This window comes from Shouchella xiaoxiensis (assembly GCF_016907895.1).
GTDB lineage: Bacteria > Bacillota > Bacilli > Bacillales > Bacillaceae_D > Shouchella > Shouchella xiaoxiensis.
This window is the reverse complement of the sequence record NZ_JAFBCV010000003.1, coordinates 1-57,671: the sequence shown is the minus strand read 5'-3', so window position 1 is coordinate 57,671 and position 57,671 is coordinate 1. Positions and strand designations below refer to the sequence as shown.

General features: G+C 39.7%; 52 protein-coding genes, 17 tRNA genes, 1 rRNA gene, 1 pseudogene and 3 riboswitches (1 of these 74 running past the window's edge). Of the genes and pseudogenes, 22 read left to right on the top strand and 49 right to left on the bottom strand.

The window, feature by feature from the left end; translation table 11 throughout:
- Positions 1-537, bottom strand: the 5' portion of a protein-coding gene (locus tag JOC54_RS05655) for a fumarylacetoacetate hydrolase family protein (RefSeq protein WP_204465052.1). Its footprint begins 105 nt before the window's first position; only the first 537 of its 642 coding nucleotides appear in the window; the start codon lies at positions 535-537; its stop codon lies beyond the left edge, outside the window.
- Positions 537-1,313, bottom strand: coding sequence for an oxygen-insensitive NADPH nitroreductase (gene nfsA, locus JOC54_RS05650; RefSeq protein ID WP_204465050.1), 777 nt, complete (start codon positions 1,311-1,313; stop codon positions 537-539). Before nfsA ends, JOC54_RS05655 begins: the two co-directional genes overlap by 1 nt.
- A gap of 172 nt (positions 1,314-1,485) precedes the next feature.
- Between nfsA and JOC54_RS05645 the strand changes: the two genes are divergently transcribed.
- Positions 1,486-2,670, top strand: a complete 1,185-nt coding sequence (locus JOC54_RS05645; protein ID WP_204465048.1) for a DUF418 domain-containing protein — start codon at positions 1,486-1,488, stop codon at positions 2,668-2,670.
- 81 nt (positions 2,671-2,751) lie between these two features.
- On the opposite strand, the gene nagB is transcribed toward JOC54_RS05645, so the two are convergent.
- Both nagB and nagA read right to left on the bottom strand, forming a co-directional pair.
- On the bottom strand, positions 2,752-3,483 hold the full coding sequence (gene nagB, locus JOC54_RS05640) for a glucosamine-6-phosphate deaminase (RefSeq protein ID WP_204465046.1): 732 nt from the start codon (positions 3,481-3,483) through the stop codon (positions 2,752-2,754).
- A 5-nt stretch (positions 3,484-3,488) separates the two neighbouring features.
- On the bottom strand, positions 3,489-4,670 hold the full coding sequence (gene nagA / locus JOC54_RS05635; protein WP_204465044.1) for an N-acetylglucosamine-6-phosphate deacetylase: 1,182 nt from the start codon (positions 4,668-4,670) through the stop codon (positions 3,489-3,491).
- Between the two features lie 135 nt (positions 4,671-4,805).
- Here nagA and JOC54_RS05630 point away from each other — a divergent pair, with 135 nt between their 5' ends.
- Complete coding sequence (locus JOC54_RS05630) at positions 4,806-5,528, top strand: GntR family transcriptional regulator (protein ID WP_035418542.1); 723 nt, start codon at positions 4,806-4,808, stop codon at positions 5,526-5,528.
- A gap of 47 nt (positions 5,529-5,575) precedes the next feature.
- On the opposite strand, the gene JOC54_RS05625 is transcribed toward JOC54_RS05630, so the two are convergent.
- On the bottom strand, positions 5,576-6,445 hold the full coding sequence (locus JOC54_RS05625; protein WP_204465042.1) for an SDR family oxidoreductase: 870 nt from the start codon (positions 6,443-6,445) through the stop codon (positions 5,576-5,578).
- 182 nt (positions 6,446-6,627) lie between these two features.
- On the opposite strand from JOC54_RS05625, the gene JOC54_RS05620 reads away from it, so the two are divergent.
- Both JOC54_RS05620 and JOC54_RS05615 read left to right on the top strand, forming a co-directional pair.
- The gene (locus tag JOC54_RS05620) at positions 6,628-8,406 is read left to right on the top strand and encodes a right-handed parallel beta-helix repeat-containing protein (RefSeq protein ID WP_204465041.1); all 1,779 of its coding nucleotides are present in this window, start codon (positions 6,628-6,630) and stop codon (positions 8,404-8,406) included.
- A gap of 54 nt (positions 8,407-8,460) precedes the next feature.
- A complete protein-coding gene (locus JOC54_RS05615) occupies positions 8,461-9,345 on the top strand; it encodes a YitT family protein (protein ID WP_051991117.1) in 885 nt (294 codons plus the stop codon).
- 200 nt (positions 9,346-9,545) lie between these two features.
- Here the strand turns inward: JOC54_RS05615 and yhbH are convergent, their stop codons facing one another.
- Positions 9,546-10,718, bottom strand: coding sequence for a sporulation protein YhbH (gene yhbH, locus JOC54_RS05610; protein ID WP_035441549.1), 1,173 nt, complete (start codon positions 10,716-10,718; stop codon positions 9,546-9,548).
- A gap of 182 nt (positions 10,719-10,900) precedes the next feature.
- Between yhbH and JOC54_RS05605 the strand changes: the two genes are divergently transcribed.
- Positions 10,901-11,629 (top strand): AAA family ATPase, encoded by a 729-nt coding sequence (locus tag JOC54_RS05605; protein ID WP_035418540.1) that lies wholly within the window; start codon positions 10,901-10,903, stop codon positions 11,627-11,629.
- On the opposite strand, the gene JOC54_RS05600 is transcribed toward JOC54_RS05605, so the two are convergent.
- The 4 genes from JOC54_RS05600 to JOC54_RS05585 all read right to left on the bottom strand — a co-directional run bounded on the left by JOC54_RS05600 (position 11,607) and on the right by JOC54_RS05585 (position 15,193).
- A complete protein-coding gene (locus tag JOC54_RS05600; protein WP_204465040.1) occupies positions 11,607-12,149 on the bottom strand; it encodes a GNAT family N-acetyltransferase in 543 nt (180 codons plus the stop codon). The genes JOC54_RS05605 and JOC54_RS05600 overlap by 23 nt on opposite strands.
- A gap of 11 nt (positions 12,150-12,160) precedes the next feature.
- Positions 12,161-12,526: a VOC family protein gene (locus JOC54_RS05595; protein WP_204465419.1), complete on the bottom strand. Its 366-nt coding sequence runs from the start codon at positions 12,524-12,526 to the stop codon at positions 12,161-12,163.
- A gap of 127 nt (positions 12,527-12,653) precedes the next feature.
- Positions 12,654-13,193 carry a signal peptidase I gene (gene lepB, locus JOC54_RS05590; protein ID WP_035441758.1) on the bottom strand — a complete coding sequence of 180 codons (540 nt, stop codon included), beginning with the start codon at positions 13,191-13,193 and terminating at the stop codon, positions 12,654-12,656.
- A 104-nt stretch (positions 13,194-13,297) separates the two neighbouring features.
- Positions 13,298-15,193, bottom strand: a complete 1,896-nt coding sequence (locus JOC54_RS05585) for a PrkA family serine protein kinase (protein ID WP_035418538.1) — start codon at positions 15,191-15,193, stop codon at positions 13,298-13,300.
- A gap of 154 nt (positions 15,194-15,347) precedes the next feature.
- Here JOC54_RS05585 and JOC54_RS05580 point away from each other — a divergent pair, with 154 nt between their 5' ends.
- The 3 genes from JOC54_RS05580 to JOC54_RS05570 all read left to right on the top strand — a co-directional run bounded on the left by JOC54_RS05580 (position 15,348) and on the right by JOC54_RS05570 (position 18,339).
- Complete coding sequence (locus JOC54_RS05580; protein ID WP_204465039.1) at positions 15,348-17,183, top strand: transglycosylase domain-containing protein; 1,836 nt, start codon at positions 15,348-15,350, stop codon at positions 17,181-17,183.
- 236 nt (positions 17,184-17,419) lie between these two features.
- Positions 17,420-17,731, top strand: a complete 312-nt coding sequence (locus JOC54_RS05575) for an antibiotic biosynthesis monooxygenase family protein (protein WP_035418537.1) — start codon at positions 17,420-17,422, stop codon at positions 17,729-17,731.
- Positions 17,732-17,784: 53 nt separating this feature from the next.
- The gene (locus JOC54_RS05570) at positions 17,785-18,339 is read left to right on the top strand and encodes a DUF5366 family protein (protein ID WP_051991110.1); all 555 of its coding nucleotides are present in this window, start codon (positions 17,785-17,787) and stop codon (positions 18,337-18,339) included.
- An 11-nt stretch (positions 18,340-18,350) separates the two neighbouring features.
- Here JOC54_RS05570 and trmL read toward each other — a convergent pair whose 3' ends face one another.
- Both trmL and JOC54_RS05560 read right to left on the bottom strand, forming a co-directional pair.
- The gene (trmL, locus tag JOC54_RS05565) at positions 18,351-18,824 is read right to left on the bottom strand and encodes a tRNA (uridine(34)/cytosine(34)/5-carboxymethylaminomethyluridine(34)-2'-O)-methyltransferase TrmL (RefSeq protein ID WP_204465038.1); all 474 of its coding nucleotides are present in this window, start codon (positions 18,822-18,824) and stop codon (positions 18,351-18,353) included.
- Between the two features lie 274 nt (positions 18,825-19,098).
- Positions 19,099-19,989, bottom strand: a complete 891-nt coding sequence (locus JOC54_RS05560) for an amidase domain-containing protein (RefSeq protein ID WP_204465037.1) — start codon at positions 19,987-19,989, stop codon at positions 19,099-19,101.
- 87 nt (positions 19,990-20,076) lie between these two features.
- Between JOC54_RS05560 and JOC54_RS23150 the strand changes: the two genes are divergently transcribed.
- Positions 20,077-20,211: a hypothetical protein gene (locus tag JOC54_RS23150; protein WP_275582686.1), complete on the top strand. Its 135-nt coding sequence runs from the start codon at positions 20,077-20,079 to the stop codon at positions 20,209-20,211.
- A gap of 17 nt (positions 20,212-20,228) precedes the next feature.
- Positions 20,229-20,540, top strand: a pseudogene (locus JOC54_RS23335) (GNAT family N-acetyltransferase); the annotation flags it as partial.
- A gap of 22 nt (positions 20,541-20,562) precedes the next feature.
- Here JOC54_RS23335 and JOC54_RS05550 read toward each other — a convergent pair.
- Positions 20,563-21,087 (bottom strand): methylated-DNA--[protein]-cysteine S-methyltransferase, encoded by a 525-nt coding sequence (locus JOC54_RS05550; RefSeq protein WP_204465035.1) that lies wholly within the window; start codon positions 21,085-21,087, stop codon positions 20,563-20,565.
- Between the two features lie 15 nt (positions 21,088-21,102).
- Positions 21,103-22,251 carry a tRNA epoxyqueuosine(34) reductase QueG gene (queG, locus tag JOC54_RS05545; protein WP_035418532.1) on the bottom strand — a complete coding sequence of 383 codons (1,149 nt, stop codon included), beginning with the start codon at positions 22,249-22,251 and terminating at the stop codon, positions 21,103-21,105.
- 89 nt (positions 22,252-22,340) lie between these two features.
- On the opposite strand from queG, the gene JOC54_RS05540 reads away from it, so the two are divergent.
- Positions 22,341-22,862 carry a hypothetical protein gene (locus JOC54_RS05540; protein ID WP_204465033.1) on the top strand — a complete coding sequence of 174 codons (522 nt, stop codon included), beginning with the start codon at positions 22,341-22,343 and terminating at the stop codon, positions 22,860-22,862.
- Positions 22,863-22,936: 74 nt separating this feature from the next.
- Complete coding sequence (locus JOC54_RS05535; RefSeq protein WP_035418529.1) at positions 22,937-23,398, top strand: Dps family protein; 462 nt, start codon at positions 22,937-22,939, stop codon at positions 23,396-23,398.
- Positions 23,399-23,425: 27 nt separating this feature from the next.
- Here the strand turns inward: JOC54_RS05535 and JOC54_RS05530 are convergent, their stop codons facing one another.
- The 7 genes from JOC54_RS05530 to JOC54_RS05500 all read right to left on the bottom strand — a co-directional run bounded on the left by JOC54_RS05530 (position 23,426) and on the right by JOC54_RS05500 (position 29,632).
- Positions 23,426-24,448, bottom strand: coding sequence for a M42 family metallopeptidase (locus tag JOC54_RS05530; RefSeq protein ID WP_437183521.1), 1,023 nt, complete (start codon positions 24,446-24,448; stop codon positions 23,426-23,428).
- A 96-nt stretch (positions 24,449-24,544) separates the two neighbouring features.
- A complete protein-coding gene (locus JOC54_RS05525) occupies positions 24,545-25,288 on the bottom strand; it encodes a hypothetical protein (protein ID WP_035418528.1) in 744 nt (247 codons plus the stop codon).
- Complete coding sequence (locus JOC54_RS05520) at positions 25,285-25,983, bottom strand: ATP-binding cassette domain-containing protein (RefSeq protein ID WP_204465028.1); 699 nt, start codon at positions 25,981-25,983, stop codon at positions 25,285-25,287. The genes JOC54_RS05525 and JOC54_RS05520 overlap by 4 nt, the downstream gene beginning before the upstream one ends.
- The gene (locus JOC54_RS05515) at positions 25,980-26,396 is read right to left on the bottom strand and encodes a GntR family transcriptional regulator (protein ID WP_235194481.1); all 417 of its coding nucleotides are present in this window, start codon (positions 26,394-26,396) and stop codon (positions 25,980-25,982) included. Before JOC54_RS05515 ends, JOC54_RS05520 begins: the two co-directional genes overlap by 4 nt.
- Before the next feature lie 18 nt (positions 26,397-26,414).
- A complete protein-coding gene (locus JOC54_RS05510; protein ID WP_204465026.1) occupies positions 26,415-27,176 on the bottom strand; it encodes an ABC transporter permease in 762 nt (253 codons plus the stop codon).
- The gene (locus tag JOC54_RS05505) at positions 27,173-28,099 is read right to left on the bottom strand and encodes an ABC transporter ATP-binding protein (RefSeq protein WP_035418525.1); all 927 of its coding nucleotides are present in this window, start codon (positions 28,097-28,099) and stop codon (positions 27,173-27,175) included. Before JOC54_RS05505 ends, JOC54_RS05510 begins: the two co-directional genes overlap by 4 nt.
- 123 nt (positions 28,100-28,222) lie before the next feature.
- Entirely contained in the window at positions 28,223-29,632 is a 1,410-nt protein-coding gene (locus JOC54_RS05500; protein WP_204465023.1) for an NAD-dependent succinate-semialdehyde dehydrogenase, read from the bottom strand.
- Between the two features lie 174 nt (positions 29,633-29,806).
- Here JOC54_RS05500 and JOC54_RS05495 point away from each other — a divergent pair, with 174 nt between their 5' ends.
- Together JOC54_RS05495 and JOC54_RS05490 are read left to right on the top strand one after the other, a co-directional pair.
- Positions 29,807-30,325 (top strand): DUF8052 family protein, encoded by a 519-nt coding sequence (locus JOC54_RS05495; protein ID WP_204465020.1) that lies wholly within the window; start codon positions 29,807-29,809, stop codon positions 30,323-30,325.
- A gap of 2 nt (positions 30,326-30,327) precedes the next feature.
- Complete coding sequence (locus tag JOC54_RS05490; RefSeq protein ID WP_204465018.1) at positions 30,328-31,953, top strand: carbon starvation CstA family protein; 1,626 nt, start codon at positions 30,328-30,330, stop codon at positions 31,951-31,953.
- A 57-nt stretch (positions 31,954-32,010) separates the two neighbouring features.
- Here the strand turns inward: JOC54_RS05490 and metE are convergent, their stop codons facing one another.
- Positions 32,011-34,296: a 5-methyltetrahydropteroyltriglutamate--homocysteine S-methyltransferase gene (metE, locus tag JOC54_RS05485; protein WP_204465015.1), complete on the bottom strand. Its 2,286-nt coding sequence runs from the start codon at positions 34,294-34,296 to the stop codon at positions 32,011-32,013.
- 141 nt (positions 34,297-34,437) lie between these two features.
- Positions 34,438-34,568: riboswitch (cobalamin riboswitch) on the bottom strand.
- Positions 34,569-34,629: 61 nt separating this feature from the next.
- Positions 34,630-34,733: riboswitch (SAM riboswitch) on the bottom strand.
- A gap of 141 nt (positions 34,734-34,874) precedes the next feature.
- On the opposite strand from metE, the gene JOC54_RS05480 reads away from it, so the two are divergent.
- The 3 genes from JOC54_RS05480 to JOC54_RS05470 all read left to right on the top strand — a co-directional run bounded on the left by JOC54_RS05480 (position 34,875) and on the right by JOC54_RS05470 (position 40,732).
- On the top strand, positions 34,875-36,371 hold the full coding sequence (locus tag JOC54_RS05480; protein WP_051991103.1) for an SLC13 family permease: 1,497 nt from the start codon (positions 34,875-34,877) through the stop codon (positions 36,369-36,371).
- Positions 36,372-36,519: 148 nt separating this feature from the next.
- Positions 36,520-37,515, top strand: coding sequence for an SEC-C metal-binding domain-containing protein (locus JOC54_RS05475; RefSeq protein WP_204465414.1), 996 nt, complete (start codon positions 36,520-36,522; stop codon positions 37,513-37,515).
- Positions 37,516-37,810: 295 nt separating this feature from the next.
- Positions 37,811-40,732: a 5'-nucleotidase C-terminal domain-containing protein gene (locus tag JOC54_RS05470; RefSeq protein WP_204465013.1), complete on the top strand. Its 2,922-nt coding sequence runs from the start codon at positions 37,811-37,813 to the stop codon at positions 40,730-40,732.
- A 39-nt stretch (positions 40,733-40,771) separates the two neighbouring features.
- Here the strand turns inward: JOC54_RS05470 and JOC54_RS05465 are convergent, their stop codons facing one another.
- From JOC54_RS05465 to JOC54_RS05455, 3 genes are all read right to left on the bottom strand, one after another.
- Positions 40,772-42,280, bottom strand: coding sequence for an NCS2 family permease (locus JOC54_RS05465; RefSeq protein ID WP_204465011.1), 1,509 nt, complete (start codon positions 42,278-42,280; stop codon positions 40,772-40,774).
- Positions 42,281-42,295: 15 nt separating this feature from the next.
- The gene (locus tag JOC54_RS05460; protein ID WP_035418517.1) at positions 42,296-42,892 is read right to left on the bottom strand and encodes a xanthine phosphoribosyltransferase; all 597 of its coding nucleotides are present in this window, start codon (positions 42,890-42,892) and stop codon (positions 42,296-42,298) included.
- 82 nt (positions 42,893-42,974) lie between these two features.
- A riboswitch (purine riboswitch) is annotated at positions 42,975-43,076 on the bottom strand.
- Between the two features lie 102 nt (positions 43,077-43,178).
- Positions 43,179-43,493 carry a hypothetical protein gene (locus tag JOC54_RS05455; protein WP_054793520.1) on the bottom strand — a complete coding sequence of 105 codons (315 nt, stop codon included), beginning with the start codon at positions 43,491-43,493 and terminating at the stop codon, positions 43,179-43,181.
- Between the two features lie 168 nt (positions 43,494-43,661).
- Here JOC54_RS05455 and JOC54_RS05450 point away from each other — a divergent pair, with 168 nt between their 5' ends.
- Positions 43,662-44,579, top strand: coding sequence for a prenyltransferase (locus JOC54_RS05450; RefSeq protein WP_094190059.1), 918 nt, complete (start codon positions 43,662-43,664; stop codon positions 44,577-44,579).
- A gap of 17 nt (positions 44,580-44,596) precedes the next feature.
- Positions 44,597-45,328, top strand: a complete 732-nt coding sequence (locus tag JOC54_RS05445) for a DUF6081 family protein (protein ID WP_239586605.1) — start codon at positions 44,597-44,599, stop codon at positions 45,326-45,328.
- 45 nt (positions 45,329-45,373) lie between these two features.
- Here the strand turns inward: JOC54_RS05445 and JOC54_RS05440 are convergent, their stop codons facing one another.
- Both JOC54_RS05440 and JOC54_RS05435 read right to left on the bottom strand, forming a co-directional pair.
- Positions 45,374-46,294, bottom strand: a complete 921-nt coding sequence (locus JOC54_RS05440) for a DUF6612 family protein (RefSeq protein ID WP_367617772.1) — start codon at positions 46,292-46,294, stop codon at positions 45,374-45,376.
- Between the two features lie 102 nt (positions 46,295-46,396).
- Complete coding sequence (locus JOC54_RS05435) at positions 46,397-47,116, bottom strand: glycerophosphodiester phosphodiesterase (protein ID WP_204465006.1); 720 nt, start codon at positions 47,114-47,116, stop codon at positions 46,397-46,399.
- A gap of 162 nt (positions 47,117-47,278) precedes the next feature.
- On the opposite strand from JOC54_RS05435, the gene JOC54_RS05430 reads away from it, so the two are divergent.
- The gene (locus JOC54_RS05430) at positions 47,279-48,505 is read left to right on the top strand and encodes a metal ABC transporter solute-binding protein, Zn/Mn family (RefSeq protein ID WP_204465004.1); all 1,227 of its coding nucleotides are present in this window, start codon (positions 47,279-47,281) and stop codon (positions 48,503-48,505) included.
- A 47-nt stretch (positions 48,506-48,552) separates the two neighbouring features.
- Here the strand turns inward: JOC54_RS05430 and JOC54_RS05425 are convergent, their stop codons facing one another.
- Positions 48,553-49,503: a quinone oxidoreductase family protein gene (locus tag JOC54_RS05425; RefSeq protein WP_204465003.1), complete on the bottom strand. Its 951-nt coding sequence runs from the start codon at positions 49,501-49,503 to the stop codon at positions 48,553-48,555.
- A 243-nt stretch (positions 49,504-49,746) separates the two neighbouring features.
- Between JOC54_RS05425 and JOC54_RS05420 the strand changes: the two genes are divergently transcribed.
- Both JOC54_RS05420 and JOC54_RS05415 read left to right on the top strand, forming a co-directional pair.
- Positions 49,747-50,949: an MFS transporter gene (locus tag JOC54_RS05420; RefSeq protein ID WP_204465001.1), complete on the top strand. Its 1,203-nt coding sequence runs from the start codon at positions 49,747-49,749 to the stop codon at positions 50,947-50,949.
- 173 nt (positions 50,950-51,122) lie between these two features.
- Positions 51,123-51,539: a GNAT family N-acetyltransferase gene (locus JOC54_RS05415; protein ID WP_275582685.1), complete on the top strand. Its 417-nt coding sequence runs from the start codon at positions 51,123-51,125 to the stop codon at positions 51,537-51,539.
- A 305-nt stretch (positions 51,540-51,844) separates the two neighbouring features.
- On the opposite strand, the gene JOC54_RS05410 is transcribed toward JOC54_RS05415, so the two are convergent.
- From JOC54_RS05410 to rrf, 21 genes are all read right to left on the bottom strand, one after another.
- The gene (locus JOC54_RS05410; protein WP_204464997.1) at positions 51,845-52,327 is read right to left on the bottom strand and encodes an LURP-one-related/scramblase family protein; all 483 of its coding nucleotides are present in this window, start codon (positions 52,325-52,327) and stop codon (positions 51,845-51,847) included.
- Between the two features lie 116 nt (positions 52,328-52,443).
- Positions 52,444-52,983: a DUF6241 domain-containing protein gene (locus JOC54_RS05405; RefSeq protein WP_204464996.1), complete on the bottom strand. Its 540-nt coding sequence runs from the start codon at positions 52,981-52,983 to the stop codon at positions 52,444-52,446.
- Between the two features lie 307 nt (positions 52,984-53,290).
- Positions 53,291-53,371, bottom strand: a tRNA-Leu gene (locus JOC54_RS05400).
- A 138-nt stretch (positions 53,372-53,509) separates the two neighbouring features.
- Positions 53,510-55,879, bottom strand: a complete 2,370-nt coding sequence (locus JOC54_RS05395; protein WP_204464995.1) for a peptidase G2 autoproteolytic cleavage domain-containing protein — start codon at positions 55,877-55,879, stop codon at positions 53,510-53,512.
- Between the two features lie 118 nt (positions 55,880-55,997).
- Positions 55,998-56,071, bottom strand: a tRNA-Arg gene (locus JOC54_RS05390).
- A 23-nt stretch (positions 56,072-56,094) separates the two neighbouring features.
- Positions 56,095-56,183 (bottom strand) — tRNA-Leu (locus JOC54_RS05385).
- 34 nt (positions 56,184-56,217) lie between these two features.
- Positions 56,218-56,291, bottom strand: a tRNA-Cys gene (locus JOC54_RS05380).
- 15 nt (positions 56,292-56,306) lie between these two features.
- Positions 56,307-56,378: transfer RNA gene (locus JOC54_RS05375), tRNA-Gly, on the bottom strand.
- 6 nt (positions 56,379-56,384) lie between these two features.
- Positions 56,385-56,459: transfer RNA gene (locus JOC54_RS05370), tRNA-Gln, on the bottom strand.
- A gap of 7 nt (positions 56,460-56,466) precedes the next feature.
- Positions 56,467-56,542 (bottom strand) — tRNA-His (locus JOC54_RS05365).
- A gap of 18 nt (positions 56,543-56,560) precedes the next feature.
- A tRNA-Trp gene (locus JOC54_RS05360) sits at positions 56,561-56,634 on the bottom strand.
- Between the two features lie 6 nt (positions 56,635-56,640).
- Positions 56,641-56,725, bottom strand: a tRNA-Tyr gene (locus tag JOC54_RS05355).
- A 63-nt stretch (positions 56,726-56,788) separates the two neighbouring features.
- Positions 56,789-56,864: transfer RNA gene (locus JOC54_RS05350), tRNA-Thr, on the bottom strand.
- A gap of 13 nt (positions 56,865-56,877) precedes the next feature.
- Positions 56,878-56,953 (bottom strand) — tRNA-Phe (locus JOC54_RS05345).
- A 29-nt stretch (positions 56,954-56,982) separates the two neighbouring features.
- Positions 56,983-57,059 (bottom strand) — tRNA-Asp (locus JOC54_RS05340).
- A 7-nt stretch (positions 57,060-57,066) separates the two neighbouring features.
- Positions 57,067-57,143: transfer RNA gene (locus JOC54_RS05335), tRNA-Met, on the bottom strand.
- A gap of 39 nt (positions 57,144-57,182) precedes the next feature.
- Positions 57,183-57,258, bottom strand: a tRNA-Val gene (locus tag JOC54_RS05330).
- A 19-nt stretch (positions 57,259-57,277) separates the two neighbouring features.
- Positions 57,278-57,352 (bottom strand) — tRNA-Glu (locus JOC54_RS05325).
- Positions 57,353-57,391: 39 nt separating this feature from the next.
- Positions 57,392-57,485, bottom strand: a tRNA-Ser gene (locus JOC54_RS05320).
- 5 nt (positions 57,486-57,490) lie between these two features.
- A tRNA-Asn gene (locus tag JOC54_RS05315) sits at positions 57,491-57,565 on the bottom strand.
- A 12-nt stretch (positions 57,566-57,577) separates the two neighbouring features.
- A 5S ribosomal RNA gene (gene rrf, locus JOC54_RS05310) occupies positions 57,578-57,671 on the bottom strand; the annotation flags it as partial.

Below are 57,671 nucleotides of genomic sequence, written 5' to 3'. Positions count from 1 at the left end.
AAAGAGTAAATCTCCCTTTTTAAGCCCAAATTCACGCTGGCACTCCTCCAGTAACTTACTACAGCTAAAAATCATCTGTTCTGAATAGCCTTTTTGAACCGTCTCACCTTGCTTGACCAATGAGAAAGGAATTTGTTTTAATTCATTTTCTCCAGGAAACGGAAAGAATTCGGATAAAATCGTTGCATTACGGAACCCTTTTGCACGAAGCCACGGATGCCCTTTCTTTTTTAACTGCGCCTGAATATCCCTCAATGTTAAGTCAATTCCTAATGCCATTTCTGTAACAATATCGTCTAACAGGTCGCCCTCTTCAACGTCTTTACCAATCTTTAACACAAGCTCAAGTTCATAATGAACTTCTCCTTTACTCCCTGGAAAAGTGAGCTCATTCCCATCTGCGAAAGCAAGTGAACTTAATGGCTTAGAAAAAAGCAACGGTTCATCCGGAATATCATTGCCAAGTTCTTCAGCATGTTTCGCATAATTCCTACCGACACAATAAATATCTCTTATTGATTCTATTGAATGATTCATTATACATCTCCCCCATCCTGCATCATTCTCGTTTCACTATGACGCTCATGTAAAAAACCTTGTTCTTTCAAAAATTGGTCTAGATGAGGACGCTTTCTCATTTTTGTATACTCGGCCATCGCTTTAGTCCAACCTGTTGTGCGTTTACCATTTGTTCGCTCTGTATAATATTGACTCATTTCTGTGTCATAGGTTTGAATGTATTGGTCTTGCTCATGATTGTATTCTTCCATATGTACAATTGCTGGTTGAGGCAATCGCGGCTTCTGATCAACCTCTTGGTTAGGATACCCGACAGCAAGTCCCATTACCGGAAAAGAATGTTGAGGTAATGTAAGCAACTCACAAACTTCACGCGGGTTGTTTCGAATTCCACCAATCATTACTCCACCCAATTGTAGTGATTCAGCTGCAAGTAGCATATTCTGTGCTACAAGAGCTGCATCAACGGCACCAACTAGCATTTGTTCCACTCCGCCAATGTCAAATGAAACCTGATGTTCAGTACTTGCTGCTTTATGTCTAGAGAAATCACAGCAGATAACAAAAAAGACAGGGCACTCTTCAACCCAACGCTGTCCGCCAGTTAACTCAGCTAATCGCTTTTTCTTTTCATCGTCTTGAACGACAATGATTGAATAGGCCTGAACATGATTAGACGTAGAGGCCCATCTTGCTGCCGTTGTAATTCGTTCAATTTCTTTAGTAGACACAGCTTGGTGCTTATAAGCACGTATTGAACGGTGTGCACTCATCTGTTTCAAAACTTCATTCATCTCTCTGTCCTCCTACACATTCTTAGCCTTCATTTAACGCAAGAACTCACCTTTTCAGTGTACTAAATTAACATGAAAATAGAAATAGATTGAAGTCTACCTTTTCACTTTCGATAAGATATGGCATGATTAATGGAAATTACATACACATATTGTTTAAAGGAGACAAATGATGAACGGAATTAACACAAATCAAAATCGAATCGTTTCTCTTGATGTTATGCGGGGGGTTGCCTTACTTGGTATACTCATTGCGAATAGCATTGTATTTCAGTTTGGTATGCTCGGCAGTGTTCAACCTGTCACGGGAATGTATCAGAATGGTCAACTTGATGAAGCTACTCATTTCCTTATACGATTTTTAGTAGATGGAAGTTTTATTACCCTCTTTTCATTTTTATTTGGTTATGGCATGTCGCTGCAAAAACAGCGCTTAACGGAACGATTAACAAGCTACTCTCCTGTTTTTTGGAGAAGAACGACCTTGTTGTTACTCTTTGGACTTATTCATTTACTCTTTATTTGGCGCGGGGACATCCTTGTTACATACGCATTAACAGCCATGCTGCTTTTTGCTTTTCTCTTCCTTTCAACAAGGGGGATTGGTATCAGTGCTCTTATTTGGTTCGCCGCAATCGCCTTAATGGTTCTGTTACCAGACATGGGTGAAGTGACACCTCCTGCTTTTTACACAGTGGAACAAGCAATTATTAGTGAAGGCAGCTATAGTGACCATGTTCTTTTGAGATCAACTTATGATTTAATTGGTATCTCAGCAGGTAATGGTGCTTTATTTGTTTTTGGAGAGATCTTTTTCCAACTGTCCGCAGTCATCACCGTTATGCCGATGTTTTTAATTGGTGCTTACGTTGCTCGAAAAAAATGGCTTGAAGATATTACTCAACATAAGCGGCTCTTTTTCATCAGCATTCCGCTGTTCCTGATTGTTGGTTTGATTGCTAAATTTCCAAATGCTTATGTTGAAGGAACAAACTCACAGCTTGAGCTACTCTCTTATTCAATTGGCGCGCCGGCACTTGCACTATTTTACGCTGGGTGTATTGCGCTGCTTGTCCATTACTTAGGAAACCAGCTCTTTGCCCCTTTCGCAGCTGTTGGTAAAATGGCCTTCACAAATTATTTATTCCAATCGATTGTTTTTACTTTCTTGTTTGCTGGTTATGGGTTTGGCTTGTTTGCAGAACTTGGACTTTTTTACGGAACACTAATAGCAATTGGATTTTATCTCATCCAAGTTCTCGCAAGTACCGTTTGGTTGCGGTTCTTCTTAATGGGACCTTTAGAATGGATTTGGCGAGCTGGTACCTATTTAAAAGCACCTAAACTAAAACGCTAGACAAAAAAGAGAAAGCCCTGGTTTACAGATCCAAGGCTTTCTCGACAATCTGAAGAATCTCTAATTCTAGAGATTCTTTTTTTAATTCATCTTATTTGCAGCAGCTTCATCAACAATAACAGTTACATTCTCATGTGTTTCTAAAATGGAAGCCGGAAATTGTTCACTCAAAGTCCCATTCATGAATTTTGCAAAAGCATCTGCTTTATTTTCACCCGAGATAAGCAATACAATCTCTTTTGCTCGCATGATAGAGGCGATTCCCATTGTAATAGCTTGACTCGGTACCTCAGATTGATCATTAAAATAGCGGGCATTTGCTTCCTTTGTTTCTTGAGCTAATTTCACTAAATGTGTTTCTTCACTGAATGGCGTTCCTGGTTCATTAAAGCCAATATGACCATTACTACCAATTCCTAACAACTGAACATCAATGCCTCCATTATCAATGATTAACTGTTCATATCGAGCACATTCTTCTTCTAAATTTAATGCCATTCCATTCGGCAAAAACGTTTGCTCTATTGGAATATCTATATGGTTAAAGAAATGAGTATTCATATAGTAACGGTAGCTTTGATGATTTTCTTCAGAAAGCCCAACGTATTCATCCAAATTAAATGTTTTTACTTGTGCAAACGATTGGTTTGCTGCTCTTGTCTTTTTAATCAATTCCTCATAGGTTCCTTGTGGCGTTCCACCTGTAGCCAACCCTAAATTTAGTTGACCTTCTGTTGTTTTCATTCGTGAAAATAACAATGAAGCTGCTTTTTCACTCATCTCTTTACTATCTTTTACATATATGACATTCATAGCAGTCAGTCCTTCCTAAACACTTCTTCACCTTTACAGTACGTAAGGATTACCTCTTTTTCATTTCTTAATACGGTTAGATCTGCATGTTTCCCTTGCTCAATTGTTCCCGTCTGCTCTAAAATCCCAATTTTTTTGGCTGGATTGTAAGTAGCCATTTGCACGGCTTCTGCAAGACTACATCCTGTAAAACGAATCATATTACTAACCGCGTCATTCATTTTCAAAACCGAACCAGCTAAACTCCCTGATTCCAAAAGAGTAGCCTTTCCAGCTGCAACCTTCACCTGTTGTCCACCTAAATCATATTCTCCTTCATCAAGACCTTTCGCCCTCATTGAATCTGTAATGAGTAGACAACGATCTGTCCCTTTTGCTTTCCATGCAAATCGTACAATTTCAGGATGAATGTGAATGCCATCGACAATCAACTCAACATCTAATTGATCAAACAGCAGCGCTGCTCCGGCCACACCAGGCTCTCTATGATGCAACGGACTCATGCCGTTAAACAAATGAGTCACTTGGTTTGCACCAGCTTGAATCGCACTGTTCACCTGTTCATAGTTCGCATCGGAATGTCCAATAGAAGCGGTAATTCCTCTCTCGCTCAGAAAAGCGGTAAAGGCAATACCTTCGTTACGCTCAGGAGCATAAGTGACTTGCTTAATTCTCCCCTTACTTAAATCGATCCAATTCTGCATTTGTTTGATTGACGGATCACCAATAAAGGCAGCAGGCTGTGCCCCTTTTCTTTTTTCATTAATAAAAGGTCCTTCTACGTGAACACCAGTAAGCGCTGCTCCTTTTTTCTTAGCAGAGAAATCAGCAATCGCTTGAATCGCATCTGAAATTGCGTCTGGGCTTTGGGTAATGGTTGTAGCCAAGAAGCTCGTCGTGCCTTCTTCTGGTAAATGTATTGCCATTGTTTCAAGCGCTTTATCTGAAGCATCCATGACGTCTACACCGTGCGTTCCATGAATGTGTAAATCAATAAACCCCGGTACAACAGTATCATTCGCTTCTAGCTGAATGACTTTAGTGGCCTCATTTATATAGCGGTCTCCTTCACCTTCACCGACGGCTAAAATAACTCCTTGATTCACTGCTACAAACTGATCTTGTTTTAACGCATCTCCCGGTTTTCCCGTGATAAGTTTCTTTGCTTGAAATACATATTCCGCCATTTTATTCACCTCATTCGTATCATACTAACTACGTTTATTATATTATCTAGTTGTTTAGTTGTCTATACCAATTGTTGTTTTTCATAAATGTGATATACTTTAATTATTATTCCTGTGTTGGAGGTTAAGAGGATCATGATTGATAAGCAATCTCCTATTCCTATTTATTTTCAAATAGAAGCCTTAATTGATAAACAAATTAAAGACGGTGTATTACGACCAGGCGAAGCACTCCCTTCTGAACGAGAATTTGCTTCAGAATATGGGGTAAGCCGGATGACGATTAGACAAGGAATAACAAATCTTGTTCAGCAAAAAAAACTTTACCGTGAAAAAGGAAAAGGCACATTTGTGTCATGGCCCAATATTGAACAACCGTTATCAAAAATGACCAGTTTTACAGAAGATATGAAAAACCGTGAAATGGAACCTGGCTCTAAGCTCCTTTCGTTTAATCGGGTTGAAGCAACAGGTGAGATTGCTTCCATATTGGGCATAAGTGAAGGCACCATGGTCTTTGCAATTAAACGGGTTCGTCTAGCTGACCATATGCCTATTGCGCTAGAGCAAACGTATATTACCTGTGAGCTAGCACCTGATTTACATGAAGGTGTCTTGCATTCTTCTCTTTACCAGTACTTTGAACAAGAATGCGGCTATATAATCAATGATGCGGAACAAACAATTAAAGCCATACTCGCAACGTCTGAAGATGCTGCCCTGCTTGAGGTTGAGAAAGGTTCCCCCTTATTAGCAATTCGCCGCCAGGCACGCTTAGAAGACAATCGTGTCCTCGAAGCCGTTTACTCTCACTATCGCGGGGATCGCTACCATTTTGTCACAAAAATGTCTCGCTAAAATGGAGAAAGAGCGACTCTGATTAACGCTGAGCCGCTCTTATTTTTTTATGAGCTTAAATAATCCCCACCATTTATATGAATAGCTTGTCCGGTCATATAAGAGGAATCATTAGAAGCCAGCAAGACATACGCACCAACTAGCTCACTTGGCTGCCCTGTTCGCCCCATTAAAGTTTGAAGACCAAATTTCGCCACTTTTTCTTCATCAAAGGATGCAGGAATAAGTGGGGTCCAAATTGGTCCAGGCGCTACGCTGTTAACACGAATGTGCTGTGGTGCTAGAGATTGCGCCATTGAACGTGTAAACGCCGTTACTGCTCCTTTGGTACTTGTGTAATCAATTAAAGAGACGTTTCCACGGTAGGCGTTAATGGAAGACGTATTTATAATGGCGCTTCCTGGCTGTAAGTAATCGAGCGCTGCTTTGGTAAAATAGACATAGGAATAAAAGTTTGTCGCAAATGTCCGCTTCAACTGTGCATCACTAAGTTCTCTTAAATCATTTACAGGATGTTGCTCAGCGGCATTATTCACAAGAATATCTAATCCACCTAATTCAGCAACCGTTCGCTCCACACACCCTACGCAGAAAGATTCTTCAGTAATATCCCCTGAAATCGTAATGCATTGAACGCCTTCTTGTTCCACTCTCCTTTTTGTAAATTCCGCATCTTCATGTTCATCTAAATAAACGATCGCTACATGAGCTCCTTCTTTTGCATAACCCACTGCTACAGCCCTGCCAATTCCAGAATCGCCTCCGGTAATTAACGCCACTTTCCCTGTTAATTTACCAGAACCTTTATAAGATTCGTCTTCAAAAATGGGCTGTGGAGTCATTTCTCCTTCCATTCCAGGCTGTTTTGCCTGAGTTTGTTTTGGGATACCTTCCGTTAAGTAATTATGAAAATCCATATCCTTGTTTCCTCCTTTATTCTTATTAAAGATGGTATACCTCCTAGGATGGCATCATCAAACATCTCTATTCCATCTACTCAAAACTTTACTCTGTGTTTCATTTGGCAAATATTTTAAAAACGCCTTTGGACAGCACTGTTAAAAGCAGGTATACTTTAGACAGATTGAGGTGAAAAAGCGTGAGAAAAATTCATGTTTCCCGAAAGTTGCTCTCAAAATATAAAACAATTGAACAAGCAGTTTTAGATGCAAATGATGGTGATCACATTGAAATTGACGCGGGAGTATACCGCGAAAAAATAGTTATTGCTAAATCAGTTAAGCTTATCGGTGTTTCATCTGATCCAGAAGACGTTATTCTATCTGGATCTGTAACGATCATTGAAAACGCATCTGTGTCAGTCAAAAACCTAACTTTTGCAAAATCAGATTTGGGGCTCGTTATTGAGAAAGGACATGTCGAAGTTGTTCATTGTCAGTTTAACCAAATCAAAAAGTATGCGATTGACGTAAAAGAACAAGGTCACTTATCGTTAACCGATGCGACGATTAGACATAACGGAATCGGTCTGTACATAACTGGACGTGCAAGAGCAGAGTATTGCGCCTTCTACGGTCAGTTAGGTTCACAAGTTTATGTTGGTGGCAAAGGCAGGTTCATTATGAAACATGCCCATATTTATCAAGGGCAGAGTACCGCTTTTAACTTCGACCAGCAAAGCAAAAGCTTGATTGAGAACTGCCAGATTTACGGCCACCATTCCGAAAATATGCAGATAAAAGCTCAAGGTCAAAGTGAGGCAACCTTCCAAGACTGCTTTATCTATGAAAGCCAATCAGGTGCTGCACAAAGCCTTGATGATGCGAGAATTAGCTTTCAAACATGCAAAATAACAGATAATTATCCCATCCAATTAAATAGTGAAGGCGGACAATTAGTTCTAAGAAATTCTCATCTTGAGACTGGAGACATCGCAATTGCTGTCCGTAACAGTGGCAATGCTCAAATTGAGAATTCCATGCTTACGTCACATACAAATCATCATGTAACGGTTGAAGCTGGTTCAATTTATGTCTATCGCTCAACGATAAAATTTGGTGAGAAGTCAGGAATTACTCTTGCAAATAACGCGTACGCACATATTGAGTCTAGTGATATATTTGGACATCATTTGCCACAAGTCGCTGCAAGCGAGCGGGCACGGTTAAGCATTAAACATAGCTCTGTTTTTTATGGCAAACACTATGGACTATGGTTAACTGAGAATGCTAGCGCACATATCGCTCACTGCCGATTCTATGAAAATGAGTTTAATCAGATTGTGATTGCTGATCAAAGCGAAGCAGAAATAGATGATGTTCAAGTATTTGAAGGTTCGCAAAGCGGCCTTTATATAAAAGATAATAGTCACGCTATGGTCTCAAACAGTGTCTTCTATCATCATCATGATTTATATCCACAAATTTATGTATCCAATGAATCAACACTGTCAATGAATGAGAGCCGCTTATTTGATAGTTATGAAAGTGGCATTCGTTTTGAACAGCAATCCAGTGGTCTTATTGAACATTGTCAACTAACCGGTCATTATGAAGCTCAAATCGATGTGCGTCGAAGTACACCAACCGTTCGAGAATGCTTGATTGAAAATGGCGGTACTTGCGCAGTTCGCTTGCTTCATGCTGGTGGATTTATCGAGAACTGTTCCTTCGTTGGACATGAACATAATATTGCCATTGGTGGTGCTTGCGAAACTGAAATTATTGGGCAAGAAGCCGATGCACTCAGGCAGTATGCAGAAGCATTAAGCCAAACACAGGAACTCGAAGCAGAGCTTTCAAACGAAGAAGTACAGCGAGCCATGAAAAAAGCCCAAGAAGAAGCCGACCGGGAAGCACGGACCGCTGAAATTGTTGGTTTAGTAGAGCAACTTGAAGAAAGACTTGGTAAGAAGTAGTCTGCAGATTGTGCAGACTACTTCTTTTCACCTGTAAAGAAAGGAATGTGCGTAATGAAAGAATATGTTTATTTAACGATCGGTACCTTATTATTTAGCTTATCCATCACTTTATTTGCAATGCCAAACCAATTAGCTGAAGGAGGCATTGTCGGGTTATCATTATTACTCTACTTTTCATTTGAACTGTCTCCAGCACTTGTTACTTTTGTGCTCAACGCCATTCTTCTTGTAATAGGCTTTAAATTATTGCCTCGTCATATGGTTTACAAATCCATCATAAACGTTCCTTTGTTGTCCTTATTTATCTATTTTACTGAGAACCTTGGACAACCAATTCAAGATACGTTGCTCGCTGCTATTTTCGCTGGATTATTAACGGGCGTTGGCTTTGGCTTTATTTTTAGAGCAGGAAGCTCTACAGGTGGAACATCCATTATAGCGAGGATGTTAAATCACCGCTTTGGCTGGGAATTGACCGGTACGAACTTTATTCTAGACGCAGTCATCGTTGTATCTGGTGTGTTTGTTATAGGACCAATCTACACGATGTATACAATTATTGCTCTTTACATTGGTAAAAAAGTAACCGATTATGTGCTTGAAGGCTTTGATGCTAAAAAAGCAGTGAATATCATCTCTCCAAAAGGTCAGGAAATCTCAGAACGCGTCATGAAAGAAATGGCTTCTAGCGCCACGATCTTTAATGGTTACGGGGGCTACACAAAAGAGCAGCGTGAAGTCATTTACATTGTTGTCCGTTCACATCGTTTATTTTATTTAAAAAAATTAGTCCATTCCGTTGATCCGAATGCCTTTGTTGTCGTTCATAATGTCAAAGATGTTTCTGGCGGAACTTTTTTTGCCACTCATCATGACCATCCACTTGATCCCACAACGATGCCGGACTTTGATGAAAAAACCGAATTAGGACGTTGAAAGTGCGGACCTGACGCTTTCTGCGACAGGTCCTTTTTTAAATAGTGGTATCAGAAAGTTAAGATCGATCATACCATGCTTCGTTCGAATCAAGACTGGCATACAACCCTTCTCTGGTTTCCTGAAAATAAACTATTTGATAACCTCTTTGACCCAAGAAAAAAAGACAGGGTTCATTATCCGCTGTCTGTTTTCCAATCTTATACAGAGGCTTCCTCAGATTTTTTAAAGAAATGCTTTAATGCGTCATAAACGTCTTTTTTCTCTTTAACAATAAATGATTTAAACCGTTCATCTCCCTCGAGTTTCTTAAGCCCGTTCATAAGCGTTGAGTGGCGTGAATACTGATTAACCTCTCCATAGCCAAACAAGCTGGATCGATCCATTAACTGCTGAATCAGTTTCACGCAGCGAGCGTTATCGGACGTTAAATTGTCCCCATCGGAGAAGTGAAACGGATAGATGTTATATGCATTCGGACTATACTTGTCATCAATTAACTCCAGTGCCTTTTTATAAACAGAAGAACAAATCGTCCCTCCACTTTCTCCTTTTGAAAAAAAGTCCTCCTCACTAACCACTTTAGCCTCTGTATGATGAGCAATAAATTCAATCTCTACTTTTTCATACTTTGTTCGTAAAAAGCGAGTCATCCAAAAAAAGAAACTTCTTGCCACATATTTTTCAAAACGCCCCATAGACCCACTTGTATCCATCATTGCAATGACAACAGCTTTTGATTCAGGTCGAATTGTTTCATTCCACGTTTTAAATCGAAGATCGTCATTATGAATCGGCATAATTCCGGTTTTTCCAGCTAACGCGTTTCGTTTTATTGCGGCAAGAATGGTCCGACGTTTATCAACGTTCCCCATTAAGCCTTTTTTGCGAATGTCATTAAATTCTATGTTTTCAATTATTAATTCTTGTTCTTCTTTTTTCTTTAAATTAGGTAGCTCTAATTCTGCAAACATCATTTCTTCTAATTCGATAATTGAGACTTCAGCCTCACTATAATCTTCACCTGCTTGATCTCCAGCGCCAGGGCCTTTTCCTGGTCCCGCTTCTTTTTTTCCATTTGGATCTTTTGCGACAACATCACCTACTTTGCTATCACCCTTTCCTTGACCAACATGCTTATTCTTATCATAGTTGTAGCGAATTTTATATTCGTCAAGGGAACGAATAGGAATTCGAATAACATCTTTTCCATTTGACATAACAATATTTTCTTCACTAACCAAATCAGGAAGGTTTTTCTTAATTGCTTCCTGCACTTTTTCTTGATGTCGACGCTGGTCCTGAAACCCTTTTCGATGGAGGGACCAGTTCTCCTGCGACACAATGTACTGGTGGTGGCTGTCTCTTTCCATACATGCCCTCCCATTTATACGGTTAATCCGCACATTAATTAAGTTGCTGCATATGATAAACTGGACTTCTTCTCCTTGCTTAACTTATCCTATGTAAGGAGAGATGAAGAGTTGCTAACTAATTAAAGCGGACAAGCCAGTTTCAAGTAATCCAAAAATTAAAAGTCTGAAAGGAGTCTGCAATGAAGCCTCATAATCTTTTTGTTCAAACAGTCCATTATAAGAAACCAGAAAACACCCATAACTACCCACACCACTTACCCTTTCTTCAACCTAGCATTCATTTTCATAAACCGGTTACAATCATTACGGGTGAAAACGGAACAGGTAAATCCACTTTAATAGAAACAATTGCTGCATTAGTTGGGCTAAATATGGAGGGCGGTTCAAAGAATCATCGTTTCATAACAAAAGAATCTCACTCTTCACTGCACCAGTTTTGTTCACTATCTCGTGGCCCTTACCGACCAAACGACGCTTATTTTTACAGAGCTGAATCGTTTTATAATCTTATATCGAATATGGACGAGCCAGATGATTTCACACCGGCTTTATCTGACCGTTTATTTGGACGAGAACTGCATAGTTTTTCCCGTGGTGAAGCCTTAAAGGAATTAGTAAAAAACCGCTTTTGGGGAACAGGCTTTTATTTAATGGATGAACCAGAAACAGGGCTTTCTGCAACATCTCAATTTGAATTGCTTGTTGCGTTAAAAACCCTTGAAGAGGACCAGTCTCAGCTTATTCTTGCTACTCATTCACCTATTTTACTTATGTATCCGAATGCACAAATTATTGAATTAACCGAAGATGGTTTGCGAGAGGTTGCCAAAGAAGAAACAAAGCTATACCGAGACTGGGACATGTTTTTTAAACGAGGGGATCATTTCATTGAACAATTGTTTTATTAAAATCCTGCGACATCAGTTGATAATGAACTGTATCAGACCATTTCCCCATACGAAATCGGTCTTTTTTTGTTGTAGCGGTTAAATGCATACCGATTTTCTCTAGTATTCGCTTTGACCCAATATTGTCAGCTTGTGCAGAAGCCATTAATTTGTTTAAACCTAATTGCTTAAAAGCAAACCCACAGATAAAATGAGCTGCCTCAGTTCCTAAACCTAATCCCCAGAAAGGTTTAGCCACCCAGTAACCAAGCTCAGCACTGTTCTCCTGGTTGTTGATCGTCAAAGCGATTGTTCCAACAAATTCGTCTTGTTTCTCCATTACGAAAAGCTTCATCAAACCCGCTGCTTCTGCTTTTACCGTTGCCTTAAAAAACTGTTCAGCACCATCATTTGGATACGGATACGGAATATTTAACGTCTTTTTTGAAAGTTCTTTATCTGATGCATATACCTGGATGAATGGGATATCCGCCTTTGATACATCTCTATAGATTAGTCGTTCTGTCTTATATGTTGTCATCATCGGCTCCTTTACACAATAGCTTCTATTAATTCAACTCGATTTCCAAATGGATCGCGAAATTCAAAGCGGTCAAAACCCGGAATAGGAATCCCCTCTAAAATAGAAAAACCTTTTTCTTTAAGTCTTTCCCGCCAGTAGGCAATACCCTCAACCTCATAAGCAATATGGGCCTTTGTTTTTAAACGATCGACATCTGTCTCCGTTCCCACATGAACGTCTTGATTCCCTAACGAGAGCCAAAAACCACCTCTATCTTTTAATGAATCTGGCTTTTCGACTTGTGATAGGCCTAGAACACCACAATAGAACGTGATTGCTTCTTCCTCCATGCCTGTTGGAATTGTCAGTTGCACATGATGAATTCCTTTAATCAACATAATCGCCTCCTTCAATCTATAAGCTAAGTATAAAGCGAAGACTGACCATTCAAAAGCATTCCTTTTGAATCACAAAAGATCCGTTCTGCTTATACATAAAAAAATAAAGCACAGTAAATGTGCTTTATTTCATAAAACCAAATTCTGTTAATGGCCAGAAGCGCAGACCGACTTTTCCAATGATGTCATCTTCATGTACAGGCCCAATCGAACGACTGTCTTTACTATTTCCTCGGTTGTCACCCATAACAAAAACATGGTTTTCAGGCACTGTTCCTTCGTACTCAAAATCACTCGTATATATTCCATCATAAGAGGCTTGAACCTCATCAAGGAATGGTTCGTCCGTTGGTTGATCATTTACATAGAGCTGGTCATTTTCAAACCGAATCGTATCTCCTGGTAGACCAATTACTCGCTTAATATACCGTTCCGTTTCTGTCGCATCGAAAACAATAAGATCAAAACGGTCAGGTTCTCCAAACTGATAGCTCAACTTATTTACAACAAAGCGTTCTTGATCATGAGCGGTTGGTTCCATTGAGATACCACTTACTTCAAAACTTGTTACAACAAACGTTCGAACAACTAAAGCAATTATTACGGCGATCACAATGGCCTTTACCCAACCCCACACTTCTGATTTAACATTTGTCTCTGCCAATCCCGTTCCTCACTTTCTGCATTTCAATCTTGCTATTAAACGTACCATTATTTACAGAAAAGAACAAGAAGCCCCATGTCTTTGACAAGGGGGCTCCAATTGGTTTATCTATTCAATAACGACCCTACATAACGCAACAATTCATTAGCAGAAACTGAGTTATAGCCGTGTTCATCAATCAATCTCGCAATAACATCGTTCATTTTTTTCAATTGAGATTCATCCGGTGTTTTCACAGAAGTCGTAATTTTTACAATATCTTTCAAATCAGCAAACAGCTTTTTTTGAATCGCTTCTCGCAAACGTTCATGCGAATTGTATTCAAACTTTTTGCCTTTGCGAGCATATGCTGAGATTCGAATTAAAATCTCTTCACGGAAGGCTTTCTTAGCGTTTTCAGAAATACCAATCTGCTCCTCAATTGAACGCATAAGCTTTTCATCTGGTGACATTTCTTCGCCAGTTAAAGGGTCGCGCAGCTTGTTTTTATTACAAAAAGCCTCCACATTATCTAAGTAATTGTCCATTAATGTTTTAGCTGACTCTTCATACGAATAGACAAATGCTTTTTGTACTTCCTCTTTAGCAATTAGGTCATATTCTTTACGCGCCACTGTAATATAATCTGTGTATTTCTCCCGATCCTCTTTGGAGATCGATGCATGTTGATCAAGACCTTCTTTAATCGACCGCAGAACGTCGAGTGCAGAAATCGACGTAAGTTGTTTGCGAATAATAGCTGAAGAAATACGATTAATGACGTAACGTGGATCAATTCCACTCATTCCTTCATCACTGAATTCTGACTGCATCTCCTTTAAATCTTGTACATTAAAGCCTTCAACCGCTTCACCATCATATAATTTCATTTTCTTGACTAGGTCAATCCCCGCCTTATGTGTCTCCTTTAACCGGGTTAAAATGGTAAATATCGCCGCAACTTTTAGTGCATGTGGAGCGATATGAACATGGGCCAAATCGCTATCAGCAATCATTTTCTTATAAATTCGCTCTTCCTCGGTTACTTTTAAATTGTACGGAATTTTCATGACGATAATTCTTGAGTGCAGTGCTTCGTTTTTCTTATTTGAAATAAACGATTTGTACTCAGATTCATTCGTGTGAGCCAGTATGAGCTCATCAGCTGATATTAAAGCAAACCTACCTGCTTTAAAATTCCCCTCTTGTGTTAACGACAGCAAATGCCACAAAAATTTCTCGTCACATTTCAGCATTTCCTGGAACTCCATCATTCCTCGGTTCGCCTTATTTAACTCTCCATCAAAACGGTAGGCTCTTGGATCAGATTCCGACCCAAACTCAGCAATCGTTGAAAAATCAATGCTACCGGTTAAATCAGCAATATCTTGTGATTTAGGATCAGATGGAGAAAACGTCCCAATCCCAGTTCGTTTATCTTCAGAAAAGAATACCCTTTCTACTTTTACATCTTCAATACGACCACTGTACTCCGTTTCTAAGCGCATCATGTTCAGCGGAGAAAGGTTTCCTTCTATTTTTACGCCAAATTCTTCTTGAAAATCTTTTCTTAAATGAAGCGGAATTAAATGGAGCGGGTCTTCATTCATTGGGCACCCTTTAATTGCGTATACAGCACCTTGATCCTTGCGAGAGTAATCTTCCAGCCCACGCTTGAGCATCGTCACAAGTGTTGATTTACCACCGCTAACCGGACCCATTAATAATAGAATTCGTTTTCGCACATCTAAACGTTTGGCAGCGGAATGAAAATACTCCTCAACTAATTTTTCGAGAGAGTCTTCCAGGCCATAAATGGAATCTTTAAAAAAAGAATAGCTCTTCTTTCCGTTTTCTTCCTCTACACCCGCATCTTTAATCATATTGTACACACGAGAGTGAGCGGTTTGTGCAATCCATGGCTTCTCTTTTAACATTTTCAAGTAATCAGCAAAAGTTCCTTCCCATTTCAAACGCTCTTCCACATCGCGATATTGTTCAATCTTGTTTAATATATTCATTACGATGACCTCCATCCTCGTGTAAGCGAGATTAATTAACGTTATGCGCGGGGAGAAATGAACATGCTGGTTTTTCATAAAAAGCTCTTGCTGTCCGTATATTCAAAACAATGCTATACTTAAAACTGATGCTATATAGAAAGTGAGTTTTGCCATGAAAACAATTGTTGGCTGGGGTTTTGTTGCCTTATTTGCATTTCTCAGTATTTTTTTATTTACATATGCAACAGCAGAAGTATCGTCCGTTCAATCTGTCAGTCATGTTGTCAGTGACCATATTGACCGCGATGCCCTTTATCTGTCTTCTAACAGCACCATTACAGATGAAGACGGGCGTGTTATTGCTGAATTAGTACAGGATACGAACAGAATCTATTTACCGTACTCAAATATGCCGGAAAACGTCATACACTCCTTTGTTGCTACAGAAGATCGCCGATTCTTTGATCACCATGGGTTTGATATCTCAGGGATGGCACGAGCTTTTTTAGCAAATGTGGACAAAGGTGGAATTGATCAAGGGGCGAGCACCATTACACAGCAAATGGTTCGTAATATCTTCTTAGATCACTCTCGTACTTACGAGCGGAAAATTAGTGAATTGTTATATGCGTATGAACTTGAGCAACAGTACTCAAAAGAAGAAATTCTTGAACTCTACTTAAACTCCATCTTTTTTGGAAACAACGCGTACGGAATTGAAGCAGCAAGTCAACTTTATTTTAGTGAAACCGTCAGCAACTTATCATTAGCACAAGTCGCTTTTCTAACTGCGATCCCGAATAACCCGACTTACTATGATCCACTTACAAATGGCGAAAATACAAACCAGCGAAAAGAATGGGTTCTAGAAAAAATGAAACAAGAGGGTTATATTAGCGAGAGCGATTATGTCCAAGCGATTGATGAACCGATTGATCTTCATCAATCAAAGCGTGCGAATCTCTACCCTGATTACAGTGATCTCGTGCTTGAAGAAATGAAATGGCTCATAGCTGAAGTTGAAGGTTTATCAGGAGAAGAATTGATGACTCGCCTTACTCAGTTATACAATCAAGGTATTCAAATTGAAACGGCACTAGAATCAGACCGACAGCAGCGCCTTGTCGACAGCTTTTATCACGAATTACCAGAGGATGTTCTCGGATCAGCCATTGTAATTGATCATCAGAATAACACCATTGTGGCAATCGGCAACGGGAGGAATTATCAGAAAGGTAATCTAATGTACGCCCTTCATTCTTATCGCCCACATGGATCAGTCTTTAAGCCATTAATCGATTATGCGCCTTATATTGAAGAAACCGGTGCGTCGCTTGATATGATGCTTAATGGGAATCCACTTTCATCCTGTTCAAAAGAAGATTATGATAAACGCTCGCTTGGTTGTGTAACAAATTATAATGATGTAAGACCAGGCACTATATCCTTAAAAGAAGCATTCAAACAATCGTACAACATTCCTGCACAATATTTACTAAATGAAACGGGAATTGATAACGCAATTGCCTACTTAGAACCAATGAACTTTAGTAAAATGCAGGATGAAAAAAGAGAGCTTTCCCTTGCGCTTGGTGCACTCGATGTCTCTGTTTTTGAAATGGGACAAGCTTATACGGCTTTTTCAAGGGATGGTCAATTTACTCACGCCAGAGCGATTACAGGTGTGTATGATGAACATGGAAACCTTCTATACGAATGGCCTGTAGAAGAACCGGTTCAAATTTGGAGTTATGAAACAAATGAGAAGATGCGCGAACTGTTAAAAGAAGTGGTTGATTCAGGGACTGGACGTCACATTACGATTGATCAAGACGGCTACGTCGGCGGAAAAACAGGAACAACAAGTCTTTATCGTGACCTGGCATTTTCCGGAATGACGGATCAATACACAGCATCGGTTTGGGTTGGAAGAGATGAAGGATTTGTTGAGGATTTGGGGCCACAGCGACCCGCTATGAACATCTGGGCAGCCGCTATTCGAAATTAAAAAAAACCGGTTCCCCGGTTTTCCTTTGGTCTTTTAGCGTTTATGAGGGTTGTCCTCATAACCTCCAGCGAAAATGGAGATCAAAAAAACGACACAGACACTCATCATTAGAAACGTTCTCATCAAAAAACTCCTCCTTGCAAGAGCGTGACCGTTCTGCTCTATTATAGCCAATCATGGCAAGCTTGAAAAGGTTTTCTAGTACAAATTTTATTTTATTGAAGGAGTGTTTAACTATGTATATAGTAATGAATGAATTAAACGTCTCACCAGAAAATAAAGAGATGCTTCACCAGCGTTTCGGAAAAGCCTCAGGAAATATGGCTCAAGTTCCTGGCTGTATTGAATTTATGTTTCTTAGTAATGTAGATGAATCCCAAAAAGAAGTTGTTTACACAAAATGGGAGTCAAAGCAGGATTATGAAAACTGGTTGGCAAGCGATGCGTTTTCAAAGGCACACGGAGGTCAAAAACAGTCTGGCCAGAAGCCTGCATCAAGCGCGAACGAGCTTCATGCGTATGAAGTTGTCCACCATTACACTAAATAGCAAAAAAAGAGGCCTGTGAGCTAGATCACAGGCCGTTACATAGGAGAATGAACATGAACCGTTACTTAACGGGTCACCTCCCTCTAATAAGTATTTTTCTTTTTAGTTTATCTCTTGCTTTATACGGACAAGGTTTTGTCATTACTTGGCTAGAGAATAACGGTGTATTATCAGGGATGACCCAATTATTATCTGTAAATGAGCTTCGACTTGGACTAATTGTTATGCTTTTACTTCTTTCTTTTATGGTCTTTTCAGCGTTAAAAATTGTTGCTGATACAATTAATTCGCTTGCCTTACTTTTCTTTTCTAAAGATGAGAACGGAGCACTTTGGCAACAAATGCAAGGCGGCGCTTGGATTTATTTCGGAGCTAGCGTCCTCTCCTTAATTGCTATAAAGTTTATTTTTGTTATTATTCTCTTGTTTCTCATTGCATCTTTTGCTTATTTGTTGTTTGTAATCTATCGTATTGCTGAATCACTAACCGTGCCTGGATTAATTGGTTATGTTTCATTTCAACTTCTATTTTGGTCTACTTTTTTATTTACCGTGTTCTACTTTGCTTTTCGCTTATACAATACATTTGTTGCGAGCCTGCCTTTATGAGCAGGTTTTTTTTAAGTTAGATTCGGAAAACCTTGTTGACGTAACGCTTCATAAATAATAATGGCTGCGGTATTTGATAAATTTAAAGAGCGAATAACATTTGTCTGCGGAATGCGGAAACAGCGATCCAAATGAGTATCAATAACGCTTTGAGGCAAACCCGTCGTTTCTTTCCCAAACACAAAAAAATAGTCTTTTTCTAATAAAGAATAATCAAAATCAGCATAATTTTTTGTGCCAACTGTTTCAATAAAAAAGAATTCGCCTCCGCTATTTTCCTCAAAAAATTCATCGATTGAATCATAATAAACAATCGTTACGTTTGGCCAATAATCACAACCTGCTCGTTTTAACATTTTATCATCTGTTGAAAAACCAAGCGGCCGAATTAGGTGAAGCGTTGTGTTTGTTCCTGCACATGTACGAGCGATGTTGCCAGTATTAGCAGGTATTTCTGGTTGGTAAAGCACAATATGTAAACCCATTTTACACCTCAAACATTTTCTTTTTTAGTTTTGTACCAATGAATTGTATAGAAACAAATTGTTAAAAGAACGCATACGACAATTCCAATAAGCAAATAAACATTATCTTGAATGAAGACAGCGCTAAAAGCTAGTAACATCGTAATTATCCAAAACAAATGTGCAACGAAGCGAGTTTTGACCATTTTATTCACTTCCTTTTACCTAGATAGAAGCTTGTCCTTCATTACTATATCATAATAAAACAGAGGCAGAAATTGAATCTTTCTGCCTCTTAGTTTGTCACTATTCGAAAGAACTTATATTGGATGTCCGGGGTATATGCGGGAGAATTTTGATAGGTCCAGTAGCGCATCCGGCTGTTAACCGTTTGTGCGTTAACCAATGGTTCATTAAAAGCATCTTTTGCGACTACAATTGCTTGGTGATCCCATTTACCTGAACCATTAAAATCATAACAAATCACATCACCAGGTAAAAGATCACTAGCGCGTTGTTTTTCAATTCCCCTCAAACCACTAGCGGCCCCGCTTAAATACCATCGTAATGAATGGGCAACAGACCAGCTTAAACTCATTGAATTTTTATTTTTGTACCACCAACCTCTTTGCTTAGAAGCTGTGCTTGTCATTGGCGCACCGCCCGCGTACAAACATTGTGAAACAAAATTTGTGCAATTGTCTTTAAATTGCTTAAATGCTGGATTATAATCATTCCACCATCTTTCAGCATAGCGAACAGCATTACGCCGATCATACTTTCCAGTTTCAGCATTGCGAATGAACTGGAATGGTTCTGATGGATCCGATTCCTGAGAAATCGGATACGTTACAAGTCGAATGTCTGCACACAATTTATTTTTTTGAAATTGTGCTCTTCGCCTAACGATTCTTTCTTCTACATAACTTTGGTTCTTTTGGACAATTAAACGTTCTAAAAGCATGGCATAATCAATTTGAGTCGAGTCTTTATAAGACTGTATTGAAACCACATCGCCAGACACTTGTGACCATACGATTTTAGCATCACGCTGACTGAGCTCCTTCTTTTCTAAACGAAGGGCAACCGCCTCCTCTTCCTCAAATTCAGCAGAGTCATTTGATAAATAACGAATATTTAAACTCCGTATGTGTTCGTGCAGCTTTTTTATCAAATCTGTTTTCATTTAGGAAGCCTCCTCTCAATCTTTTCATTGAATAAAAATTAATTAATATGTATAATTAAGCAAAACCCAACTGGAGGTTACACATAAATGATTCGTTTAGCAAAAGCTACAGACGCGCTTCAACTGTATAAAATAATACAGCTTGCATTTTCGCGATATCAAGATGACTCAGTTGTAGCAACGGCATTAAATGAGACCGTTCAAACACTTGAATATAACTAAAATCGGGCCATCAGGCACTTCTTCTTTTTGATGAAGAGAACGTAATAGGAATGTGTTTATTTCAAATAACCCAATCCACCTGTTTGTTTCATCGTTTCTGTATTCATCCTAATTATCAAGGTAAGGGCATTAGCAAGCAATTGCTTAACAGTCTAGAATACTATGCAAAAGAATTGAACTGTACGCAGATGAAGTGTGAAGCTAGGTTGGCGAATTGTACTTACTATTTAAGACAAGGGTATACGATAACGCACTACAGGGACTCATCGTCATTATATGTCTTAGAAAAGTCACTTAACACAGTAAATAAAACCTGGCAGTGTGCCTGACTGCCAGGTTTTATCTTTGTTTTTATGAAATTTTCACGCTCGACTCAAGCGACAGTAACAGTTCTTTATTTGTTAAGCCCCCACCATAGCCAACCATTGCGCCATTAGAACCTATTACACGATGACACGGTATAACAATTGGTAGCGGGTTTTGATTGTTTGCCCCGCCCACAGCTCTAACTGCTTTTGGCGCACCAATTCCTTCAGCAATTTCTTTATATGTTTTCGTTTCGCCATAACCAATTGTTTTTAATTCTGTCCAGACGCGCTGTTGAAAAGGAGTTCCAATCAGGTCCAACTCCATTGTGAAGCTAGAACGAGTTCCATTAAAATATTCTTTTAATTGCTGAATTGCTGTCTGCGTAAATTCCGTGTCTTGTTCAACCCATTCTGGCTTAATGCCTGCTCTAGCCAATTTTGCACTTACATGTGCTTTTTTGAGTTCTCCAAAATGAATTTGGCAAACACCTTGTTCCGTTGCGACAATCGTTAGTAAACCTACAGGTGCCTCAACTCTTTGTACATAAAATTTCTTTAATGCGCTCATGCCACTCCCCCTACGTTATTTTTCGACAGCAAAACCGAGTAGGGTTAACCCCTTATCAATTTCTTCCAGCACTTCCTGATCTTCTTCTCTTTTTTTCGCTATTAATAATTCATTTTCCTCTTTTTTTGAGTCTCCAATTTTTCCTATTGCCCATGCCGCTGTTCCTCTTATTACGGGACGTGGATCATCATGCATTAACTCGACTAACTTTGGCAAAGCTGTTTGATCTTTATAGTGTGCAAGCGCGATAATGGCATTTCGCTGAATGGGCTTTTTCCCTCTCCAAGATCCGGCCATATGACCAAATTCACGCTTAAATTCTTTATTGCTTAATGAGAGCAACGGCAGTAATAATGGCTTCACCTTTTCAGGATCTGGCTCCATCTCTTTATGAGCAGGCTGTGGTATCTTTTTATTATATGGGCAAACAAGCTGACAGGTGTCCCAACCATATAAATGATTTCCGATTTTACTTCGAAATTCATCTGCCATAAATCCTTTTGTCTGCGTCTGATAGGATAGACAGACTTGGGCATTTAAAACACCTGGTTCGACAATCGCACCTGTAGGGCACGCATCGATGCATTTCGTACACGAACCACATAAATCCTCAAGCGGTTTATCAACTGGAAAAGGAATGGTCGTGATGAGATTGCCAAGAAACACGTAACTGCCAAATTCCTCCGTTATAATAAAGGTATTTTTTGCACTCCATCCCACTCCTGCTCGTTCCGCAACGGCTCGATCTGATAATGCCCCCGTATCAACCATACGCATCATAGCTTCAGGACCACATCTTGCTTCCAAGAAAGCTTCTAATTTCTTTAAGCGCTCATTTAACACGTCATGATAGTCGACTCCCCAAGAAGATCTTGAAAAAAAACCTCTTCTTTTGCCTGGTAAACTTTTAGGCGGGTTTTTCAACTTCGATGGATAAGCTACCGCAATCGAAATAATCGTCCTTGCTTGTTGAACACTCAATCGAGGATCTACCCGTTCATCAATATTCGAGTGTTCAAACCCCGACGCAAAGTTGTTTTCCTGTTGTGCGATCAAGCGATCCTTTAACGATAAAAAAGGATCGGCTGTTGTAATGCCTAATTTATCAATTCCTATTGTTTTGCTATACTCTATTAACTCTTCTTTTAGATGAGCGTAGTTCATGCCCAATCATCCTTTTCTAAACACAATTGTTGATTTCTTTAAGCATACAGAATCATAATAAGAAAGTAAAATTCATTCAGGAGGTTGTTATGGCTATAGGCTCCATTCAATATGATGCAATTAAAATTAGTGAATCTTCACCAATGCTGAAGGGCCGCTTACAATTTTATCAAGAACTTTTATTTTTCGATTTAGTTGACCAATCAATCGAACATGTCGTCAAATCTTCAACAGAAACAACACTCCAACACCATGAACAAATCCTTAAAAACATCCAGGCGGAACAGTATTACCGACCAATCGACTCCGCACTTGACTTAACACGCTTTTTCATGATGGAATACAAAATGCCAATTACATTTCATGACTATGAACGAGTAAGACAACCGATGGTGGTTAAAGACAATCAAGTATTTGATTCCTCAGGCTGTATTGCGTCTCCGAGCTTTGTTGCACAAAGGACTCAGTGGGATGAAAATTCAACTAGTGGCATCCATTTTTTCTTTATGCCAGTAACGATGGATAAGGAAGATCAACACCGTTTATTAGAAGCTGCTGGGAAAATGTTCTCTCATATCCACGGCGGCACGTTTCATGTTCGTCTGCTTTAGTCCAAGAAGCACTTGTTTAACTTTAAAAGGAACGGGAATAGTAAGAGTAGTGATGATGATAAGGAGGAATTTTCATGGCACAAGAAAAAATTCAAACAGCATTAAATAAGCAAGTAGCAAACTGGAGCGTGCTTTACGTAAAGCTTCATAACTATCATTGGTACGTGAAAGGGCCTCACTTTTTCACACTTCATGAGAAATTTGAGGAATTGTATAATGAAGCAGGTACAACGGTTGATGAGCTCGCTGAGCGCTTGTTAGCGATTAAAGGCTTTCCAGTTGCGACAATGGATGAATACTTACAGCTCGCAACCATTAAAGAGGGAGATAAAACGTTATCACCTGACGAAATGGTTCTTGATCTAGTCCGTGATTACGAAAAAATTGCTGAAGAACTTAAAACCGGCATCGATGTTTGCGGCTCATTTGAAGACGATGCAACAGAAGATATGCTAATTGGCTTAAAAGAAACCATTGAAAAACACGCATGGATGTTACGTGCTTATACTAAAGAATCGTCTAATGTTCGATCTTAAAAAAAGCTGCCACGAGGGCAGCTTTTTTTAATGATTCATTGGTGCTTGTACATATTCCTGCAAAAGCTTATAGGTTGCCTCAAGTGACGAGACATGAGTTCGTTCCATTGAGTGAGAACCTTCAATTCCGGGGCCAATTAGTCCATGTACTATATCATGCCCTGCTTTTATCGCAGCTGATGCATCCGATGCGTAAAAAGGATAGATATCTAGTTTATATGGAATGTTCTTTTCTTCGCAGATGCTAACAAACTGTTTGCGCAGACCGTAATGATAAGGTCCGCTTCCGTCTTTTACACAGATCGATGCTGTGTATTCATCTGTTTGCTGCCCATCACCGATTGCTCCCATATCAACAGCGATATATTCAACAACACCTTCAGGAATATTCGCGTTTCCCCCATAGCCAATTTCTTCATTATTTGAAAATAGCACATGAACTGTATGTTCTGGTTGAATAGCGTCTTCCTTTAATTGCTTTAACAAGCTTAACAATAACGCGACACTTGCTTTGTCATCCAAATGACGTGATTTTATAAAACCAGATAAAGTTTGCTCAAATTTTGGAGAGAAACTAACGAAATCTCCTACTTGTATACCGAGCTTTTCTGTTTCAAGATCCGATTGTACAGGTTCATCAATGCGTATTTCCATGTTTTCCTGATTTCTTTCTGCTGTTCGAGCATCTTTATACACATGGATCGATGACTGATGCATGACAACTGTTCCAGAAACAGTTCTGCCGTCCATTTTATGTATTTGTACATAGTCACCTTCAATTGAATGATAAGAAAATCCACCGATTAAATCTATTTTTAACCGGCCATTTTTCTTTACTTCTTTTACGATTGCACCTAATGTATCAACGTGTGCCGTGAGCATCCTTTGCCTTGAATCGTCTTTTCCTTTAATTGTTGCCAGTAGTGTTCCTTTGTTTGTTACATTTGTTTTAATTCCAACCTTTTGTAAATACGATTCTAGATAAGCCATAGCATATCTGGTATAGCCTGATGGGCTTGGAATATGAACAAGATCTTTAATTACGTTAATGGTGTCTTGAATGTCTATTTTTTGCAATTGAACCACTCCATTTTTTTCAGCTGACATCCTTTTATGATAGCGAATAATTAATGTCTTTACAATTGCTTAAAGCTCGATTTTGTTTTTAACAAACCAATACAAAAGTGCATATATACCGATGAATAGAATTCCATCTAATACAATTTGCATCGTTTCAATTTGTAAAATCTCTACTAGAAATGGAGCTTGAGTTAACGCACCATCGTTTTGATCAAATTTCAAATAAATGTACGGATATAAAATAACAGCCAAAATAAAGTACCCACCCATATATATAAAACGCCACTTTGTTTTTAAGCCAAAGTACAGAAAAGCAGCGAGTAAAATCATCATAATGCTTGATAATGGAACAATGAAAGTGGACCAGATTAATTGCAATAAAAATGGAGAAGGCAAACGAAGCTCATTTAACATTTCATTTACTGTAGCTTGAGTAGAAGTTAGATAAGCAACGCCAAAAAATAAGAAGAGCGTGAGAAGTAACTGAACCCCTTGCCATAGATAGATCGCAATAACTTTGCTCCATAATTTAAGATGAAGCGTGCCTTGTGACAAATACCATCCAAATTGAGTCCCTAACCGCCACTCACGCCACAACGCCTCGACTGATATAATTAAACCTCCAACTAGCATTAAAAAAAATAAGAAAAACGCAATGACTGAAAAATCAATTGTTTCCAGAGGTCGACTAATGTTCATTCTTAGAATCAATACCGAGCCCATCCCTAGTACAATAACAAGAAATAAGATCAAATTCAGCGGCAATAAGAGACGCAAATCACGCTTCAAATAAAAAATGAATGATTTCACCTTTTCCCCACCTCCGCGAATAAATCTTTCAGAGACTTACCATGTTCAAAACGCCATTTATCTAAATCGTTTATAATAGTCGCTTGTTTATTTTCAATAAAAATAACGCCATCTGCCAATGCTTCTACATCCTCGTAAGCATGGGTAGCCATTAAAATAAATCGGTCTTCTTCCACTAGAAAGTCAGTAAGTATTGATCGCATCGCTTCTTTTTTTGAGGTGTCTAAATTTGCCAGTACTTCGTCAATAAAAATAAATGGTCTTTGTTCAGCAATAGCGATAATAAGCGACAGTAAGTAACGTTGACCAGTAGACATAACATTCCATTTCGTTTGCATGGGCACGGCCACGACATCACAAAATTCAATCGCCTTATTCAGATAAAAGTCTGGCGAAATTTCCGACTGAGATTTTAATATTGCTTCAGCCGTATCATTAAAGCCAAATGCTGCTTTCTCAGATACATAACTAGAAAGCTGAGCTCTGTTCATCCGTTCCTCAGCATCATTTAATTCAATTGTCCCTGCTGATTGAGGCGCTAAGCCTGCACATAGACGTAAGAAAGTTGATTTTCCTGAACCATTTGCCCCTAAAAGAACAACAAAGCGATTCTGTTGTAAATGAACAGATAAGTCAGTGAAAACGTCATTACTCCCGTACTTTTTCTTTAAACCAGTTACTTTAAGTGTGTTCAAGACTCATCCATCTCCTTTACCGTCTGCTTCAAGGAATCAATCATTTCTTCGCTTGAGTAGCCTAGTTTTTTCATATAGCTAATTAATGCTTCTACTTGAGCTTTGGCGAGGGTCTCTTTTAATGCCGTGATCTTTCTTAAATCTTCAGTAACAAACGTACCTTGCCCTCGCTTTGAAAACGTTAACTCATCCCGGTCCATTTCTTGATAGGCTCTAGAAACTGTGTTCGGATTCACTTGTAACGTTTGTGCTGTTTCTCTCACTGAAGGAAGTTTTTCACCAGGAGTTAGTTCACCACTGCAAATAAACTGGTAATAATAATCAACAATTTGAGCATAGATCGCTTTATTTGGATCAAATTGAATACTCAGAAGTGAACACCACCTTTCCTTCATACAATAAGCCAGGCGCATGGGCGCCTGACTCTTCTATTAAAGCACATCTTTCTTTTGGAAAACAATATGCGCAACAAGTAAAATTACAACTACATGACCACCTAGAAAAGCAAGTGAAGCCCACATACTTTCGAATGGCGCTATCGTTGTACCGAATTCATGGTAATTGCTAAAGAATTCAACATGGGTAACAACAACCCACTTAGCCCAATCATAATTCATGATAAATAACTGGAGGATACCGCCAAAAAACATTGGTGCAAACGTAATAATAATCGTCAGTGCAGTACTTTTAGTCACCACTGCTACAAGCGTAGCGAGTGCCATATAAAAGATTAACGTTGGTAACTGATAGGCTCCCATGATGAGCATATCAGACAATAGAGTTGAAATGGACTGACCTTCAGTGGAAAAAATGACAATTCCCAGTATCGTTGTTAATAGGACAATTAAAAACAAACTGATTGTTGCTAAAAGAAGATTGCCAAACCACTTTGTAAATAACAATGTTGATCGTGAAGAAGGACGTATCAATAGTTGTTTAACTGTTCCTGATGTAAATTCACCAGCAATTGCTCCGGCAATCAAAACGACTCCAAATAACATCACAAAGAGTGGAAAAACAAACACGCTTAGTTCTGCAAACTCTGTTGCTAATAGTGGACCTGATGTATTTGCTTGAGTAAGTAAAGCAATCCCAACAGCACCAGCAATAAATAAAAGCATCACAAGAGAGAAAAGCCACATTTTTCTGCCGTACCATGACTTTAACCATTCATTATAGAGTAATCCAATCATCCTGCTGAAACCTCCTGTTCCTCTGTAAGAGAGAAGTACGCATCTTCGAGCTTATTTTGGTAAGACGTCCCGTAAACACGAATTCCTTGAGTAACGAGAGCTTCGACAATATCTGGGATGGACTCATACCTCTGCTGCTCTAGCTGAATTGTGCCTTCCGTTATCGATGCGTTTCCGTAAGTAGCAAGAATCGCCAACGCTTGGTCCACTGGTTTAGCTTCAATTCGAACATTCATGACGCTATCAGGCTGTCCCTGCTGTTGTCTCATCGACACCTCATCAACCACTTCACCACTTTTAATGACAATGGCCCTGTCGCATAAGACTTCAATTTCATTAAGTTGGTGACTCGAGACTAGTAACGTGACGCCATCTTCCTTGGCAAGTCTCTGTAAATAGTTTCGTAAATCTCTTATTCCTTTTGGGTCTAAACCATTGGTTGGTTCATCTAAAATCAATACCGATGGATTATGAAGTAAAGAAACGGCAATGCCGAGTCGTTGTTTCATACCAAGTGAATAATTTTTTACCTTTTTATTCATTGCAGCTGTTAATTCTACAAGCTCTGTCACTTCTTTAATTCTCGCCTTTGTCACATTGCCTTTACTCATTCGCGCAAAATGCTCCAAATTTTGTTTACCAGTCAAGTATCCATATAAATCAGGATCTTCAACAATTGCGCCGATGTTGCTAATCGCTTCTTGACGATGCGTTTTAATTGATTTTCCCTCAATCAAAACATCCCCAGAATCTGCACCTATCAATGAAACAATCATGCGAATCGTTGTTGTTTTTCCGGACCCATTTGGCCCAAGAAAACCATAAATTTCACCCCGTTTTAGTTGAAACGACATATCTTTAATGACATGTGCTTTTCCGAAGGATTTATTTAATCTCTTTACTTGTAATGGAAAAGACTCCATTTGTGTTCCTCCTCTACACTGTATCTGTGTTCTACTTAAATAGTACACTAATATTTAATCCCCAGCAATCTTTTTTTACGAAAAAGAAGAACTAGCTAATTCTTTAGCCAGTTCCTTTTTTAGTTATAGTTTAAATGACACATATTTTGTCTCCAGAAATTCTTCCATACCAGCTCGACCCCCTTCACGGCCAATACCGCTTTGTTTAAAACCTCCAAATGGCGCTTGCGCAGCAGAAGGACCACCATCATTTAAACCGACAATTCCATAGTCAAGCTTTTCCGTTGCGCGAATCGCTTGGTTAATATCCCTTGTAAACACATAAGCGGCTAAGCCAAAGATAGAGTTATTTGCTCGTTTAATAACCTCATCTTCTGTTTTAAACGTAGCAATCGGTGCAACTGGCCCGAAGGTTTCATCAATCATGCATACCATATCGTCGGTTACATTCGTTAGTATCGTCGGATTAATAAATAAACCTGTATGGCTTGTTCCGCCAGTAACAATTGTTGCACCTTTCTCTTGCGCATCTTCTATATGCTGAACAACTTTTTTTATTGCATCTTCATTAATTAATGGTCCAATGTCTGTAGCTTCATCAAGTCCATTTCCAACAACAAGTTTTTCCACAGCTTGTTTCATTTTCTTCGTAAATTCATCTGCAATCGACTCATGCACATAAATACGGTTTGCGCACACGCACGTTTGCCCACCATTGCGAAATTTCGAAGCCACAGTATCCTCGACTGCCCGATCAAGATCTGCCTCCTTGAACACGATTACAGGTGCGTGCCCACCAAGTTCCAGTGAGATTTTTTTCATTGTCTCTGATGCACCACTCATCAATGATTTCCCAACATCAGTCGAACCTGTAAAAGTTAGCTTCTTAACTCGTTTGTCTTCTTGCCATACTTTTGAAATCTCACTTGAAGAACCTGTAACGACGTTTAAAACCCCTTTTGGTATTTCAGCTTTTTCTGCTAATTCTGCGAGCTTCAATGCGGTTAAAGGCGTTTGTGAAGCTGGTTTTACTACGACAGTACAGCCAACGGCTAGGGCTGGAGCAACCTTTCTCGTAATCATTGCTGCCGGAAAATTCCATGGTGTTATTGCTGCAACAACGCCGACTGGTTGCTTGATCACGAACATCCGCTTATCAGGAGTTGTTGCCGGGATCGTATCTCCGTAATTACGCTTTCCCTCTTCGGCATACCACTTAATAAATGAGTTCGCATAGCCAATTTCACCACGTGCTTCTTTTATTGATTTTCCCTGCTCCTTTGTCATTGTTTGCGCAAGTTCTTCTGTATTTTCCTGAATTAACTGATGCCAAGCTTCAAGCCTTTCACTTCGTTCGTATGCGGATAATGCGGCCCACGCTTCTAAGGCTTGTTCAGCTGCATCAACAGCTAAGGCAGCTTCTTTCTTTCCACCTTTTGGTACTCGATCAATGACCTCTCCATTCGCTGGGTTTGTCACTTCCATTTGAGCTATGTCTTCGCCTACCCACTCGCCATTTATAAATACATTCATCTCATAAAGACTCCTCTCGATTTTACATGTTTGTTATTTTCCCTTTCCTCTTATTTTAAAACAAGTGATCGTTTCCGTCTGTTAAATTGACAGAAAGTATTGAACTATTAGTTACACAGGATTATAATAGGACTTGCTCACTTTAATCGGAGAACAATAAGGCGGTGGAAAAAATTGCGGGCCGAACAATATGTCAATCAACTTCAGAATGTCTTAAAGCATCAGTTCGATGTTTATGGGAATGACCAAATTGGTTCTTTACCTTTACATTTTAGTGCTCATTACACACGAAGAGACGATCGCTACATGATGACTAAGGATATTAAAGTTTGGAGCGTGGAGAACAATCAATTCTTTTTCTTTTATGAAGCGAAAGAAGCGTCTGTTCAAGAGTTTGTCCGCTTTAAAGAAGAGCTCGATTTGTATATCACTAGACATCGTGCAACCAAATCATCCCATATATCATCGATTTATATTGGACTCTTCTTTTTAGAAGGAACGCCTGATTCTGATTTAATCAAAAAAGCGAAACGGACGAGAAAAGTCTCATTTATTAATTGGGGTAGGTATGGTTGGATTGAACGGTACATTGCTGTACTCCCATTAGAAACCATGGATATCCATATGAATCGGAAAGGACTATCTTTCATTAAACCGTTTATTGAATCTTTAAATAAAACGAAAGAGGTGTAGTGATGAATTTTGTGACATTAATGCTTGTAAGTGGTGCTATCCTTAGCCTAGCTTACTTTACGTACGGAAAATACTTAGAAAAACGTTTAAAGATTGATGGAAGTCGTGCAACACCAGCACATACCCTTTATGACGGAAAAGAATACATCCCTACAAAAACACCAGTTTTAATCGGGCATCATTTTACAACGATAGCCGGAGGAGGACCCATTACAGGGCCAATTGCTGCAATTGTTTTTGGCTGGTTACCAGCGGTACTTTGGATTATTATTGGCAGTATTTTTGTTGGTGGGACTCATGATTATGCTTCTCTGCAAGCTTCGGTACGGCACAAAGCAAAATCAATTGGTGAAGTTATTCGGGAGTATATGGGCAGACGAGGTCAGCTTATGTTCCTCTCCTTTTCAATCGCAACGTTAATATTAATTATCGGAGTTTTCATTATACTTGTTGCAAATACATTTGTTTCATTTCCTGGCGCTGCTACCGCTTCGCTACTTTTTATTGCAGTAGCGATGGTGTTTGGAGTTTTGGTTAACCAAGTAAGAATGGGCTTAGTGACAGCTACTATCTTAGGCATTATCGCGATGGTTGGTGCAATCTGGTTTGGTCTTTCCTTTCCACTCGAGCTTAGTGCAACTGCTTGGTCATTGATTTTAATTGTTTATGCCTATTTAGCCTCTGTTCTACCTGTTTGGTTATTGCTTCAACCACGTGACTATCTAAATTCATTTATGCTCTATTTTTTAATCGGTGGTGCGTTTATTGGCTTACTGATTGCACGCCCGATGATCCAAATGCCCGCATTTACAGGTTTTTATAATGAACAACTTGGGTTTCTATTCCCGATTTTATTTATAACCATTGCTTGTGGAGCTGTATCTGGGTTTCATTCGCTTGTTTCATCCGGAACTACATCAAAGCAACTTGACAATGAAAAAAATGGCCGCTTTGTCACTTATGGATCAATGCTCCTTGAAGCATTTGTCGCTATCATTGCAATCGGCTCTGTTGCTTACCTAACAATGGGTGAATTTGCAGCATTAATGGCAATTCATAATGACCCAATTAGTGTGTTCTCTGTGGGTATCGGAAACTTTATGAGTACATGGGGTTTACCTGTTGCTGCAGGCGTAACGTTCACGGCACTCGCAGCTTCTGCTTTTCTAATGACTACGCTTGATTCTGCTACAAGGCTAATGAGGTACGCCGTCGCTGAGCTTGGTGAGAGCACGAATGTCGGTTTTCTTAAGAATAAACACATCGCTACGTCTCTTGGTCTAGTCGGGGCAACCGTGCTTGCTTTGTCTGGAACTTGGCAAACGGTATGGCCACTGTTTGGGGCAGCCAATCAGATGCTCGGTGCACTTGCTCTCCTTGCGGTAACGCTCTGGTTAGTAAAAACAAAATCAAAAGCGCTATTCGTTTTAATTCCAATGATTTTTATGTTCCTTGTAACGACTAGTGCTCTACTTGTTATGCTTTATACAAACTTTATCGCCGGCAACTACTTGCTCTCTGTTATTTCCTTTATCCTCTTTGTTATGTGTGTCTTCTTAGGACTTGAAGGTTCTAGAAGCATGACGAAGCGTGATAAACCAAAGGATTCATCGAACCTAAATATGTAAGATGATCTTACAGACAAAAAGCCCTAAGGGAATAATTATTCCCTTAGGGCTTTATCATTAAATCGTGTGTCGAACTTTAGTAGTTGCCCGTACCATCGCTTCGAGGGCAGCGACCGTTTCAGGTTCTTGCCTTGTTTTTAAGCCACAGTCCGGGTTTACCCAGAATCGTTTCTGATCAAGTACTTTTAAAGCACGTTGGATGTTTTGAATCATCTCTTCCTCGCTCGGCACTCTCGGACTGTGTATATCATAAACCCCGAGACCAATGCCTTTGTCATACGTGTAATGCTCAAACGAGGAAATAAGCTCACCATGACTTCGTGACATCTCAATAGATATAACATCTGCATCAAGTGCATCAATTGATTCAATTATGTCCTGAAAATCAGAATAACACATATGCGTATGAATTTGTGTCTCCGCCTGAACCGATTTCACCGATAATTGAAATGCTTTTACAGATTGATCTAAATACGCTTTCCAATCGTCTTTTTTCAAAGGTAATCCTTCTCTTAATGCTGGCTCATCAACCTGGATAACGCCGATACCAGCCTTCTCAAGAGCCAAGACTTCCTTTTCCAACGCCAGGGCAATTTGATTAACAACATCTTCCTCTGCTAAATCGGTTCGTGGGAACGACCAATTATAGATGGTAACGGGTCCCGTTAACATTCCTTTGACAGGTTTTTCTGTTTTTGATTGCGCAAAAACGGTTTCTTTTACTGTCATTTCTTCTTGAAATGCCACATCTCCATAAATAATAGGTGGTTTTACACATCTTGATCCATACGACTGAACCCAACCGTTCGTACTGAATTGAAAGCCAGCTAGTTTTTCTCCAAAAAATTCAACCATATCTGTCCGTTCAAACTCACCATGCACAAGTACATCTAGGCCAATCTTTTCTTGAATCTGAATCCACCGTTCAATTTCAGCATTGATGTATTGAGAATAGGCTTCATTTGACAGCTCCCCTTTTCTCCACAAAAGTCGCTGTTTCCGTACTTCTTTTGTTTGCGGAAAACTTCCGATTGTTGTTGTCGGCAATAATGGAAGTTTCAACTTTTCTTTTTGTAAGTCAAATCTTGCTTGCGCGTTGACCGATCGTTTTGAGTCCTCTTGTTTTCTTTCATGCAGTAGCGCCTGAACTCCTTCGTTATTTCTGCTGCTTGATTGATTTAATCCTTCGACAGCTTGAATGCTTTCTTTGAGTACAGCTTCGTTTACATTTCCATTTATCACTTCTTTTAATTGATCGAGCTCAACTAGTTTTTCATTAGCAAATGCTAGTGCATCTTTTAATTCGGGGAAAATTTTTGTTTCATGCTTCAACGATACAGGAACATGTAGCAAGCTGCATGATGGTTGAAGAATAAGAGTTTGCCCATTCTCTTCATTTAATGTTGACTGAACGTTGTTCACCGTTTTAAAAAGCTGAACCAAATCACTTCTCCAAATATTGCGACCATCAAGAATGCCTAATGCGATTATCTTATTTTCAGGAATCGCTATCTTTTGCAACTGTTCAATTCCTTTCTGATTCGCCGCTACACAATCAATACCAGCTCCTGCTGTCGGTAAATTGAGAAAACGGCTGAAATCAGTTACAGCTTCAAAGTAGGTTTGCAAGAGTAAATTAGCAGAAGCGTGGTTCTCTTCAAAATAGCGATATACTTCTTCAAATAGAAGCCAATCTGCTTCTGTTACGTCACCAGTTAATACGGGTTCATCAACTTGTATCAAGGTTGCGCCCGCATCAGTAAGCTGGTCAAATACTTTTCCATAAAGAGGAAGCAATTTCTGAACATGTTCTGCCAGCGTTTTTTTTCCATACTGTTTTGCAAGCTTAACAAAAGTAATTGGTCCCAAAATCACTGGTTTACCGGTCACACCAAGTTCTGATTTCGCTTCTTCAAATAGTTCTAACCAACGATTGTGCACAAGCTGCGGTTCTCTTGCATTTAATTCCGGAACAATATAGTGATAGTTTGTGTTAAACCACTTCGTCATTTCTGCTGCAACCGCGTTTTTAGCCCCTCTAGCAATTTCAAAATACGTAGAGACACTTACTTTTCCACCATTGTAAGCAAAGCGGTCAGGTACAAGACCGAACGACACAGCCGTATCTAGCACATGATCATAATCACTAAAATCGCCAACAGGAACATAATCCAAGCCTGCCTCCACTTGCGTCTGTAAGTAAGATAAACGTAATTGTTTTTGTTTAGCTAAAAAAGCTTCTTCTGTCTGTTCTCCTGCCCACAATTGTTCTAGGTTCTTTTTCCACTCTCGCTTTTCTCCGATTCTCGGATAACCAAGTGATGAACTTTTGACATTCCCCATGTTTTCCACTCCTTCAATTGTTGTACTCACCATAAAAAAATTCCCTCTCGATGTGAGAAGGAATCGGAAAATAGACCTAAACAGCCTTCTAAAAAAGCCAGTCATAGGTTTCCTTTCCGCTCCTCTCTAGATCCGCGTAGAGCTAAGCAGAACAATCAGGCAGGTAATCTGACTCCGTAAATAGTATTACGTCACAGTGGCGGGACCGCCTTGGATTTGCACCAAGTTCCCCTTTTCGTAGCAAATGCTACACCTGAGTGTTGGTTATGAAATTAAAAAGAACCCTTTTTCATTGGAAAAAGGGTTCTGGATACAACAATTGATGTTATATGCCCCTTATCTGCCAAAGTCGCCTTTGCTGGATGTAGCACCTTTTCAATCATTGAATGGTTGCTGAAGTTTCAACGGGCCAGTCCCTCCACTTCTCATTATAAGAGTGTTTTCTATGTATGAGTGTGAACACAATTTATCACAAAACTTAAACAAAGTCAAAATAGAAAAAAAGTAAGCGTTTTACCTATGCAAACTAGGTAAAATCCGCTAAAGTAGGAAGAATATCAAGAGAAAGAGGTAGATTTATGTCGAAAGCGGTTACATCTTATTCAAAAGTAAACTTATTCGGACTTATTCTTGGTCCTCTCTTAGCATTTCTCGTCTTCTTCTTAATTCCGAATGATATGATTGCTTACGAAGGGCGCGTTGTTCTATCAGCAGTTGCGCTAATCGGAACCTACTGGGTAACAGAAGCTATTCCTATGGCAGCCGCTTCTTTAATTCCACTTATTTACATACCGCTTTTTGGCGGAGCACCTGTTGGTGTTGTTTCTGGAGGATACTCTGAGCCCGTTATTTTTATGTATATGGGCGGCTTTATACTTGCAATTGCAATTGAGAAATGGAACTTACATAGACGTATTGCTCTTTCCATCATTGACTTTATCGGAACTGAAAGTCATAAAATTATACTCGGCATTATGTTAGCTACAGGTTTATTAACGATGTTTATCTCAAATGCTGCAACCGCATTAATGATGCTTCCTGTTGCACTTGCACTTATTTCAGAAGTTAGAGATAAAAAAGTGTTATCGGGGCAAAACATGAATTACTTCGCAAAAGCGATCTTGCTTGCTGTTGCCTACACAGCAACAATTGGTGGTCTTGCTACGCTCGTTGCTGCCGTGCCAAACGCCGCGTTAGCAGGTATTGCAAGCATTCAATTTGGCGTGGAAGTTACATTTGTTCAATGGCTCATGTTCGCTGGTCCTGTTGCTTTTATCATGTTTATCGTCCTTTACTTTTATTTAACAAAAATACGTTTTAAAGTAAAGGTGGACGATCAAAAACCTGTTACCTTTATCAAAGAAGAAAAGAAAAAGCTTGGTAAAATTAAAACGGAGGAATGGATTGTTATTGCCGTCTTTCTAATGACTGTATCATTATGGGTCGGTAAACCACTCATTCTATACATTGCTAATAATGTTGGGTTCTTATCATTCCTAGAGAATCTAGGGAACTTACCTGACGCAAGTATCTCCATGTTTGGTGCAATTCTCTTATTCTTCTTGCCTAGTACTCAACCTGGTGAACGCATCTTAAAGTGGGAAGACCTAGTTAAACTTCCATGGGGCGTGCTGGTTTTGTTTGGTGGTGGTCTTGCACTCGCTTCAAGCTTGGAACACTCTGGCGTCAACGCCTGGATTGCTGTTGCACTCGAAGGTTTACAAGCATACACACCATTTATTATTATTCTATTACTCGTCATTATTGTTCTTGGAATGACAGAAATTCTATCCAACACTGCTGTCGCCAACTTGGTTCTACCAATATCAGCTGGTCTTGGCATTGCAATCGGCATTGATCCGCTTCTAATGATGGCTGCCGTCGCACTTGCTGCAGGGTCATGTTATATGCTCCCTGTAGCCACACCACCCAATACGGCAGTATTTAGTGCAGGTGAGCTGGAAATATCAGACATGGCTCGTGCCGGTGTTTGGTTAAACATCGTCAGCGTCATTGTGATTACATTAGCGGTTTACTACTGGATGCCTGTTGTATTTGGAATTGAGCGCCCATAAAGATTGCCTCTCTTTTCAGTGAAAAGAGAGGCTTTTTTTACGCCAAATGAATGCTACCTCCGGACTTCCGGAAACTGTAAAGGGATAAACACCTGTATTTATAGCATGAATCTGTTAAACTAAGAAGGATGTGTTAGGAGGATGATTCATGCTTAAGCGAAATGATCCGTGCCACTGTGGCAGCGGAAAAAAATATAAAAAATGCTGTATGAATAAAAGTATGGGTTCTGTTGTTGCAGAGGAACTTCATCAATTAGAAACGGAAATGCTTTATAATGCATTTACTCGTTATCAAAAAGAATTAACAAATTGGGTTCAAAGCTATCACCATATTTACCCCGATGTAAATGAAGAAATGACAGAAACATTATCAAGTATGCTGTTAGTATGGTTGATTTTTCAGCGCCCCGTCGATGAAGATTCAGAGACAACTATATTTGATACCTTTTTAGAGAATAAGGTCAAGAAATTAAAACGACCGAAGACAATTGACATTATTGAGTCTTGGAAAGGCACACAACCAGCGGTACTTGAAGTAACGAATATAGAAGCCCAAGTCTATACAAGCACCAACTTACTTACTGGTAACGAAGTCATTCACTCTTTACCCGTCGATCATGAACAGACGGTTGAACAAGGTTCCATCATTATCGGATTCCCTGCCACGGCAGAAACGAATATGTCTTTTATTGGACCCGTTATTAGTCACCCTGTTGCAAAGGCTGCAGATTTAAAAGAGAGAGTATCTACGTTCCAAACGAAATCAGCAGACTATAGTGCGAAATGGCCGCAGCTGCTTTCTTCTCTATTATCTCAAAAGGATTCTGCAGTGAACTTAGCAGAGTTTGATTGGGTAGACCTTGCGCAGAAAGAAACAGCAGAACGCTTGCTTCAAGGGTTGGAACAAGATCAGCAACCACCAGAAATACAGATGCTTGCTTTGCAGAAGTGGCATCTATATGCGACAGCCGTAAAACCACTGATTCGAAAGTCTGAAGTGTTTGCTGCCGCAATGGAGTACGTTCTTCAGCAATTCGCTCCAACTGCTACAACGCAAAAACAACTAGCAGAAAAATACAATGTCAGTACATCGACAATTTCAAGTCGCTCCAAAGAAATTATGGAAGCATTAAAAACTCTATAATAATGAAAAGATAGCTTGCCAATACGTCTTTAATGAAGACAAATGGCAAGCTTTTTTTATTACATCCCCTTCTTCCTTTCTAATAGGACCATAGTCTATGTTTATTTCACATACATACTAACCTACTATTTTGAAAATACACCCTAATGACATAGTACCATTTCACGATTTATCACAATCTTTACAAACTCAATCAAATCTCGACAAAACTCCACTCTTTTTTTTGCTATGATTCTAGTAGAAAAAGAAAGGAGATTGTTAACATTATTAAATTCTCAGGAGGAATCATTTGCTAATGACGTACAAAAAAAATATTTTTTCACTCGCAATCTTATCCATTGCCTTTCTATTATTTGTAACGCCTGCACAAGCAGAAGACCAAACTTTACATATTTACCATACGAATGATATTCATGCAACCTTTGATCAATATGGCAAAGTATCATCCTATATTAATGAACAGCGTGACACATATGAGAATGTCCTTTATTTTGATGCTGGCGATTTTGCCAGTGGTAATCCAGTCGTTGACTTGAATTTTGGTAAGCCAATGATTGACGTCTTTAATTTAGCTGGACTTGACGCCTTTACAATTGGTAATCACGAATTTGATTACGGTCAGTCCTACTTACAAGATAATATAGAGGCCTCGACTTTCCCATGGTTAGGTGCAAATGTCAATACTGGGGATACAGGCGTAACAAACCCAGATCCATACACGATTTTTGAGCTTAATGATCTAACCGTTGCCGTTCTAGGCATTACTCAAGCACCTCCTGCAACTGCACCTGCAAATGTAACAGGAATGACCTTTGATGGAAACTATGCGGAAACGGCCCTCTCCTACAAGGATGAATTAGAAGAACAAGCCGATATTATTATTGCTTTAACGCATATTGGCTATGATCAAGACCGCCGTCTTGCTGAAGCAGTCGATTATTTCGATTTAATCATTGGTGCCCACTCACATACTACGCTTAACCAACCTGTAGAAGTGAATGGAACACCAATCGCTCAAACTGGTTCCAATTTAAACAATATTGGTGAGCTTTCACTTATTTTTAATGATGAGACAAGTGAAGTTTCTGGGGTAACTGGAAAACTAACTGCTGTTTCCTCTTTAACGAACGTCGATGAATCTGTACAAGCCGTGATTGATGGCTACAACGCAGAGATGGAAGATGTTTTAGGTAAGGTCGTCGGTTACACAAATACGGGACTTTCACGAGACGGTCGCTTTAACGGCGATGCCCCACTCGGTAACTTTTGGACAGATGCCATGCGTGCTTTTGCTGAAGCAGATGTTGCTCTAACGAATAATGGTGGTCTACGGGACAGCATTGCTCCTGGTGATGTTACGTTAAATGATATATATAAAATAGAGCCGTTCGCTAATGAAATCATGGTCATTGAAATGACTGGCGCAGCCATTGAAGAAGTAATCGCATTCTCTTATTCGCGTGACAATCGTAATCAGATTGATTTACAAACATCAGGCTTACATTATGAAGTGATTACTGGTCCGACTGGTCAATACTTAGATACCCGCTTAACCATTGCAGGTGAGCCAGTTGTTGCCGATGAGACCTATGAAGTTGCTGTAGCTGATTATATAGGTACTGGTGGATCTGGCTATTCTTTTGAAGGAACGGTTATTCACGAAACGGTTGGCTTAATGACAGCTGCAATGGAGCAATACGCTCTTGAATTAACAGCACAAGGACGTTCTCTTGATTATCAACCAGAAGGAAGAATTAAACTTTCAGTTGATCCAACTGCACCAAGTCCAGGAGAAATTATCGGTTCAACAACGAACGGATTATTCTCTTTAAATAAACTTAAACAAGATGTAGGTATCGGAAACTTATACACGGATGCGCTTCGCGCAAAAACAGATAGCGATTTTGCTTTGTTAAACGGCTCCTCTGTTACAGGAGAGATTTTGCCAGGCACGATTACTGATCGTCAAATTGAATCTCTTGATTCATTCGGAAATACGATCGTCGTTGTGGAAACAAGTGTCTCTCGTTTAAAAGAAGTCATCTTAGAACAGGCGAATTACCGTAATGGCGTCGATTTGCAAGTATCAGGCTTATCCTATACGCTTGTACCTGCTAACTCAGGAAGTGGTTTTGACGATGTTTCTCTCCAACTTGATAACGGTGAGCCATTAGATGAATCTGCTACCTATTCTGTTGCATACAATGACTACATGCACGGTACAAACTTCTACAACTTAGGAACAGCAACTGACGATGCAATTGGACCTGTTTGGCAGGCAGTTGTTGATTACGTCAGTTCACAAACCGGCGCAATTGATTATACCGAAGGAAGCCGCATTACAATTGAAGGTAAAGATGTTGAAGAGCCAACTGACGCCGTTACTGTAAAAGAAGCACTTGAGAACAACAGCGGAAATAAGCCTGTTAAAGGCTACATCGTTGGTTCAATTAATAACAATCAAGTTATTATTGGTGAAGGAAGTCACGCTCCTTCAAATTTACTTTTAGCTGACGATCCAAATGAAACAGACCGCAGCAACATGCTCCCGGTCCAGCTCGTAAATGGAACAGCCGTAAGAAACGGGCTTAATTTAGTGAACACACCTGATAATTTAGGACAGTTTGTAGCCATAACAGGATCACTTGAAACGTATTTTGGTACACCAGGTATGCGAAGCCCAAGTACGTATCGCTTTATTGACCCACCAACAGCACCTGAACCAGAGGTTCCTCTATGCGAGTATAATGGATGGAACAAAGAACAAATTTACACGCAAGGTGATCGTGTAGAATATGAAGGATCTTTCTATGAAGCGAAATGGTGGACTCAAGGTGAAAATCCTAGTCTCTCTGGCCAATGGGATGTTTGGCAAATAGTAAAGGAATGCACGGAGCAAGTAGACGGTCCAACTGAGTGGAACGAGAAAGAAATTTATACAGCTGGAGACCAAGTACTGTATGATGGTAAACTCTATGAAGCGAAATGGTGGACTCAGGGTGAGAATCCAAGTCAATCAGGTCAATGGGACGTTTGGAAAGAAGTAAAAGATGATAATGAAGGTTCCACCGACCCTCAAGAATGGAACAAGGAGACCATATATACTGCTTCTGATCGAGTCGTATACGATGGAAAACTTTACGAAGCAAAATGGTGGACTCAAGGTGATAACCCGAGCCAATCAGGTCAATGGGACGTTTGGAAAGAAATTAAATAAGAAAATCCCGGACGATGCTTAGCATCGTCCGGGATTTTTTTAAGCCGCTTTATGTGATTGAACAGGTTTTAGTCGTTTGCTTTTTCTTTGTTCACGGAATCCTGTATACACAAAGAACATCGCAATGACTAGATAACCGATTGTGTAATCAAACGCAGCGTTGATTGCAAGAGAAGGTGCGTGCATAAACCCAAAAAATGAAAGCATTGATCCAATAGCTGAAAAGATTGCCGCTTTATAAAAATCTTTATCAATAATAAACACAGTAATGGCGCCGATAATAATCGCTGTAAACATGGCTCCCTGTCCTAGTGGAACAATACCCTCAGAAATTCCTGAGACGACATCTGGTGCACCATTATTAAAACGTGTCATCATATAATTCGCAATATAAGGTAGCATCGCAAGGGCAATTGCTGGGTAGTAGCGCTTGTCATTGTTGGCAAATGTGCTTCCAATCATCGACATTCCCACGAAAACAAGAATAGGTGCAATTGCTGCCATTGGAATTAATGCAGAAAAAGCACCAATTAACCCTGTTACTGCAGCAAGTCCAAAAACAGCTGCATTTAAAACGCTATAGCCTCGCCCTGCTTCCATTTGCTTTGCCCCAACAGTCGCAATATAAACCGTTGTCGGGAACATCCCTCCGAAACAAGCTCCAAGCATTGCTCCAATGCCATCCACTGCTTGGCACTCACGAACATCGTATGAATCACCTGCAGCAGACATGGCATCAACATTATTCATCGTTTCAATTGCATTGTAAATCGTAATAGGAATTAGAATACCTAGTAAGCCAATTAACGCACCGAATAAATAAGTCATCCCTTCAAATGCAGCAAGCGTTGGTAAGAATGGATAAAAACCGACGTTTCCTAATGCCTCAGTAAAATCACTACTCGTTTGATAACCCAAAATAAAAGCAAGAATGACACCAATAATGATTGCAAACAAAGAAGATGGAATCTTAAAGGGCATGCCAACTTTAGCAACAAAACCAACTAGGATAATCGCAAGTGCAGCTAACCCAATAATTGGCACTTCAAAAACGGAGAATAGCATTTCACCAGCAACAAACGTAAATGCCACCCCAGCTAGTGCGCCGAGCAAGGCAGGACGAGGGGTATGTTTTCTTACCCAATTTCCAAAGAACGCTACTAGCGCCTCCACAAGCCCTGATAAAAAAGCAGCAGCAACAGCTATTTTCCAAGCCAATTCATGATCATTTGTAAGGGCAAGCGCGGGTGCTGTTACACCAAAAAGAAAAACAAACATAACAGGAGTAGAAACCCCGTATGATAAAGCCGTCACGTCTGCTCGGTTTTCCTTAATAGCTAGACGCTTCGCCATATGAGCATAATATAAATTTCCTACGATTACAGCAACAGCAACACCTGGAATAATTCTTCCGAACACAAGATCGGTTGAGAAACCCATTGCAAGTAATGTTACGGTAATAACAACGAAGTTAGCTAAGTTGTTCTGAAATAAAGCGAAAAACGCATCAATATCTTGTTTTTTAAATAATGGATAGGCTACGTTCATTCCTTATCTTCACCTCTATTTGTTATTGGTAACGACTTCATCTAGAAATTCAACGGTTTCATTTTCAAGCGAGGCAATTCGAGCAAGTGACTCAACTCGTATTCCCGCTTGCTCAAGTTTAGCACGTCCATCTTGAAACGATTTTTCAATGACAATTCCAATCCCTACTACGGTTGCGCCAGCTTGTTCAACTATTTTTGCTAAACCAGAGGCTGCTTCACCATTAGCTAAAAAATCATCAACTAACAACACGCGATCACCTTGCTGGATCAAATCTTTAGAAACTGTAACCTCTGAGTATTCTTTCTTAGTAAAAGAATAAACTTTGCTGGAATAAACATTATCTTGATTCATCGTGACTGATTTTTTCTTGCGAGCAAATATCAATGGCACTTCAAGAACATGGGCACACATAAAGCTTGGTGCAATTCCAGAAGACTCAATTGTTATCACTTTCGTAACCTGCTGATCTTGAAACAAACGTGCAAATTCTTCACCTATTTGCGACATCAAGGTTGTATCAACTTGATGATTTAAGAACTGATCGACTTTTAGCACACCAGAAGAAAGTACGGTACCCTTCTCACGAATTGCCTGTTTTAATACGTTCATTTTAATTCCTCCTAAATATAAAAAACCGAAGGATAATCGGTTAACCCGAGTGATCCTTCGGTTTTACTTTAAATTTAAAAGTAACCAAATAAAGATCACCCGTAGTCAGACCGTTATCGGCAGTCTGGTAGAGACTCGCGGACCATATTTCCGCTATTATACGAGTAATTCCTATTATTCGTTTATTTGCTAATGGATTCATTATAAATAAAGTTATCCTAAATAGAAAGGTTTTTTATAAAGATTAAGTTTTTAAACAAATTAAAAACCGATGCTAGGCATCGGTTCAGGGTTTTTCCCATTTAATAGATGTAGGTTTCAGGCATCTTCTGCATTCAAAATCAACCGTTAATGTATGAATTGTGGCTTTTGACTGACAGCTAGGGCAGGTTACTGTTTGAACGCGCAATAACGAAATTCCTAAACTAATAATCGCAACCATTAAGATCATAAATGCTTGAACCATACTACCTTGTTGCGTCGCTGCAAGCATAATTCCAAACACAACCCCTGATAGCCCAATTAAAGCCATAATTCCTTTTCCGATTAACAACGAAAAAGGAAGTTTTTTCTTAATGATAACAACATCTTGATGTTCCATTATAATCCTTCTTTCTATGAATTCGATTCCAGTTCTTTCTATTACTAAGCATATCATATGAGTAACATTTTCCAAACCCTTATTCTTAATAGCGATTGATTGAGAAATATCGATTATCAGTGTATAGTCGATTAGGGACGTTTTTTGTACATAGGAGGTGAACAATAATTGAGTAAAGTCTCATTTTGGCTAAAAGCAGCACGTGCTCAAGTTCTTCCCGTCATGATTCTGCCAGTAGTACTAGGAGGAGCAGCCGCATTTTCTTGGGAAAATACTTTTCATGTTGGTTTATTTTTATTAACTTTAATTGGCGCAGCAAGCGCTCATTTATTTTCTAATATGGTTAATGATTTATGGGATTTCAGGAACGGTGTTGATCAAAAAGCAAATAGCTCTGATGAAGCAATCTCTACGAATTCTGGCTTACTACCAAATGGTAGGGTTTCTGAGAAACAGTTCGCAAGAGTGACTTGGATATTCTTAGGAATTGCTGTTTTATCAGGGATTACACTTGCCATTTTAACTGGAATTACCTTACTTTTATTTGTTCTTGTGGGTGGCTTGATCGCCTATTTCTATGTCGCACCACCGCTTAAGTTTGGCTATCGCGGGAAAGGATATAGTGAACTTGCTATCTTTTTAGCATTTGGCGTGCTTCCTGTGATGGGGACTTATTTTGTTTTAACAAGCACGATTTCGCTACATGCGTTCCTCATTTCAATTCCAATCGGACTACTAACCACATTAATCTTGTTTAATCATCATTTTCTCCATTGGAAAGCTGATAAAGAAGCTGGTAAAAAAACGCTTGTTGTTTTATGGGGTGAAAACGGCGGTCTGCGCTTCTCGAAAAGCCTGGCTCTCGTTGCATATATATCCGTTCCTATATTATCCATTGTAGGTGCTCTGCCTTGGTATGCTAACCTAGCAATCCTAACCGCCATTCCATTGTTTTACGTGTATCAATCACTTGGAATAACAAATAAAGCAGCTGACTACGGTCGCTTAATGGGTGCATCTCTTAGGGCGACGATTCGAACTGGACTAGTTCTAGTTTTTAGTTTATTACTTGTAGGATTATTGTAAAAGGAGATGTCATTACGATGAAAAAAACACTTGGAAATTTTGATTCTATTATCTCAAGTACAGATACGTGGAAAATTGGAGGCTTTCCGTTACAAGATGGTTCATTTTGGAGCTACCGCGAACCAAATGCTGTTGTTATTGTTCGTAACGGCTTCTTGTATGTACGGGCACCTCTTTCCAATCAACATGATTCTGTCCAAATTTTAGACAACGCTAAGCATATGTACTACTCTGCAGAGCCCGTGGAAGTTCCTGAAGAGGGTGAGCTTGAGGTTGAGTTGCAGATTCGGGCGCGTACAAAAGATACGGTTCCTGGAGACCTTTATGATGGGTACGTATCATTAAATTTACTTGATTTTACAACGGGTGCTGCACTGGACTTTTTTGCAAACGATGATCAATATGCGTCCGTATATGGGATCTTACCATTCCCAGGTGTAACGGTTCCGGACACAGGTCAAACAAAATATTTCTGTTTGTTTAAAGAAGCAACCGAGCATTTCAAGCCACGTGAATTTAACACGTATAAGATTACGTATTGTCGCGCAAATGATGAAGCTGTGTTTTTTGTGAATGGACATGAAGTGAGACGAGAAAAGAATATACCAATTAAATTAAATCAGTTTACCGTTGCACTTGGAATTATGACCGAAAAGGATTTAACTCCTGAAGGTAGTGTCTCTGTTCACGGCCAAACCGTCATAGCTGAATATTCACCAGTTTCAATTGTCACTTCAGAAGATGAATAGAAAAAACCACCAAACGTTTGATCGTTTGGTGGTTTTTTATTTAACTTACAGGTCACTCTCTTCTTCCTCTTCCATTTCAAAGCCGCCCATTGATTCTTCAATATTTACTGCATTATCAATCGCTTCTTGTGGTACATCGATTTCGTCAATTTCATCATACATTGAGAAAGTTCCATCAACATTCATGCTAACTGTCACCATCTCGCCCTCTTCTTCAATCATCATGTCTACCGTCATTGTAACGGCTTCTTGTAAGAATGTGTCTTGATTGATCGTAAGCGTATAACTCATATTTTCAATGTCTAGGCTTTCCATCATCATTTCCATATCTTGTCCTGACATCATCATATCGTCTTGACCCATTTCCATGAATGACTGAATTAATTCTTGATAGCTTGCTTCATCTCCCTCGAGCGTAAGTACATAGGAATCGCCATCTTCAGTCATCGTAACTTGATCACTGCTATCGAGAAGCAGATCAATCTGTTCCTGTGTATCCATTTGATAATCTTCAGCCATTGCCAATTCATCGCTCATATCCATCTTTAACCATTCGCCACCCATTGGGTTTTGCATATACATAATACCGTCTTGGATATATTGTTCCATACCGATAGTCATACCCATTTCTGAAGCTGTCATCGACAAATCCATATAGAGGGCTAATGGTTCTGTGATACTGTCGGCTGTGACATCAAAAGCAAAATCCATTTGTTCTTCTGATTCTCCGTCAGTAAAAGCCATATTATAAGCCATCGCTAATTCAGTCCGATAACTATTTATATCGCTCATTGCCTCCGTTGTATTTGTGAGAACTTCCTCCACAGTTAATTGTTCACTCGTTTCAGTTGCTTCTTCTCCAGTTGATGAATCTCCGTTAGCATCATCTGCATCTCCATTTGTTTCTCCACTTCCGCATGCAACAAGCATTAAGGCACTTGCAGGCGCAACAGCTAACCATGACATTTTTTTCAAACTAAAAACCTCCTGCGATTTATGTGTATACGTTTCTCTACCCTTGCCTTCTCTTCTTTAAACGATTTTCTAATAAGAAACCATACACTTCCATCACATTTTATATGTAGAATCCCTTTTTTTATAAAGACTGCGAAACAGCGCTAGATCTTTCACAGTACTGCGTACAGAAGGGTAACGAAGAACGCGCTTCATCTGTCTTTTCTTCTCCATATTGTAAACAACTAGCTGTAGCTGATGATGTTTTACTAGCTTTACTAGCTTTTTTGAAAAATAAATATAGTTCATTGACAAAGATTTAATGTCGTTTTTCTTCATCCGCTTAAATAATGCTGGAGTAGGCCGCCTCTTGATGTAGCCAAGCTCGATCGACTTTGATAATCCTCTTAATCGATCAATTGAATTATGATTAAATGAGATTACATAAACACTTTCCATAACGCCGCTAGTCAAGATTACATTAAGAACATGTTTTTCTATATCCGGATAGCGATCATTTTCATTTTTCAATTCAATGGCAAATCGAACGCTCCCTTTAAAATGGGTTAAAACTTCATTAAGTGTCGGGATTTTTTCTTCGTTTAGGACAATGAGCTCTTTCAACTCAGCTACTGTATATTGGCTTACTTCTCCAATACCATTCGTTACTCGATCAACGGTAGCATCATGAATAACCACTGGTACCTTATCTGCACTTAAGTGGACATCAAGCTCAATTGTCTCAAACTCCATCTCAATCGCTCCTGCAAATGCTGCGAGCGTATTTTCCGGATACTTACTCGCATAGCCTCGATGTGCAATGGCTTTAATCATGTCACTCCCCCTTTGCTTCACTTCTTTGCTGTTTGAACTGTTTAAACACCGTACCATATTTTTAAAATCAGTTCCTAGCAAACCACTTCACAAATAAGAATGGTTACGATATAATCAATTCTGCACTCATGCAAATTTAACTTTTATTTCAAGGAGCTTATAATGAAATTTCCTTCTATTGTAATAGCTGTGTTTGCTACTGTTGGCTTTCTTAGCGCATGTTCAAATACGAATGAAGAGCCACAAAACATGGATGAACAAATAACGATAAAAACTTCCATCTTTCCTTATGAAGACTGGGCTAAGAAAATTGGTGGAGACTATGTTGATGTTGAGAATATTGTTCCTATTGGTGCGGATGCACACACATACGAACCAACTCCTCAGGAAATGATTAAGGTCGCAGAGTCTGATGTCTTTATCTACAACGGTGCTGAGCTAGAACAATTTGCCGAAAGCATCGTTGCGGCTATAGACAACCATGATGTAACAACGTTAGAAGCTACATCACAAACACATCTAATTGGCGGCACTCATTCACACGAAGAACATGGGGATCAAGAAAGTTCTACCGATGAGGGGTACGATGTTACCATTCAGGGAATTGAAGATCATTATCATACTGGAGACTCTGTTCAATTAACTGTCCAAGAATCTGGTGAATGGTTCTGGTATATAAATGACCCAGCTACTGAAGCAGACTGGATTCGAGTTAACAATGAACCAACTACTACCTTGAATAAGGAAGCCTCAACAGAGACTCAACAACTAAAAGCTGTACAGTATAATGATGAAGGCGAAGTTGAGCGTACAAGTAATAGTGTAACGATTCTTATCGATGACCATGAGGGTCATAATCACGGAGACGAAGACCCTCATGTATGGTTAGATCCGCTCCGGTCAATCGAAACCGCTTCCTCTATTCGCGATTTACTTGTTGATTTAATGCCTGAACAAGCAGACCATTTTAACGATAATTTCATGGAGTTAGAGGAACAATTTCATCAACTCGATGAAGACTTCCGAACCGTAGCAGAAACGGCTGACTATGACACATTTATTGTGTCTCATGCTGGCTATGGATACTGGGAGAATCAATATGGAATTAAGCAAATTGGAATTGCTGGTATTTCTCCTACGAGTGAGCCATCTCAAACGGAATTGATTCAAACGGTTGAACTAGCTTCTTCATTAGGATTACAATACGTTCTCTTTGAGCCGAATATAACACCAAACGTTGCCCAAGTCGTTCAAGATCACCTAAATGCCGACGCTCTAACCATTCATCCGCTAGAAGCACTCACAGCAGAAGATCAAGCCAATGAAGCAGACTATTTCTCTCTAATGTACGATAATATTGAAACGCTAGAAACCGCATTAAATGACTAAGTAAGAAGCCTCCCTAATAGGGAGGCTTCAATATGTATATGGGAAGGTTATGCTTGATCGACTTTTAATAAGATCTTCCCACTATGCTTCCTGCTTTTGAAATAAGTATAGGCTTCAATTGCCTCTGATAACGGAAATATGCGATCAATATGCGCTTGAACATGACCTGCGTTAAGAACGGGTATGACTTGAGAGGCAACTTGCTGCACATAACTAGGTCTTTCTTTTCTCGTTGTACCAAAACTAAAACCTACTACCGTGCGACAGCTCTTATGCACATCAGAAGTAGATAAACTAGCTGGTTTTCCACTTGAATTTCCGAACTGAATGAGTTTACCAAAATTAGCTAGAGCTCTCATGCTTTCAAGCGTCACATCACCTGCAATACTATCCAACACAATATCAGCACCTTTACCGCCAGTCAGTTTCATCACCTCATCAGCGAAAGACTCATAGGTAAACACATAATCAGCCCCAGCATTTACAGCCCGATCTGCTTTGGCAAGCGACCCTACCGTCCCCACGATTGTTTTAGCGCCCGCACGTTTTGCAAATTGGATTGCTGTGCTACCTACCCCACCAGATGCCGAATGAATGATGACTGTATGATTCCCCGTTAACTGGGCAACGTCGTTAATTAACATGTATGATAAAAACGAAACAATCGGACTAGCTCCAGCCTGTTCCCACGAAACGCTGTCAGCAATTTTATAGACCAACTGTTGCTTTGCTGTCGCGTACTCAGCGTGACCATTTGAATTGGGAAAAGCAATTACACGGTCTCCTCGCTCAAATCCTACTACATCGTTTCCTACTTCTTCAATTGTTCCTGCGACATCTAATCCAAATGATGATGTTCCAGCATACCATTGTTTTAAATCAGCATAATTCAAGCTAGTCATTTCAATTTTAATGCATACTTCATTAGCCTTAGGTTGTGGTACTGCCTGGCTAACGACCTGTAAGTTTCCAAGTGCATCATATCCTATGCCTCTCATTGGACCACCTCCTTCTAGTAACAGTATAACGAAAGATGATTAAAAAGGAACGAACCGATTTATAATCAACAACGATTCGTTAAACTGATCAAGGCGCATTCACGTGCAATGACATAGCGAAACATTCAGACTTATGCTACAGTTATAGGGCATAATCTTTTAACCCTACAAGAAAGGAGTTTCAAATATATGTAAAAACATTTCTTCTCAATCTGTATCTAAAACTGAGAAGGAGTTGTTTTTATGTCCAATTTTGCACGCCTCGTAACAAGTCAAGCCTTTACAATTGCTGGTCGAGTTCTCACGATTGTCTGCTTGATGCACATTATATTTATAATAAGTAAATCACCTTTTTTAATGAGTCTAGTACCAGTTGTAATTACTTTTTCACGCTTTGCATCAAGCTTACTAGTACCGCTTCTTTATGAGCGCTTTACGTTAACAATGATCCTATATAAAGCGCAGATCATTAAAACACTTCTTTTTGCATGTTTAATCATATTTACCTTTTTTAATTTCTTAACACTTGTATTTGTTTTAATTAGTTTAATCTCTTTTTTAGATGGTTGCACAGATCCCACCAGTGACTCGCTCATTCCCCGTATCGTTAATAAGACAGAGCTAGTCAAAGCAAATAGTACAGCTACTGCTTTCTATCAAACTATTGAACTAAGCTGCTGGGCACTAGGGGGGATGGCACTTGTTCTCGTTGGTGTTGAAGCACTATTACTAATTGTGTTCATTCTGAATGCCTTCTCTGCTCTTTTCTTTAAGTTTTTGTTTCATTCAGTAAAAACAGAAAAAATGAAGAGTGAAGGTAAAGTAACTGTTTATAATCAATTGTTACATGGTTGGAGAATCATTAAAAAAACACCTTGGTTACTTGCAGTAGCAATTATTACTTTTATTGAAGCAGCAGTAGGTGTAGTCTGGATTGCGGCCATACTTTATCTCTATGTTGAAGAAATACTTAATGTATCTCAGAGTTGGTGGGGCTGGATAAACACTGCTTTTTTCGTTGGCTTGCTTCTCACGGGTCTACTTGTTTACCGATTGGCAAATTGGTTTCAGCAACAACTAACTGTAACGGTTTTTATCGGCTTTTGTGGCTCGATGATTGCCCTTGCTGTTTTTGCTGGCCAGAGCTCACCATTTTTTGCCTTAATCATTTCTCTATTTGTAGGTATCTTCACACAGTTACGATCAATTGGACTAGAAACAATTCTACAGCAGCATATTTCAGCAAATCACCTTCCATATGTTTACGCAGCAGTTGGGTCCATTGGGACAATTGCTTTTGGACTAGGCTCCTTAACAGTTGGTTTAGTGGCCGAATGGCTTGGAATTCGATTTGTTTATTTAATTGGTTCGATTTTGTTAATCCCTTGTATAGTAATTTGGTTTTTCTTCGTTCATATGAACAAATCGCTAAAAAGTTCCAATTAAAAACCAAAGCCGACCTTCAAAAAAGGTCGGTTTTTAGATCAACTCAAAAGGATGTGCCTTGTGACATTCCCCATTTTAGAAACAAAAAGACTGATTTTAAAAAAAGTTAGTAATGAAGATACTCTAGCACTATACTCCATTTTAAGCCAAAAAGAAGTGACACATTTCTATGGATGCTGCCTCTTAAAAGTGTCAAGCAAGCATCTCAGGTAATTGAGTCAATGAACAGGTCTTATAACGAAAAACGCGGTATACGCTGGGGCATTCATTTTAAAGACAAAGAGCAACTCATTGGGACCATCGGGCTAAATTTATTGTCGTATCCAAACCGTAAAACAGAAATTGGCTACGAACTTCATCCAGAACATTGGCGCAAAGGTATAATCACAGAAGCTGCCAATGCGGTCATTTCTTATTGCTTTGATGAACTTCAACTGTTGCGTATAGGAGCCGTTACATATGAGAATAATAAAGCGTCGCAATCGCTATTAACAAATCTTGGTTTTCAGTTCGAAGGCAAACTAGCGAACTACTTTTATGTAGGAGAAACATCTGCAAATGCTCATTTATATGCAAAAATAAAAAAATAACCGAGGCCAAGTAAAGGCTTCGGCTTTATTTATCAATAGAAATAAAACACCCTTGAACCTGTCGAAAGAATAGTACCGAAAATAATCACACTCATTACTAGCTCTGCGACGGTAAACCAAGTCCAGCTTCTCATCAGAAACGGCTGTCTTTTTTTCCCTTCATGGAAATCGTTGTTCTTATAATTGCTACTGCCGTACCGAAAACTGGAAATGAAAACATAATAGATACAATACCCAGACTAAAACTAGTGATAGCTTTGCTATAATTCGGATTCATGGTACATCTCCTTTACAGAGAGAAGCGGCTAATGCGCTTGATTCCGTTGCTGGTGGTGAACCATGTCTAGAACAATCATTAAAGCAATGCCTATCGTTTCATGGTTTTTATCTGGGATTGTTAAATGATAGGTATCCCCCCAGTTTAACCACTTCTTCTCCACAGACATAATCTCTTTGGTGCCATCCAAAACTTTGTATTGATGATCAAATAAGCTACCCTCAATTGTCCAATTCATGGGCTGAATTTCATACTTCGCTCGAAAAAAAGTCATCTTCTTTACAACATGACATAACTCTTTTTCTTCATTTGAAATCGTGTAGCGTGGCATAAACGACATGACTTTTTGTTTAATTTGAAGAACTGCATCACCAGTCGTTTTTGAAATGGCCAACTGATTTCCAACAGAAAAGAATTTTCCATTCACTTTATAAACAGCATCTTGATTGTGATCAAAAACAGTAAATTGATCATTAAACGAGAAAACACGTTGTTTCACATAGAAGTCCACTGTTATCCCCCTTTATCGTTTTAAGATTATATCATTATATGTAAATTATTTACAATAGTATTTCTTCGTTTTAATACGTGAATGCTCAGAATGTTAAGGAAGTAATTTAAGATTATTTAATTAAAGTTCTCGCTATTATACTTTTTAATTTCATCAGACGTTAATAATCTTGTTGCTTTTCCCACCGTTCCATTCCACAGTCCCCAAATAAAGTTGTGATCATCAACAGCATTTGAAAAATCACCATTATTCCATCCCATAAGTATTGTTATGTATCGATTCCCATGCGTATATGTGTCCTTATTAAATTCAGCAACATAAAGCAAACGTTCTACGCGATCTTCTGTTAATTCAATTTTCCCCCATTTCTGATTCGCTTGTACTAAACCATGGGACATATAATGGATAGCTTCTTGCATGTCATACTCACTCATTGTATCTGGAAACAATTCATCTAGATCCTCATTGTTTGTTACTTTTAAGACCACTTCCACTTCTTCAGGCTTACCATTTGTTGGCTCTCCATCAACCTCTTCTTGGTTTAGATCCTCAACGCTTGTCTCTAAACCACTTTGCGCTAGTTTAAAGCCTCCGTATGCAATAAGAACTGCTACAGTCAAGCCAACTGAAATTTGTACAAATCGTTTAAGCTTCATTTGGTTTTATTCCTTTCTAAGAAAATTGCTAATTAGACAAGACCTGAAGCCCTTCTTAGCTGACTTCCCTCGTACCCCATAACATCAGACGAAACAGAAAAATTTAAGGAGTCTCTAATACCTACATAAATTCTTCCATTCATTTATGTACTCCAACAAGATAATCATATCGAACACAGAACTATATTTCAATTTATTATTAATAAAGAGAAAATTTATTCGTCTTCATTTTACCTATACGATGCAAAAGCTTGCTTCATAACAAACAAAAAACGATTTCCTAATTGTTAGGAAATCGTTTTTTAAATACCGGTGGCCGGGGTCGAACCGGCACTCCAGAGGAACACGATTTTGAGTCGTGCGCGTCTGCCAATTCCGCCACACCGGCATATGTAGTTGCTGATAATCACCAACTGACAAGAAATATCATATCACGTAGTATTAACACCGTCAATAGGTTTTCCTGAAATAGCTCATTAAATAAAAAAACAAGAAGCTCACCAGCTTCCTGTCTTTCGTTATACTTTTATTTAATAAAACAAAGTGCAACACCATATCCCTCTGTTTCATTATATGCTTTTGTAATTCGCATTGCTTTTAAATTTCCGCTTTCAGTAGCTGGTTGGCCAATACCTGATTTAGCGCATAACCAATCGCCAGCCTGTACATCTTCATTTATTCGTACAAACACTTGTCCCGTTACCCCTACGACATTCCACTCTGAACGCTCAGTGCGTGCTTTATATTCATAGCTTGAGTCATATTTAGGATTTTCTAATGGCAGATCCATTATTTCTTCTGAATACGTAGTGAGCGTATTGCCGTCTTCATCAATATCATAAGTCCGTACAACCTGTGGTTCGTAAACGAGCCCACCAAATTCATTTGCTAAGAATCTCCCTTGCCAGTGATAACTAGCCGTTCCTAACACAATCGAAGCGGTCTCAGAAATAGCTCCAAGAATCTCTTCACCTGGTTGCGCTAATCGTATTTTATCTTTATCAAGAGTAACTAACATACCTGATTGAATCGATTCCCCATCAATGCTTTCAAAGTACTCAGCATAGTCCGAGAAGCGGCTTCCACCTGTGAACTGCCCAACCGCTGTAACATCTCCGGTACGACTATTAAGCTCCCATTTTCGATTTGCGCTGCTTTCATTTCCAGAAGCTCCATATCCACCCACAACAGAGTAACTTTGTGGATTGACCGTTAAATTGCTTGCTAATACCATTGAACCAAAACCACCACTTGGTACACCCGCTGAAGAACCACTTGAGCTAAAAATGCTGCTACGTGGTCCCCTTGCTCTAGAGTTTCCTGCACTGCCTAAAATAACGGCACCTTCTCCTTCAGCATGAGAATTTGATGAGGCACCAACTATCGTCTTTGAACCTGATGCGGTCGGTGAGGATGTGCTTGCTAGTATAATAGATTGTTCATGGGTCGGCTCACCCGTACTTGAAGAAATGCGTGCACCACCCTTAAGAACATGAATGGGCTCCACATAATTAACACCAGCACTCCTTACTGCATACCGATAACCTGTAGTAGATATCCCACTAAGGTGAACTGAATTCGTTGCGGTCTCAACAGCATTGTTCCCTTCACCTTTTGAATTAATGGCATTGACGTTTGTTATTGATACTTTTCCGTGCCCACTTCCAATGAAGATACCATTATTCACACCTGCATCATGAATATTAATATTGCTTAAAGCGATTTGATCTCCTCTATTACTTCCACCAAAAATAGTAATTGCATCACTCGCATTTTTAAATTGACTAATATTAAAGCCACTTAAAGACACGTTCTTTGCCTTATACTGAACAGCAACTACTGGCGTGTTGCCAAAATCATAGTCCATATCTCCGATTGCCGTAAAATTAGTTATACTTACATTCGTATAAGCACTTATTACTAACGCGCGAGGATCTGTGTTATTCTGAAAACCTTTCTTGTTATTTGGGTGCAAGGAAACTAAATTTGTTGCCGTTAAATGAAACGCTGTTGTAGAATCAGGATCCTCTGCTGTGTGATGACCAATATGGCGGAAATTATAGCTTCTAGTATCTTCTTGTGAAATATGCCCCATGATATGGACATTAGTAGCAGCACTTGAGTTTGCATGTGCTTTTATCTCAATACCACCATAACATCCTTTGGAATAGTTATTCGTTAACATCACGTGGCGACTGCCATCATCGATCTCAATCGCGTTGCAATTTCCTCTGTTATTAGGATCAAACGCATAACAGTTTGAGATTGTAATAAACTCACTATGATGTGTTGTAAAGCCATCGTCAATCCAATCTGTTGCTTTACATGAATCAATCCACACATATTGAGATGGACCTGTGTCAACCGTTCCGTCGCCTTCATAATGGTAATCAAGCCCTGTTGAAGTCACATCAAACCCATGAAGAGAGCTGTTGTACGCAAACACGTTGCTAACCCAGCCGTATTTTACTCCATGAAACGTTAAGCAGCTAGAGCGACTCCCCCCAGCTGGCTCAGATCCTCTTCTTCGATTGCCGTCCAAGCTTAAGTTTCGGACCGTAATATATTCAGCTCCATTCTCTTTGTCCTTTACCGAAACGGTCCACTCATGATCAGGTGCTTGATTAGGAGTTTGAATTGTTGTTAATTCCATTCCTTGACCTTCTAATACTGTGCGACTAGGTAATTTAACTGTTGCATAATATCGCTTAGGTCCTAAGATAAGCTTCACATTCCCTGTCCCTAGCGCTTGCTCAAAGTAAGCTGTTTGATCAGATTCTTCCTCGCCTTCGGGGATAAAATCATCAATATAAACGATACGGGCACTTTCAATTTGTTGAAGCATTTCCACCTTTTTTAGAAATTCTGGTTCATTCCCTAATTCTTGCTGAGTCATACTCATCCACTCTCCTTATATAAATTACCTGCAGCTATTTAATGCAGTTAATAGAATAAAGAGAAATAAAATAAGATAAAACAAAAAAACTAGCTATTAAATAGCTAGTTTTTTAATACGCGCCCGAGAGGAGTCGAACCTCTAACCGCTTGATTCGTAGTCAAGTACTCTATCCAATTGAGCTACGGGCGCTTAATATGAAATGGTTAAAAATATGGTGCCGAGGGCCGGACTTGAACCGGCACGGTAGTCACCTACCGCAGGATTTTAAGTCCTGTGTGTCTGCCAATTCCACCACCCCGGCATAGATAAGGACCATTTCAAACTATTAAATTAAATGGAGGCGGCAACCGGATTTGAACCGGTGATAAGGGTTTTGCAGACCCGTGCCTTACCACTTGGCTATGCCGCCTTGTTAAAAACAGAGAGCGGAAGACGAGATTCGAACTCGCGACCCCCACCTTGGCAAGGTGGTGTTCTACCACTGAACTACTTCCGCATAAATTGGCTGGGCTACCTGGGATCGAACCAGGGAATGACGGAATCAAAATCCGTTGCCTTACCGCTTGGCTATAGCCCAACAAAAATGGGGCGGCTGATGGGAATTGAACCCACGAATGCCGGAATCACAATCCGGTGCGTTAACCACTTCGCCACAACCGCCACAATACATTATAAAATTGGCAGGGGTAGTAGGAATCGAACCCACATCAAAGGTTTTGGAGACCTTCGTTTTACCATTAAACTATACCCCTAAAAGATGGTGGAGGGGGACGGATTCGAACCGCCGAACCCGGAGGGAGCGGATTTACAGTCCGCCGCGTTTAGCCACTTCGCTACCCCTCCACTTGAAAAGACAATACTTATCATATACAAAATCATTAATATTGTCAATGATTTTTTAATAAGTGGTGCCGACCAGAGGACTTGAACCCCCAACCTACTGATTACAAGTCAGTTGCTCTACCAATTGAGCTAGATCGGCAAATCAATAAAGATGGTGGCTCAGGACGGAATCGAACCGCCGACACACGGATTTTCAGTCCGTTGCTCTACCAACTGAGCTACTGAGCCATAAACATATGTATGGCTTTTTTGAAAAATGGCGGTCCGGACGGGACTCGAACCCGCGACCTCCTGCGTGACAGGCAGGCATTCTAACCAACTGAACTACCGGACCATTTTTTTGGTTGCGGGGGGCGGATTTGAACCACCGACCTTCGGGTTATGAGCCCGACGAGCTACCAGACTGCTCCACCCCGCGACGTAAACTATTGGAACTATAGAATTGAGAAGTTATTTATGGTGGAGGATGACGGGATCGAACCGCCGACCCCCTGCTTGTAAGGCAGGTGCTCTCCCAGCTGAGCTAATCCTCCAGATCATTTTATGTATAAATGGTGACCCGTACGGGATTCGAACCCGTGATACCGCCGTGAAAGGGCGGTGTCTTAACCACTTGACCAACGGGCCTTTTTTATGTAAATAGAGCAATTATATTTTAAATTAATCTGGCGGAGAGCGAGGGATTCGAACCCTCGAGACGGTTTTACACCGCCTACACGATTTCCAATCGTGCTCCTTCGGCCAGCTCGGACAGCTCTCCACTATTGGCTCCACAGGCAGGATTCGAACCTGCGACCGATCGGTTAACAGCCGATAGCTCTACCACTGAGCTACTGTGGATCAAAAGAATTTGCCCGGCAACGTTCTACTCTCACAGGGGGAAGCCCCCAACTACCATCGACGCAAAAGAGCTTAACGGCCGTGTTCGGCATGGGAACGGGTGTGA

Bases quoted from the DNA above. Each gene is read 5' to 3' on its own strand.
- nagA (WP_204465044.1), bottom strand. From the start codon at position 4,670: ATGGCGGAATATGTATTTCAAGCAAAGAAACTTATCACGGGAAAACCG.
- yhbH (WP_035441549.1), bottom strand. From the start codon at position 10,718: ATGGAAAGAGACAGCCACCACCAGTACATTGTGTCGCAGGAGAACTGG.
- JOC54_RS05560 (WP_204465037.1), bottom strand. From the start codon at position 19,989: ATGAAAACAGATTTGATAAAAAAGCTGCACGAACACATACGGAGTTTA.
- JOC54_RS05405 (WP_204464996.1), bottom strand. From the start codon at position 52,983: ATGAAGCTTAAACGATTTGTACAAATTTCAGTTGGCTTGACTGTAGCA.
- JOC54_RS05470 (WP_204465013.1), top strand. From the start codon at position 37,811: ATGACGTACAAAAAAAATATTTTTTCACTCGCAATCTTATCCATTGCC.
- JOC54_RS05430 (WP_204465004.1), top strand. From the start codon at position 47,279: ATGAAATTTCCTTCTATTGTAATAGCTGTGTTTGCTACTGTTGGCTTT.
- metE (WP_204465015.1), bottom strand. From the start codon at position 34,296: ATGGGGAATGTCAAAAGTTCATCACTTGGTTATCCGAGAATCGGAGAA.
- JOC54_RS05625 (WP_204465042.1), bottom strand. From the start codon at position 6,445: ATGGATTTTCATAATTACTTAACGGAAGGTATCCCAAAACAAACTCAG.
- JOC54_RS05585 (WP_035418538.1), bottom strand. From the start codon at position 15,193: ATGAATATATTAAACAAGATTGAACAATATCGCGATGTGGAAGAGCGT.
- JOC54_RS05475 (WP_204465414.1), top strand. From the start codon at position 36,520: ATGCTTAAGCGAAATGATCCGTGCCACTGTGGCAGCGGAAAAAAATAT.
- JOC54_RS05500 (WP_204465023.1), bottom strand. From the start codon at position 29,632: ATGAATGTATTTATAAATGGCGAGTGGGTAGGCGAAGACATAGCTCAA.
- JOC54_RS05630 (WP_035418542.1), top strand. From the start codon at position 4,806: ATGATTGATAAGCAATCTCCTATTCCTATTTATTTTCAAATAGAAGCC.
- nagB (WP_204465046.1), bottom strand. From the start codon at position 3,483: ATGAATGTCATATATGTAAAAGATAGTAAAGAGATGAGTGAAAAAGCA.
- JOC54_RS05395 (WP_204464995.1), bottom strand. From the start codon at position 55,879: ATGACTCAGCAAGAATTAGGGAATGAACCAGAATTTCTAAAAAAGGTG.
- JOC54_RS05570 (WP_051991110.1), top strand. From the start codon at position 17,785: ATGAACCGTTACTTAACGGGTCACCTCCCTCTAATAAGTATTTTTCTT.
- JOC54_RS05445 (WP_239586605.1), top strand. From the start codon at position 44,597: ATGAAAAAAACACTTGGAAATTTTGATTCTATTATCTCAAGTACAGAT.
- JOC54_RS05460 (WP_035418517.1), bottom strand. From the start codon at position 42,892: ATGAACGTATTAAAACAGGCAATTCGTGAGAAGGGTACCGTACTTTCT.
- JOC54_RS05645 (WP_204465048.1), top strand. From the start codon at position 1,486: ATGAACGGAATTAACACAAATCAAAATCGAATCGTTTCTCTTGATGTT.
- JOC54_RS05605 (WP_035418540.1), top strand. From the start codon at position 10,901: ATGAAGCCTCATAATCTTTTTGTTCAAACAGTCCATTATAAGAAACCA.
- trmL (WP_204465038.1), bottom strand. From the start codon at position 18,824: ATGGGTTTACATATTGTGCTTTACCAACCAGAAATACCTGCTAATACT.
- queG (WP_035418532.1), bottom strand. From the start codon at position 22,251: ATGAACTACGCTCATCTAAAAGAAGAGTTAATAGAGTATAGCAAAACA.
- JOC54_RS05540 (WP_204465033.1), top strand. From the start codon at position 22,341: ATGGCTATAGGCTCCATTCAATATGATGCAATTAAAATTAGTGAATCT.
- JOC54_RS05600 (WP_204465040.1), bottom strand. From the start codon at position 12,149: ATGACAACATATAAGACAGAACGACTAATCTATAGAGATGTATCAAAG.
- JOC54_RS05415 (WP_275582685.1), top strand. From the start codon at position 51,123: ATGCTGCCTCTTAAAAGTGTCAAGCAAGCATCTCAGGTAATTGAGTCA.
- nfsA (WP_204465050.1), bottom strand. From the start codon at position 1,313: ATGAATGAAGTTTTGAAACAGATGAGTGCACACCGTTCAATACGTGCT.
- JOC54_RS05505 (WP_035418525.1), bottom strand. From the start codon at position 28,099: ATGGAGTCTTTTCCATTACAAGTAAAGAGATTAAATAAATCCTTCGGA.
- JOC54_RS05515 (WP_235194481.1), bottom strand. From the start codon at position 26,396: ATGCGCCTGGCTTATTGTATGAAGGAAAGGTGGTGTTCACTTCTGAGT.
- JOC54_RS05535 (WP_035418529.1), top strand. From the start codon at position 22,937: ATGGCACAAGAAAAAATTCAAACAGCATTAAATAAGCAAGTAGCAAAC.
- JOC54_RS05550 (WP_204465035.1), bottom strand. From the start codon at position 21,087: ATGAGCGCATTAAAGAAATTTTATGTACAAAGAGTTGAGGCACCTGTA.
- JOC54_RS05435 (WP_204465006.1), bottom strand. From the start codon at position 47,116: ATGATTAAAGCCATTGCACATCGAGGCTATGCGAGTAAGTATCCGGAA.
- JOC54_RS05440 (WP_367617772.1), bottom strand. From the start codon at position 46,294: ATGTCATGGTTAGCTGTTGCGCCTGCAAGTGCCTTAATGCTTGTTGCA.
- JOC54_RS05465 (WP_204465011.1), bottom strand. From the start codon at position 42,280: ATGAACGTAGCCTATCCATTATTTAAAAAACAAGATATTGATGCGTTT.
- JOC54_RS23150 (WP_275582686.1), top strand. From the start codon at position 20,077: ATGATTCGTTTAGCAAAAGCTACAGACGCGCTTCAACTGTATAAAATA.
- JOC54_RS05490 (WP_204465018.1), top strand. From the start codon at position 30,328: ATGAATTTTGTGACATTAATGCTTGTAAGTGGTGCTATCCTTAGCCTA.
- JOC54_RS05580 (WP_204465039.1), top strand. From the start codon at position 15,348: ATGAAAACAATTGTTGGCTGGGGTTTTGTTGCCTTATTTGCATTTCTC.
- JOC54_RS05615 (WP_051991117.1), top strand. From the start codon at position 8,461: ATGAAAGAATATGTTTATTTAACGATCGGTACCTTATTATTTAGCTTA.
- JOC54_RS05455 (WP_054793520.1), bottom strand. From the start codon at position 43,493: ATGGAACATCAAGATGTTGTTATCATTAAGAAAAAACTTCCTTTTTCG.
- JOC54_RS05420 (WP_204465001.1), top strand. From the start codon at position 49,747: ATGTCCAATTTTGCACGCCTCGTAACAAGTCAAGCCTTTACAATTGCT.
- JOC54_RS05575 (WP_035418537.1), top strand. From the start codon at position 17,420: ATGTATATAGTAATGAATGAATTAAACGTCTCACCAGAAAATAAAGAG.
- JOC54_RS05480 (WP_051991103.1), top strand. From the start codon at position 34,875: ATGTCGAAAGCGGTTACATCTTATTCAAAAGTAAACTTATTCGGACTT.
- JOC54_RS05425 (WP_204465003.1), bottom strand. From the start codon at position 49,503: ATGAGAGGCATAGGATATGATGCACTTGGAAACTTACAGGTCGTTAGC.
- JOC54_RS05510 (WP_204465026.1), bottom strand. From the start codon at position 27,176: ATGATTGGATTACTCTATAATGAATGGTTAAAGTCATGGTACGGCAGA.